48 protein-coding genes, 1 tRNA gene and 1 other RNA gene are annotated in these 53758 nt (G+C 35.7%); 46 read left to right on the top strand and 4 right to left on the bottom strand.

Annotation, left to right across the window (positions count from 1 at the left end; all coding sequences use genetic code 11):
• The 36 genes from CI949_RS01110 to CI949_RS01285 all read left to right on the top strand — a co-directional run.
• Window positions 1–388: MarR family winged helix-turn-helix transcriptional regulator (locus CI949_RS01110; protein WP_290762305.1), on the top strand; the 388-nt coding region annotated here is incomplete at its 5' end.
• Window positions 389–432: 44 nt separating this feature from the next.
• A complete protein-coding gene (locus CI949_RS01115; protein ID WP_114489413.1) occupies window positions 433–3183 on the top strand; it encodes an RND family transporter in 2751 nt (916 codons plus the stop codon).
• A 30-nt stretch (window positions 3184–3213) separates the two neighbouring features.
• Window positions 3214–4029 carry an outer membrane lipoprotein-sorting protein gene (locus tag CI949_RS01120; protein WP_076544409.1) on the top strand — a complete coding sequence of 272 codons (816 nt, stop codon included), beginning with the start codon at window positions 3214–3216 and terminating at the stop codon, window positions 4027–4029.
• Between the two features lie 141 nt (window positions 4030–4170).
• Window positions 4171–5556 (top strand): hypothetical protein, encoded by a 1386-nt coding sequence (locus tag CI949_RS01125; protein ID WP_076544408.1) that lies wholly within the window; start codon window positions 4171–4173, stop codon window positions 5554–5556.
• A 225-nt stretch (window positions 5557–5781) separates the two neighbouring features.
• Complete coding sequence (locus CI949_RS01130; protein WP_076544407.1) at window positions 5782–5952, top strand: DUF362 domain-containing protein; 171 nt, start codon at window positions 5782–5784, stop codon at window positions 5950–5952.
• A gap of 174 nt (window positions 5953–6126) precedes the next feature.
• Window positions 6127–7356, top strand: a complete 1230-nt coding sequence (gene glyA / locus CI949_RS01135) for a serine hydroxymethyltransferase (protein ID WP_076544406.1) — start codon at window positions 6127–6129, stop codon at window positions 7354–7356.
• Between the two features lie 82 nt (window positions 7357–7438).
• Window positions 7439–8257, top strand: coding sequence for a Cof-type HAD-IIB family hydrolase (locus tag CI949_RS01140; protein ID WP_076544480.1), 819 nt, complete (start codon window positions 7439–7441; stop codon window positions 8255–8257).
• Between the two features lie 93 nt (window positions 8258–8350).
• Entirely contained in the window at window positions 8351–9013 is a 663-nt protein-coding gene (locus CI949_RS01145; RefSeq protein WP_076544405.1) for a hypothetical protein, read from the top strand.
• Between the two features lie 39 nt (window positions 9014–9052).
• Window positions 9053–10027 carry an ROK family protein gene (locus tag CI949_RS01150; RefSeq protein WP_076544404.1) on the top strand — a complete coding sequence of 325 codons (975 nt, stop codon included), beginning with the start codon at window positions 9053–9055 and terminating at the stop codon, window positions 10025–10027.
• Window positions 10020–10937 carry an HPr(Ser) kinase/phosphatase gene (gene hprK, locus CI949_RS01155; RefSeq protein WP_076544403.1) on the top strand — a complete coding sequence of 306 codons (918 nt, stop codon included), beginning with the start codon at window positions 10020–10022 and terminating at the stop codon, window positions 10935–10937. Before CI949_RS01150 ends, hprK begins: the two co-directional genes overlap by 8 nt.
• A gap of 26 nt (window positions 10938–10963) precedes the next feature.
• Window positions 10964–11902 carry a glucodextranase DOMON-like domain-containing protein gene (locus CI949_RS01160; RefSeq protein WP_114489412.1) on the top strand — a complete coding sequence of 313 codons (939 nt, stop codon included), beginning with the start codon at window positions 10964–10966 and terminating at the stop codon, window positions 11900–11902.
• A gap of 25 nt (window positions 11903–11927) precedes the next feature.
• Window positions 11928–12899, top strand: a complete 972-nt coding sequence (locus tag CI949_RS01165) for a squalene/phytoene synthase family protein (protein WP_114489411.1) — start codon at window positions 11928–11930, stop codon at window positions 12897–12899.
• 40 nt (window positions 12900–12939) lie between these two features.
• Complete coding sequence (rapZ, locus tag CI949_RS01170; protein ID WP_076544400.1) at window positions 12940–13788, top strand: RNase adapter RapZ; 849 nt, start codon at window positions 12940–12942, stop codon at window positions 13786–13788.
• Between the two features lie 12 nt (window positions 13789–13800).
• The gene (locus CI949_RS01175; RefSeq protein WP_076544399.1) at window positions 13801–15081 is read left to right on the top strand and encodes a gluconeogenesis factor YvcK family protein; all 1281 of its coding nucleotides are present in this window, start codon (window positions 13801–13803) and stop codon (window positions 15079–15081) included.
• Between the two features lie 53 nt (window positions 15082–15134).
• Window positions 15135–16058: a DNA-binding protein WhiA gene (whiA, locus tag CI949_RS01180; protein ID WP_290762319.1), complete on the top strand. Its 924-nt coding sequence runs from the start codon at window positions 15135–15137 to the stop codon at window positions 16056–16058.
• Window positions 16059–16202: 144 nt separating this feature from the next.
• Window positions 16203–17252 (top strand): sugar-binding transcriptional regulator, encoded by a 1050-nt coding sequence (locus tag CI949_RS01185; protein ID WP_290762321.1) that lies wholly within the window; start codon window positions 16203–16205, stop codon window positions 17250–17252.
• Window positions 17253–17343: 91 nt separating this feature from the next.
• Window positions 17344–18339, top strand: coding sequence for a type I glyceraldehyde-3-phosphate dehydrogenase (gene gap, locus CI949_RS01190; protein ID WP_114489421.1), 996 nt, complete (start codon window positions 17344–17346; stop codon window positions 18337–18339).
• A 155-nt stretch (window positions 18340–18494) separates the two neighbouring features.
• A complete protein-coding gene (locus CI949_RS01195) occupies window positions 18495–19679 on the top strand; it encodes a phosphoglycerate kinase (RefSeq protein ID WP_290762323.1) in 1185 nt (394 codons plus the stop codon).
• Window positions 19680–19784: 105 nt separating this feature from the next.
• Window positions 19785–20549 carry a triose-phosphate isomerase gene (gene tpiA, locus CI949_RS01200; protein WP_290762325.1) on the top strand — a complete coding sequence of 255 codons (765 nt, stop codon included), beginning with the start codon at window positions 19785–19787 and terminating at the stop codon, window positions 20547–20549.
• A 27-nt stretch (window positions 20550–20576) separates the two neighbouring features.
• Window positions 20577–22121 carry a 2,3-bisphosphoglycerate-independent phosphoglycerate mutase gene (gene gpmI, locus CI949_RS01205; protein WP_290762327.1) on the top strand — a complete coding sequence of 515 codons (1545 nt, stop codon included), beginning with the start codon at window positions 20577–20579 and terminating at the stop codon, window positions 22119–22121.
• A gap of 153 nt (window positions 22122–22274) precedes the next feature.
• On the top strand, window positions 22275–23561 hold the full coding sequence (gene eno / locus CI949_RS01210) for a phosphopyruvate hydratase (RefSeq protein ID WP_108142409.1): 1287 nt from the start codon (window positions 22275–22277) through the stop codon (window positions 23559–23561).
• 381 nt (window positions 23562–23942) lie between these two features.
• A complete protein-coding gene (locus CI949_RS01215; protein WP_108142364.1) occupies window positions 23943–24518 on the top strand; it encodes a TetR/AcrR family transcriptional regulator in 576 nt (191 codons plus the stop codon).
• A gap of 1 nt (window position 24519) precedes the next feature.
• A complete protein-coding gene (locus tag CI949_RS01220) occupies window positions 24520–25857 on the top strand; it encodes a TolC family protein (protein ID WP_108142362.1) in 1338 nt (445 codons plus the stop codon).
• Window positions 25858–27366, top strand: coding sequence for an efflux RND transporter periplasmic adaptor subunit (locus tag CI949_RS01225; protein WP_108142360.1), 1509 nt, complete (start codon window positions 25858–25860; stop codon window positions 27364–27366).
• Window positions 27366–30449 (top strand): efflux RND transporter permease subunit, encoded by a 3084-nt coding sequence (locus tag CI949_RS01230; RefSeq protein WP_133530810.1) that lies wholly within the window; start codon window positions 27366–27368, stop codon window positions 30447–30449. The genes CI949_RS01225 and CI949_RS01230 overlap by 1 nt, the downstream gene beginning before the upstream one ends.
• Before the next feature lie 234 nt (window positions 30450–30683).
• Window positions 30684–30905: a preprotein translocase subunit SecG gene (gene secG, locus CI949_RS01235; protein ID WP_108142357.1), complete on the top strand. Its 222-nt coding sequence runs from the start codon at window positions 30684–30686 to the stop codon at window positions 30903–30905.
• 158 nt (window positions 30906–31063) lie between these two features.
• On the top strand, window positions 31064–33016 hold the full coding sequence (locus CI949_RS01240) for a sodium-translocating pyrophosphatase (protein WP_290762335.1): 1953 nt from the start codon (window positions 31064–31066) through the stop codon (window positions 33014–33016).
• 84 nt (window positions 33017–33100) lie between these two features.
• Window positions 33101–33505, top strand: a complete 405-nt coding sequence (locus tag CI949_RS01245) for a PaaI family thioesterase (protein WP_133530809.1) — start codon at window positions 33101–33103, stop codon at window positions 33503–33505.
• A gap of 34 nt (window positions 33506–33539) precedes the next feature.
• A complete protein-coding gene (locus tag CI949_RS01250) occupies window positions 33540–34091 on the top strand; it encodes an HDIG domain-containing metalloprotein (protein WP_108142351.1) in 552 nt (183 codons plus the stop codon).
• A 51-nt stretch (window positions 34092–34142) separates the two neighbouring features.
• Window positions 34143–36290, top strand: a complete 2148-nt coding sequence (gene rnr / locus CI949_RS01255; protein ID WP_133530808.1) for a ribonuclease R — start codon at window positions 34143–34145, stop codon at window positions 36288–36290.
• A gap of 31 nt (window positions 36291–36321) precedes the next feature.
• The gene (gene smpB, locus CI949_RS01260) at window positions 36322–36804 is read left to right on the top strand and encodes an SsrA-binding protein SmpB (protein WP_108142347.1); all 483 of its coding nucleotides are present in this window, start codon (window positions 36322–36324) and stop codon (window positions 36802–36804) included.
• A 106-nt stretch (window positions 36805–36910) separates the two neighbouring features.
• Window positions 36911–37267, top strand: a transfer-messenger RNA (tmRNA) gene (ssrA, locus tag CI949_RS01265).
• A gap of 176 nt (window positions 37268–37443) precedes the next feature.
• A complete protein-coding gene (locus CI949_RS01270; protein WP_290762340.1) occupies window positions 37444–38493 on the top strand; it encodes a B12-binding domain-containing protein in 1050 nt (349 codons plus the stop codon).
• The gene (locus tag CI949_RS01275; RefSeq protein ID WP_290762342.1) at window positions 38490–39902 is read left to right on the top strand and encodes a sensor domain-containing diguanylate cyclase; all 1413 of its coding nucleotides are present in this window, start codon (window positions 38490–38492) and stop codon (window positions 39900–39902) included. Before CI949_RS01270 ends, CI949_RS01275 begins: the two co-directional genes overlap by 4 nt.
• 33 nt (window positions 39903–39935) lie before the next feature.
• Window positions 39936–41072, top strand: a complete 1137-nt coding sequence (locus tag CI949_RS01280; RefSeq protein ID WP_290762344.1) for a mechanosensitive ion channel family protein — start codon at window positions 39936–39938, stop codon at window positions 41070–41072.
• A gap of 16 nt (window positions 41073–41088) precedes the next feature.
• On the top strand, window positions 41089–41370 hold the full coding sequence (locus CI949_RS01285) for a DUF503 domain-containing protein (protein WP_108142339.1): 282 nt from the start codon (window positions 41089–41091) through the stop codon (window positions 41368–41370).
• On the opposite strand, the gene nagB is transcribed toward CI949_RS01285, so the two are convergent.
• From nagB to CI949_RS01305, 4 genes are all read right to left on the bottom strand, one after another.
• Window positions 41338–42108, bottom strand: coding sequence for a glucosamine-6-phosphate deaminase (nagB, locus tag CI949_RS01290; RefSeq protein ID WP_290762348.1), 771 nt, complete (start codon window positions 42106–42108; stop codon window positions 41338–41340). The genes CI949_RS01285 and nagB overlap by 33 nt on opposite strands.
• A 21-nt stretch (window positions 42109–42129) precedes the next feature.
• Window positions 42130–42861, bottom strand: a complete 732-nt coding sequence (locus CI949_RS01295) for a GntR family transcriptional regulator (RefSeq protein WP_290762350.1) — start codon at window positions 42859–42861, stop codon at window positions 42130–42132.
• Between the two features lie 102 nt (window positions 42862–42963).
• A complete protein-coding gene (locus CI949_RS01300) occupies window positions 42964–43527 on the bottom strand; it encodes a chromate transporter (protein WP_133530803.1) in 564 nt (187 codons plus the stop codon).
• Window positions 43527–44114: a chromate transporter gene (locus CI949_RS01305; RefSeq protein ID WP_290762355.1), complete on the bottom strand. Its 588-nt coding sequence runs from the start codon at window positions 44112–44114 to the stop codon at window positions 43527–43529. The genes CI949_RS01300 and CI949_RS01305 overlap by 1 nt, the downstream gene beginning before the upstream one ends.
• 355 nt (window positions 44115–44469) lie before the next feature.
• Here CI949_RS01305 and CI949_RS01310 point away from each other — a divergent pair, with 355 nt between their 5' ends.
• The 10 genes from CI949_RS01310 to CI949_RS01355 all read left to right on the top strand — a co-directional run bounded on the left by CI949_RS01310 (window position 44470) and on the right by CI949_RS01355 (window position 53750).
• Window positions 44470–45531, top strand: a complete 1062-nt coding sequence (locus CI949_RS01310; protein ID WP_108142329.1) for an ABC transporter permease — start codon at window positions 44470–44472, stop codon at window positions 45529–45531.
• Complete coding sequence (locus CI949_RS01315) at window positions 45524–46021, top strand: hypothetical protein (RefSeq protein WP_243734016.1); 498 nt, start codon at window positions 45524–45526, stop codon at window positions 46019–46021. Before CI949_RS01310 ends, CI949_RS01315 begins: the two co-directional genes overlap by 8 nt.
• On the top strand, window positions 46014–46937 hold the full coding sequence (locus CI949_RS01320; protein ID WP_290762363.1) for an ABC transporter ATP-binding protein: 924 nt from the start codon (window positions 46014–46016) through the stop codon (window positions 46935–46937). The genes CI949_RS01315 and CI949_RS01320 overlap by 8 nt, the downstream gene beginning before the upstream one ends.
• A gap of 17 nt (window positions 46938–46954) precedes the next feature.
• Window positions 46955–48523: a PAS domain S-box protein gene (locus CI949_RS01325; protein WP_290762365.1), complete on the top strand. Its 1569-nt coding sequence runs from the start codon at window positions 46955–46957 to the stop codon at window positions 48521–48523.
• Window positions 48524–48541: 18 nt separating this feature from the next.
• On the top strand, window positions 48542–50797 hold the full coding sequence (locus CI949_RS01330) for an N-acetylmuramoyl-L-alanine amidase family protein (RefSeq protein ID WP_290762367.1): 2256 nt from the start codon (window positions 48542–48544) through the stop codon (window positions 50795–50797).
• 1 nt (window position 50798) lies between these two features.
• Window positions 50799–51338 (top strand): GerMN domain-containing protein, encoded by a 540-nt coding sequence (locus CI949_RS01335; protein ID WP_290762370.1) that lies wholly within the window; start codon window positions 50799–50801, stop codon window positions 51336–51338.
• Between the two features lie 24 nt (window positions 51339–51362).
• Window positions 51363–52214 carry a glutamate racemase gene (gene murI, locus CI949_RS01340; RefSeq protein ID WP_290762373.1) on the top strand — a complete coding sequence of 284 codons (852 nt, stop codon included), beginning with the start codon at window positions 51363–51365 and terminating at the stop codon, window positions 52212–52214.
• The gene (gene rph / locus CI949_RS01345) at window positions 52214–52933 is read left to right on the top strand and encodes a ribonuclease PH (RefSeq protein ID WP_108141239.1); all 720 of its coding nucleotides are present in this window, start codon (window positions 52214–52216) and stop codon (window positions 52931–52933) included. Before murI ends, rph begins: the two co-directional genes overlap by 1 nt.
• A gap of 1 nt (window position 52934) precedes the next feature.
• A complete protein-coding gene (locus CI949_RS01350) occupies window positions 52935–53534 on the top strand; it encodes an XTP/dITP diphosphatase (RefSeq protein ID WP_290762375.1) in 600 nt (199 codons plus the stop codon).
• 139 nt (window positions 53535–53673) lie between these two features.
• Window positions 53674–53750: transfer RNA gene (locus CI949_RS01355), tRNA-Pro, on the top strand.
• Window positions 53751–53758: the final 8 nt, after the last annotated feature.

The following is a 53758-nucleotide window of genomic DNA, read 5'->3' on the forward strand; positions in this document are numbered from 1 at the left end:
AGATCATGATCAATATGTAGATAATTTATTGGAAGATTACAAATTAAATCATAGTGAAGTGAATTTACTGGTTTACTTATATAAGGATGGTGATGGGATTAATCAGAGTAAATTAAAGGATAATTTAGCTGTAGATAAAGCTACTATTTCTCGGGCTATTAATTCGCTGATTGATAAGAAATATTTAAAAAAGAAAAGTTCGCCTGAGGATGGTCGAGTAAATTTAATCTACTTAACTGAAAAAGCTAATGCAGTCCAGGAAGAAATAAATAGAATTTATCAGCAGTGGTTCCAAATTTTCATTGATGAAATTGGAGAAAGAGAGGCAAAAAGAGTCTTAGATAATATAGAAAAAATGTATTATATAGTTAAAAATAGAGATAATTAATTTTTGTCATTTATAATTTTTGTTTTTGCACAGGAGGCCAAATAATGAAAAAAATATTAAAACACGACAGACTAATAATTACTATAATTGCAATAATAACTTTATTTTTTGCTTTTCAGCTGCCGAAGATTGAAATTGATAATGATATTTCGACTTTTTTACCGGATAGTAATAAGTCGGTTATTGTAAATAATAAAATGGAAGATATTTTTGGATCAAGTGAAAATATGATAGTGGCTGTAAAAGTTAGAAATGGAAATATATTTACTTCAAAAAATATCAAACTGATTGATCAAATGACTGAAGAATTAGAAGCGATTAAAAATGTCGATGAAGTTACATCTTTTAGTAATTCTGACTATATTGAGGGAACTTCTGAAGGGATGGTTGTTGAAGAGCTGGTAAAAGAAATCCCGGAGAGTGAATCTGAAATAACAGATTTTAAATCAAGATTATTATCCTGGGATTTTTATAAAAATAATCTTTATTCTAATAATTTTAAAGCAACACAGCTATTAGTTAGTTTAAAAGATGGTATTTCTGCTGAACAGGAAGATAATCTTTATTATGATATAAAAGAAATTACTAATAAATATGAGCAGGAAAATTTAACAACCTATATTGCTGGCACATCTGCAATTAATGTACTTCTCGGCGATAAGATGATTGAAGACGTTAAATATTCGATCCCTTTTATAATCTTAATATTATTTCTTGCTTTATTTTTGTTTTTTAGAAAAATTTTACCTGTTATCTTAATAATGCTGACAGTTAGTATTAGTACGATCTGGTCAGTAGGATTAATGGCAATGCTGGGAATTAAAATGACACTTGTTTCTACTGTCATACCGGTTTTGCTGCTGGCGGTTGGCAGTGCCTATGGTATTCATATTTTGAGTCATTATTATGATTATCTTGCAGCGGAAAAAGGAAAAATAAGTCTTCAAAGGCGCCAGGAAATTGTGATGAAGACTGTAGACAGTATGGGAAAACCTGTTTTACTTGCAGGTTTAACAACTGTAGCCGGTTTTGGTTCGCTGGCTACAAGTAAGATAGTTCCAATTAAGAATTTTGGTTTATTTACTGCTCTTGGTATTTTAGTAGCTTTTATAATAGCAATTTTAATGATTCCGTCTTTATTGCTGGTTATTAACAGAAGAAATAATAATTCTAATGATAGAAATTATTCTGAGGTAAAACACTTTGAAAAGCTAATTATAAAACTGCATAATTTTTATTCACAAAAAAGTATCAGTTTACTTCTAATAATTTTTCTGATAGTTATTGTTTCACTGGTTGGAATGGATAAAATAATTATTGATAGCCCTTTAATTAATATGTTTAAAGAAAATACAGAAATTCGTCAGGCAGATAAATTTATTAATAATAATTTTGCTGGCTCATCAATTTTAACTGTTCTGGTGGAAGGAAATGAAAAAGGTAGTTTAACTGATCCTGAAATTTTAAAATCGATGGAAGAAATGCAGAATTATTTAATGGCAAATAATCAGGAAGTTGGTAAAGCTTCTTCAATTAGTACTTTTATTAAAAGAATGAACAGAGTTATGCATTATCCTTCAACTGCAGCTGAGAATAATCAGGAAGCTGCTGGCACAGAAAAGCAGGATCAACAAAATTCTGATGGAGAAAGTTCCAGTTTTTATAAGGGATCTGATAATAATGCTGAGTCTGGCACTTCAAGCTTTTACAGCAACTCAGAAAAAGAAAGCTCAGCTGGTACTTCAAGCTTCTACAGTGAGTCAGAAAACAGTTCTGAAACTAGCAGCTCGAGTTTTTACAAAGAGGATCAGAGTAAACAGTCAGAACAGAATAATTCTGAGGCTGTGATTGAAAATAAAGGTCCTGATACAAAAAATAATTTAAGTGAGTATGAATTAGTCTCACTTTTAAACAATGCTTTAGCGGAAGCTGATAGTCTTAATCTAAGTTCAGAAGAATTTGTTGGCCTAATAAATAAGAAATTAAATTATAAAGGGGCCAAATATAATGAAATACCCTATGATTTAAGCAAATATCCGGTTCAGAACAGGCAGGGTTTAAAAAATCTTGTTTCTCAGTATTTGCTTTTATATTCAGGTAGTCTGGATGATATGATTAATGATCAGCTGGAACCTGATAAGGCTAGAATGCTGATTCAATTAAATAATTCCAGTAATATTGTTACTGCTAGAATAAAACAGGATATTTTAGATTATGGTAAGGAAAACTTTCCAGAAAACTATAATCTTTCAGTAGCCGGGTATGCTAATATGTCTCTGGCAGCAAATGAGTTAATTATAGGAAGTCAGATAAATAGTATAATAGTTTCCTTTATAATTGTCTTTATAATTGTTGCTCTTGCTTATAGATCCATAATTGCAGGTATTTATGGTGTTATACCGCTGGCATTTTCTCTGTTAATTAACTTTGCTTTGATGGGATATACAGGTATAAAATTAGATATCGGTACAGCAATGGTTGCTTCTGTGGCTATAGGTATTGGAGTAGATTACACTATTCATTTTCTGGATAAATATCACGAAAATAGATTAAAAACTGATGATTTACATCAGGTAACTAGAAACACACTTATCAGTACCGGTAAGGCAATAATCTTTAATGCTTTATCAGTTGCTGCTGGATTTTTAGTCTTATTATTTTCCAATTTCTATCCTCTGGTATATTTAGGATTATTAATTGCAGTGACTATGTTTACTTCATCACTGGCTTCTATGACTATTTTACCATTGATATTAAAAATATTTAAACCCAAGTTTATTTCAAAAAAATTATAAGCCAAAGCAAAATCAAAGGAGGAATTAAAAATGAAAAAATTAAAAAGTAATATTTTAATAACAACTATTCTGCTTGTATTTATTATAAGTGGTAGTGTGATGGCAATGAGCGGTAGAGAGGTAATGGAAAAAGTTGATCAAAGGAATACAGGTGAGAGCAGACATGCACTAATGGGAATGGATCTAATTGATAAAAATGGTGAAGTTAGTCCCCGAGTAATTGAAGTCTGGTCAGAAAAATATGGTAATCCAGCTGATGATCTTGACAAAACAGTAATGGTTTTTCATGAGCCTTCCTCTGTCAAAAACACTCGTTTTTTACAGGTGCAGAACACGGAAGCTGACGATGATCAGTGGATTTATTTACCGGCTCTGGGTAGAGTAAGACGTATTTCAGCTTCTCAGGGTGGAGATTCCTTTATGGGGTCAGATTTCAGCTATGATGATATGAAATCCAGAGAGATTGATAATTTTACTTATAAAATTCTCAAGGAGGAAGTATTGGGAGATTACGAGACTTATGTTGTTGAAGCAACTCCTAAAAACCCTGAAGATGAACAGTATAAAAAAACAGTTTCCTGGATTACAAAAAAACATTTTATCCCGGTCAAGGTAGAAATGTATGATAAAAAGACTGGAGAACTGTTTAAAAGAATGACAGTTGAACAAAATATAGAAAAAGTGAATGGTATCTGGTCTATTTTTTCAACCACAATGGAAAATTTAGAGAGTGGTCACAGCACAAGATTGTATATTAAAAGTAGAAATAATAATTATCTCTTAGAATATAACAAAGATATAGCTGACAGCATGTTTACTCAGCAGTTCTTAAAAACTGGCAGATAAAAAGGAATGATTTTTCCTTTATATTTTAACTTTTCCTCACCTTTGTTTTACTAACTACATTTTCCGGGGGAGGGAGGTGAGGAAAGTTTTAATTAATCAGTATTTTTTACAATAAACTTAATTGGATACAGAGGTGAAATTATGTTAACAAATATTAAAAAGATTACATTTATTTTATTAATAATTATCGTTCTTTCCTCAACAGCAGTAATTGCCTTTGATGATGGTAGTTTTTACGCTGAACAAAAAGAGACAGCAACAACAATTATTGGCGATTTAAAACCTGAAATTAGAGTTTTTGATGATGGAGATTTAGAAAGAAATTTAAGTGGTAACCTTGATATAAGTTATCCTGGCAATAAACACAGTTTTCAACTTATAACTGATTTTCAGATTGGGGCTGCTAAAGAAATTGAATTTAACGAATTAAACTATCAGTATTTTGGCAATAAATACAGTTTATTGCTGGGAAAACACAGAGTAATCTGGGGCAAAGGAGATCAACTTCATGTTTTAGATAATATAAATCCGGAAGACTTAAGTGATTTTTATAACCCTGATTATAAAGATCGTCAGATTGGGGAAGAAATGATTAAAATTGATAGATATTTTAGAAATGGCAATGCCAATCTTGAGTTTATCTACACGCCAGATTTTGAGGGGCACCGGCTGGCAGAAGATCCTGATAGTCCACTCGGCAACTGGATAATCAATCCTTTTGCTGATAAGATTTCAATCTCTGCACTTAAGTCAGCTACTAACTACAGTGAAACAGAAATTATTAGGCAGGTAGAAGCTGCAGTTAAAGAGGAAGAGCAGCAGTTTGGTCTGCGCTTTACTGATACCAGAGGTGGTACAGATTATGGCTTCAGCTACTACCACGGATATTTAAGAGAACCAAGTTATGATCCTGCGGCATTTAATACAGGTTCAAATCCATTTACAAATAACCCGGCGCAAAATAGAGATATATTTAGTCAGCTACTGGATGCTGCTGATCTTCACTATGATCAGGTTGATGTTTTTGGTTTTGAAATGGCCCGAGTGATTGCCAGTATTAATAGTCGCTTTGAACTGGCATATTATAATACAGATGACAGTTCAGGTAATGATCCAACAATTAGAAATAATAAAGTTGCCTGGGTTATTGGTGGAGACAGAGATCTACCAATCAGTAATTTAAATCTAAATATTCAATTTACAGGTGAGAAAATTTTAGATGACAGCCAGATTGAGGCCAATAATGCTGCAGATTTACAGTATAATCAAGATGGAGATTATTTGACAAATAGAGCTGTAGTTAAACTGGAAGACAGCTATCAAAATGAAAAAATAATACCTCAAATCACCTGGGTTTATAACTTAAGTGATCATGATTATTCTCTGGAAAATGCAGTAGAATATGAGTTAAAACAGGATTTGGTAATGAAATTTTCTCATAAAATATTTAATGGAGATCAAAATACTGATTTTGGTCAGTTTGATGATAATGATTTCAGTTCAATTTCTTTACATTATAGTTTTTAATTAAAAAGTTAAGTTTTAATTCCCTATAGTTAATTAAAAAGGCTAAAATTTCTGCCTAAATGGAGTAATTTTAGCCTCATAGTATTTAATCAAGAAAAATTATTGATAAAAGAATTTTCAGAAGTGTAAAGTAGTTGACATTTAGCAACTGGCTGGGTATAATAGTTTTGTGAACTTTTTACAAATAATTTTAATAAAGTTGAATAGCAGGAGGTGAATGTTTAAATGGCTCATGTAATTGCAGATGGTTGTATTATGTGTGGTGCCTGTGCACCAGAATGCCCTGTAGAATGTATCAGTGAAGGTGATACAAAATATGAAATTGATGCTGACGAATGCATCGACTGTGCAGCCTGTGTATCTGTTTGTCCAGTAGATGTTATCAGCCAGGCATAAGTTTATAAATTTTTGAAAAAACCGGGGGTATTCTCCGGTCTTTTTCATTTTAAAAAATCAAAATTTTAATTTTATTTAAAAAAGAAGCTAGAAATTAAGCAGGATTTAATTCTCTTTTAGAGAAATATACATAAAGGTAGATTATAACTATTAAATTAAGGAGATGAGCTTTGGATGCGGGAATTAAAGAAAATTGATCCGGAAATAGCAGAAATTATTTCAGAAGAAGAGAAGAGACAGGCTCAAAATATTGAATTAATTGCTTCAGAGAATTTTGTTAGTTCTGCTGTGATGGAGGCAGCTGGTTCTGTTTTAACAAACAAATATGCAGAAGGTTATCCTCATAAAAGATATTATGGTGGCTGTGAGGTAATTGATAAGGCAGAAGAACTGGCGATAAAAAGAGCAAAAGAATTATTTGGTGCTGAACATGCTAATGTACAGCCTCATTCTGGTTCACAGGCAAATCAGGCAGTTTATTTTTCTCAGGTTCCAAAAGGTGGCACAATACTGGCAATGGATCTTACTCACGGTGGCCATTTAACCCACGGTAGTCCTGTTAATATGTCAGGTAAGTATTATGATTTTATTCACTATGGTGTAACCAGAGAAAAAGAAATTATTGATTATGATCAGGTAAGAGCTCTTGCTGAAAAACATCAACCTGATTTAATTGTAGCCGGTGCCAGTGCCTATCCCAGAGTCATTAACTTTAAAACATTTAAAGAAATTGCCGATTCGGTTGGCGCATTATTTATGGTGGATATGGCCCATATTGCCGGTTTAATAGCAGCTGGATTACATCCCAACCCAGTAGAAACTGCAGACTTTGTTACAACCACTACTCATAAAACTTTAAGAGGAACCAGGGGTGGTATGATTCTCTGCAAGGAAAAATATGCAAAAGATATTGATAAAGCAATTTTCCCTGGACTGCAGGGAGGTCCGCTGATGCATATTATTGCTGCTAAAGCAGTTTCTTTTAAAGAAGCACTGACAGATGATTTTATGGAATATCAGCAGCAAATTATAGATAATGCACATACACTGGCAGAAGAATTAAAGGGTTATGGAATGAGACTGGTTTCTGGCGGCACAGATAATCATATGATGCTGGTTGATTTAAATAATATGGAAATCACGGGTAAAGAAGCAGAAGAAGCCTTAGATAAAGTTGGAATTACAGTAAATAAAAACACAATTCCATTTGAGACCAAAAGTCCTTTTGTTACCAGTGGAATTAGAATTGGAACCCCGGCAGTTACAACTAGGGGTATGAAAGAAAAAGATATGAAAAAAATCGCAGAATTTATCTTTGATGCTTTAAAAAATCTTGAAAATGAAGACAAATTAAAAGAAATGAAAAAAGAGGTTCATGCTTTTTCTGCTCAGTTTATGGAGTAGATTATATATAAGCTAATAATTAATGGGCCGGGGAAACCCGGTCATTTTTTTAGAATATAAGAATATAAGAAAAGGTGATATTATGGATATTAAAATGATAGTATTTGATCTGGATGGAACTTTACTGGATATTGATCATCAGCTGCATAATAAAACAATTGAGGCAGTTAAAATGATTAGAAATAAGGGGATTAGAACTCTGGTTGCAACCGGTAGAATGTATTGTTCTGCTAAACCACATACTGATAAACTGGAGATTGTAGATCCTATAATTACATATAATGGTGCGCTGGTGGTTGATCCTTCAACCCAGAAAGAGATTTTCCACGCCCCAATACCTTTCGAAATTGCTAAAAAAATCACAAAAATGGTTGTCGAAAACAATTATCATCTGCAGCTATATATTGATGATAAGCTCTATGTGGCAGAGGAAAATAAATTTACAGATCGTTACGAAGAGATTTCTGGAATTAAAGCCAATGCTGTTGGTCGTCTGGATGATTTTCTTGAGGCTGAACCTACCAAAATGTTAATAATCGAAGAGGATGAAGATAAGCAGGTTGAGATTAATCATTTTTTAAATGAAAATTTTGCTGAAGAGATTGAACTTTCTTCGTCCTATCCCTCTTTTATTGAAATAACAAAAAAAGATATGTCTAAAGCAGTTCCGGTTAAGAAACTGGCAGCAGATTTCAATATTAAACAGGAAGAAATTATGGCTTTTGGAGATGGTTTAAATGATCTTAAAATGATCGAATGGGTAGGTAAAGGTGTGGCTATGCAGAATGCACATCCCGAATTGCAGGAACATGCTGATGATACTGCACCAGATCACGATGAGCTGGGAATAGCTCGCTATTTAAAACAACATTTTAAACTTGATCTTGATTTAAATAATTAGGCTGCTCCTTAGATTATGCATTTTCCAACTATTTATGTTATAATTTAAGATAGTGATTAACTTTAATATTGGTTGCAATTTGGAGGGATTTATTTGGAAATTTTTTCGATTTTAAAATCAACATTTAAAGATTTTTATGAAGACTTATTTAAACTGGTATTGCTTAGTGTGGCCTGGTTTGTAATAAGTTCAGTACTTTTATTTGCTGTTTTTATTGGGCTGACCAGTGGCTGGTATTTAATACTTTTGTTACCCTTAGTTTTTTTGGGACCAGTATTTTTGACTTCACTTTATGGGACCAGTCAGATTTTAGAAGAGGGAAGTATTGCTCTTAAAGCACTTTTTTCATATTTTAAAAATAATTTTTGGCGTGGATTTTTAGTTTTTTTAATCTCGGTTATTTTATATATAATTTTTGTGGTTGATCTACGCTTCTTTTTGTTAAAAGGACAGGAAAATATATGGCTTTTGGCTTTTGCTTTTTTATTTGCCTATTTATTGATCTATTTTTCAATTTATCAGGCTTATTTATGGGGACTTTTAATTATTCAGGGTGAGAGACCATTAAAGGACATTTTTAAAAATGCAGTAATTCTCAGTCTGGATAACATTATATTTTCACTGCTCTGGTTTCTGGCAATTTTCTTAATTAGTGTAATTTTATTTGTTACAGGTATTGGTCTGCCAGCTGGATTTATTGGGATTATTGGTATTCTGATTCTTCAGGGAACAAAAGAAATGCTGGCAAAATATTAAAATATAAATTTAAGCTATAAATTGAGAGGGGAATAATTAATGAAAGAATATTATTTGGGTCTTGATCTTGGTGGAACAAAAATTTTAACAGGTCTTGCTGATAGTGAAGGAAAGATAATTACTAGATCACGCAGAGATACAGAAGCTGATTTAGGTGAAGATAAAATAATAGAAAATATGATAGCAACTATAGAGGATGTATTAGAAGAGTCAGATGTTAGCAAAGATCAGATTATAACTCTGGGTATTGGCAGTCCGGGCCCGCTTGATTCGAAAAAAGGGATTATAATTGAAAATGCAAACCTCCCCTGGAAAAATGTGCCTCTGGTTGAAAGAATGGAGTCGGCGCTGGGGATTAAAACCCTACTGCAGAATGATGCTAATGCTGCTGCTCTGGGTGAAAAATGGTTTGGAGCAGGGAGAAATGTTGAAAATATGGTCTACATAACTATCTCTACCGGTATAGGTGGGGGAGCTATTATTAATAAAGAGTTATTTACAGGGGTTAATGATAATGCCTGTGAAATTGGACATACAGTTATTGATCCTAATGGTCCACTCTGTGGCTGTGGAAACCACGGTTGTCTGGAAGCTTTTTCTTCTGGTACATCGATCGGTAAGAGAGCTAAAGAAGCAGCGGCAGCTGGTGAGAGCAAAGAAATGCTGGAACTGGCAGATAATATAGTTGAAGATATTGATGCAGTAATCTGTGCCCAGGCTGCTTATCAGGGAGATCAGGTGGCTAGAGATATCTTTAAAAATGCAGGTTATCATCTTGGAATTGGACTCGGTAATGTTGTAAATACTTTTAATACAGAGATGATAATTCTCGGTGGTGGAGTTATGAAGGCTTCCGATTTATTTTTAGATGAAGCAATAAAGACTATGGAGGATATTGCTCTGGCGGGTTCTCTGGAGATGGTTACAGTTAAGGAAGCTGAACTTGGATCTGATATTGGTTTGATGGGAGCTATAGCTGTAGCAATGGAAGATAGGTTAGTAAAAAATGATTGATGAAGATAAAGTATTAGTTCTTGATATTTTTAATCGTTTTGATCTTGAAATTAAAGCCGGACGCTCTGGCATTAAAAGAGAGGTTAAAGTAAGTGATATTAAGAGACCAGGAATTGAGCTTGCAGGTTTCTGGAAGCACTTTGTCCCCGAGCGGGTTAATTTGATAGGAAGAACCGAATTGTCTTTTTTGCGGGGGCTTGATGAAAAAATATTAAAAAAAAGAATTGAAGAATATGTAGACTATAATCCAGTCTGTATTATAGTTGCCAGAGGAGAGCATATTCCCGATTATTTACTGGAAAAAGCAAATCAAAATGGTATTCCAGTTCTTTCCACAGAAATTTCGACAACCAGATTTAGCAGTATGCTTTTAAACTATCTGGAAGAAAAATTGGCGCCTGTTAAGGTTATTCATGGTGTCTTAGTAGATATTTATGGTATTGGTGTTTTAATTAGAGGCCAGAGCGGAATTGGTAAAAGTGAGACTGCTATCGAACTGGTTAAAAGAGGACATCGTCTGGTTGCTGATGATATTATTGAAATTAAAAAAATTGGTGAGCTGCGACTTAGTGGTACTGCTCCCAGTAATTCGCGCTACTTTCTTGAAATGAGAGGTATTGGTATTATAAATGTAAAAACTCTGTTTGGGGCTGGAGCAGTAAAACATGACTCTCCAATTAATTTAACCATTAAATTAGAAAAATGGGAAGAGGGAGAGGAATATGAAAGACTTGGTATTGACAGTCGTAAAACAGAAATTATGGATCTTGAAATTGATGAAATAGTGATTCCAGTCAAACCAGGGAGAAATCTGGCTCTAGTTTTAGAGGTTGCAGCTATGAATTATAGAATGAAATCAATGGGCTATAATGCTGCAGTTGATTTTACAGAGAATATAATGAAAAGATAAAGAATGCTTCTGGCAGAGGTGTAAAAATGGTTTTAAAAAAAATCAAAGATAAGAGAAAAAAACTAATCATATTATTCATTATCTGTCTTTTTATTTTTACTGCAGCAGTTAACGCAGAAAATTATAATGTAATATTTAATCATCTCGATGCCGCTGGCGATGACTATGGGCCGGGAAATTATCTTTATCCTCAGAATCATATATTTCAAAACAAAGGTAATCTTTTTGATCTTCAGTCGATGACTATTTTTGAATCTAAAAGCGAATATAAAATTCGCTTTTCTTTTTCTAATTTAACTGATCCCTGGGGGGCAAAATACGGTTTTTCTTTACCATTATTAGAAATATACATAGATAATAATTCTACTGGCAGTAATCAACTTTTTCACAGTGGGGCTGGTGTTAGTTTTGATCCTGATTTTAACTGGAATAAATTTATTAAAATTAGCGGCTGGTGGATAAGAGCTTTTAATCCGGACAGTCAGAAAGAAAATCTTTTAAATATAAACGAGTTATCTCTTAATGAGCCAGGAGTAAATAATAATTTTAGTTTAAATAAGAAAGATAATGATATTTTTTTGATACTGCCAAAAAGCGAAATAAAATCACTGGATAACAGCAAGATAGTTGTTATGGTAGGAAGTTTTGATCCATTTGGTTATGATCATTTTCGTTCACTATCAAAAAGCAAAAGTTACTGGCAGATTTATTCTGGAAATGAGATACCTCTGACTAAAGCACCCAGAGTTCTTGATATACTGGTTCCCGGGGGGAGTAGTCAAAAAGAGATATTAAAGGGTGAATTACCAGCAATACCATATCTTGAGATTGATACTGATATTGCTGCTGTTGAGCCGACAATAATAGATTATTTAAAACCGATCAATAAAATTTCTGTTTCCATTCTTTTGTTTTACATATTTTTATTAATTTTTGTAATTTATAGGTTTAAATATCATAATTAAATTTAAATTTTTAAGAGGTGAAATAATGACAGCCGAGCCAATGAATTATGCCAGGAAAATCTTAAAAAAGGTATCTCGAAGTTTTGCTTTAACAATCCCTATGCTTGATGATCAAATAAAAGATGAGGTTCTTCTGGCCTATCTGCAGGATAGGATACTTGATAATTTTGAAGATGAAATTTATCCTCCCGATCTTAAATTACAGAAGGATCTGATGGATCGAGTCAGCAGAATTTTTTCGCCGGTAGTTTATGACCGCAGTTCTGATTTTGAAATTATTAAAAAAAACAGCAGCTTAATTGAGGATTCATCACTGCAGGAATTAACCAGAAATATTGATTTAGTCTATCAGGGTTATCAGAGTTTAGAACCTAAAATTCAGCAGGTTTCTCACAAATGGCTGCAGGAAATGAATCAGGGAATGCAAAAATACTTAAAAAAAGAAGTCGAAACCTTTGCCGAATTAGATGAATACTGTTATTATGTTGCAGGTACAGTTGGTGGTTTTTTGACTGAAACTATAATTTATAAATTTGAGATTGATCAACAGAACCAGAAGCTTCTAATGGATAATTTTAATCAGGCGGGGCTTTTTCTGCAGAAAGTAAATTTGATTAGAGATATTAGAGAAGATTTAGAAAGTAGAGATAAGCATTTTTGGCCGCTCAAAGATTTGGGGATTAGTGAGGCAGAACTGGCAGATCCAGAATGTAGGGAGCAGGCTATGCAGGCTCTGGAGCAGATGCTTTTAGATTTAAAAAACCATATTCCGGCTTTAAAAAAATATTATCAGGCACTGCCGGAGGAGCTTAAAGGCTATAAAAAGTTTTTTGCAGTTAATAATGCCCTTGGGCTTGCAACTCTAGATAAGCTGAATAATAATCCGGAAGTATTTTATGGAGATAAACCTGTTAAAACTTCTAAATTGACTTTTTTAAATATTATGCGGTCTCCTGAAAAATATTTTTTTAAGCATGCAGCTCGGATAAAGGATTAGCTGCTTTGATTTATTTTGCTGAGAAAGGAGAAAAAATGTAATGGATTTTTTACTGATTACTGGTATGTCTGGAGCGGGAAAGTCTCTTGCCTTAAATTATTTTGAGGATAGGGGATATTTCTGTGTGGATAACCTTCCGCCAGCTTTAATTTCCAAATTTGCGGAATTATGTCTGCAGTCTGATCTGGATAAGATTGCTCTGGTTAGTGATATTAGAGGGCGAGAATTTTTTACCGAATTATTCGAAGAACTGGCTAAGATAGAGGATATGAATTTAAATTATAATATTCTTTTTCTGGAGGCTTCTGATGATGTTTTAATTAGAAGATATAAAGAGAGTAGAAGACGTCATCCTCTGGATGAAGAGGGAAGAATTCTGGATGCTATTGAAAGAGAAAGAAAAATGTTAGAAGAACTCCGGGGTAGAGCAACAAAGATTATTGATACCGGGGAATTGAAGAGTTCAGAATTACAGGAGGAATTAAATCAATTATTTTTGGGAGAAGAAGATAAAAATTTACTACATTTAAGTTTAATATCTTTTGGTTTTAAATATGGAATACCACGCGATGCAGATTTAGTAATGGATGTAAGATTTTTGCCCAACCCTTATTATGTTGAGTCTTTAAGAGAGCAAACGGGTAATGATCAGGAAGTTCAGAATTATGTTTTAAAATGGCCATTAACAGATAAGTTTTACAGTAAATTTTTTGATTTAATTGATTTTTTACTACCTGAATATAAAAAAGAGGGAAAGAGTCATCTTTCGATTGCAATTGGCTGTACTGGTGGCAAGCACCGCTCAGTTACTACAGTTAATAAGTTAGCGGAATTTTTAAAGGATAAAGATTTTAATATAAATATTGAACATCGGGATATCGAAAAATAAGGAAGTGTAATTATGAACCTGCCAAAATGGTTTTTTCCCGGTCTGGGTGTTAAGCGGTGGTTTTTAGTTATTATATTTGCATTTATTTTAATTAGTATTGGAATAACTCCTTTATTTGGTTTTGACATAAGTGTCTATGTTACAAATCAGCTGCTTTTAATGCTCAACAATATATTTGGTCATCAGGCCGGTTTTGTGCTTAAATTGACTGCTTTGTTTATGATTTTAAGTGGGATTAGTTTGACTTATTATTCTCTGCTAAAAATCAAATCAGAATTTAATACCCATATAACTCCTAATGGAGAAATTCTTGATTTATTATATGAAAAAAGAAGGTCAAATAAGGGACCAGAAATTGTTGCTTTTGGTGGTGGTACCGGTTTATCAAATCTCCTGCGGGGCCTGAAAAAAAATAGTGACAATCTGACAGCAGTCGTCACAGTGGCTGATGATGGTGGTAGTTCAGGTCGTTTAAGAGATGAAATGGGTATTTTACCACCTGGAGATATTCGTAACTGCCTGGTTGCACTGGCTGATAGAGAACCTTTAATGGAGAAATTATTTCAACACCGCTTTGAATCTGAAGGTGGGCTTGAAGGTCACAGCTTTGGTAATTTATATATTGCTGCTATGACTGAGGTTTTAGGAGATTTTGAGGAAGCAGTTAGAGCTTCCAGCAAAGTTCTGGCTATTAGGGGTAAAGTTCTACCTGCTACTAACGAAGATATTAAATTGGGGGCAGTTTATCACGATCAGGAAGAAAGAATGGGCGAATCTGCTATTCCAGTCTATGATAAAGAAATCAATAAAGTTTTTTTGTATCCTGAAAATGCAAGTACTACTCCAGAAGTAAAAGAGTCAATCCAAAAAGCAGATGTAATAGTGATTGGCCCGGGTAGTCTTTATACCAGTATTTTGCCCAATTTGCTGGTGAAAGGAATTACAGAAGAAATTAAAAATAGTAGTGCCTTAAAACTATATATCTGTAATGTGATGACTCAGCCTGGAGAAACCGATGGTTATACAGCAGCTGATCATGCTCGAGCAATCATTGATCACTGTGGTAGTGGAGTTTTTGACTATATTGTTGTCAACAATCGTCAGGGTACAGCTAAACTGAGAAAGAAATATGAAGCAGAAGGTGCTTACCCAGTTAAGATAGATCATCAGCAGTTAGAGAAACTGGGAGTAAAGGTTATTGAAGCTGATCTTTTAAAAAAAGACAGCTATCTGCGACATGATCCGGATGCACTGGCAGAACTTATTTATGATTTAAATAAGAAATATAATTAACAACAGGAGATTACAAACTAATTTTATTAATTAAGATTTAAAAGGTGATAAAAATGTCTTTTACTGATCAGGTTAAGGAAGAATTAACACATAAAGATAAATATGATTACTCTGAGCAGCTGGCCGAACTGGCGGCTCTAATCAGGATAGATGGATCGATTCAAATCTCAAATAAACATCTGGCTGTTAAGATTACTCTTTATCATGGTAATTTAGCCCGCAGAATTTATTCCCTGATTAAGGAGCGGTTTGGTTTCAGTATCGAGATCAGAGTCAGACAGGATAAAAGATTTAATTTAAGCCATAGTTACGATATTATTGTTACACCACAGCCAGGTGTGAGAGAATTTCTACTGGAACTGGGATTTCTAACCCCGGATAATAGTTTAGTTTTTCATATTAAAGATGAATATTTGAATTCTCGCCAATTATCTCAGGCTTATTTACGCGGTTTATTTTTAGGTGGGGGATCAGTTAATAAACCTCAGAGCGAATATCACCTTGAATTTCGCTGTGAGCGTGAAAGTGTAGCTGAAGATTTGAAAATTTTACTGGCTAAATTTGAATTAGAGGCTCATCAGACTCAACACAAGGGTTATCATGTAATTTATTTTAAGAGCTATGCTGAAGTAGTTAAGGTTTTAAATATTATTGGAGCTCATCAGGCAATGCTTAAAATGGAAAATGATCATATTGTTAAAGAGTTAAAAAATGATGTTAATCGGCGGGTGAATTTTGAAACTGCAAATTTAGAGAAATCTGTTTCTGCAGCTATGGATCAGCTGGAGTATATAGATATTATAGAGCGCAAAGAAGGGTTGGAGTCATTGAGCCCCGGTCTGCAGGAAATGGCTGAGGTTAGAAGAGGAAATCCTTATGCCTCTTTAAAAGAGCTGGGTGAAATTTTAGATCTCAGTAAATCGGGAGTTAATCATCGTTTGCGAAGAATTAAAAAAATTGCCCAAAATTTAACTTGAAATTATCTCAGGAGATGATATAATACATTTGGAAGTTAAAAATAAATCAAACTTGCTGCTGATTTAAAAATCAGCTTTGTTTTTGGCTGTATCGGGACAATTATGTTCCATTTGGACAAAAACGTTCCAGCTCGGAGGTTAAACATGAATAAACTGTTTAAAATTCAGCAGAAAATTGTACCGGAAATTGTTAAGACAGCCCAGCAAAGATATAATATTTTACGTGGTATATATTACAATCAGCCTATTGGAAGACGAGCTCTAGCAAAGATACTAGGATTGAGTGAAAGAACAATTCGTAATGATCTGGAGTTTTTTGAAAAAAATGCCTTTATAACTATTACCCCGGCAGGTACTCAAATTACTAGAATTGGAGAAGAATTTCTGATAGAATTAGATGAGTACATCAAAGAGTTACGAGATATCAGTTATTTAGAAAATAGACTGGAAAATATTCTGGGGATAAAAAAAGTTAAGCTGGTTAATGGCGCAGTTCCGGCCGGAGATTTAAAGGCCGAGATTGGTAGAATGGCCTCACAGCTTTTACAGCAGGAAATTAAAAATGGAGACATTCTTGCTGTGACGGGTGGGACAACCCTGGCCCAGGTTGCAGCAGAGATGACCTACAGCGCTGAATCCAGGGATGTGACAGTAGTTCCCGGCCGAGGTGGACTGGGTGAGGATGTTGAAATACAGGCTAATACGATTGCTGCTAAAATTGCCAAAAAGCTAGGCGGCAGCTATCATCTCCTGCATATTCCGGACAATATGGCTGAAGAAAATATTTATCATATAACAAAAGAACCAACAATTAAAAAAACTCTGGAAATTTTAAAAAGAGCCAATATTTTGATTCACGGAGTAGGAACAGCTAAAGATATGGCAGGCCGACGGGGGATGGACGAAAAAGAAATCAATGATCTCCTTAATGCCGGTGCCGTGGGAGAGGCTTTTGGATTTTATTTTAACTCCCGGGGTGAGATTATCTATTCCACTACCAGTGTTGGTTTGAATCTTGATGATCTGCAGGCAATAAATAAAGTGATTGTTGTTGCAGGTGGAGAAAATAAGGCAGAAGCTATTATTTCTGCAGTTTCTCCTAAATACCAGGATATTTTAATTACTGATGAAATTACAGCCCGAAAAATTATCTCTCTTAAGGGGGGTGAGGCCGAAGACAGGCTGGCAGATTAGAATCAGCAGGTTATAAACTTTCAAATTTTTTAAGTCTTTGTTTAGTAAATTAATTTATGTAAATGTTCAACATATTATAAGGAGGAATAAAATAATGAAAAAAGTAGCAATTAATGGATTTGGACGTATTGGTAGAGGTTACTTAAGATTAGTTGAAAAAAGAGGAGAAGACATTGAAATCGTTGCAATTAACGATTTAGTTGATGTTGAAAATTTAGCTTATTTACTTAAATATGACTCTGTACATGGTCGTTTTGATGGTACAGTAGAGGTTGAAGCTGGAAACTTAGTAGTTAATGGTAAAACAATTAAAGTTACTGCTATTAAAGATCCTAAAGAACTACCATGGGGCGAAAATGACATTGATGTAGTAATTGAATCTACTGGTGTATTCCGCAAAAAAGCTCAGTTAATGCAGCATATTGAAGCTGGTGCGAAAAAAGTTCTTTTAACTGTACCTGCTAAAGATGAGATTGATAATACTATTGTACTTGGTGTTAATGATGACGATCTAAGCGATGATGACTTAATTGTTTCCAATGCTTCCTGTACAACTAATTGTTTAGCTCCTTTAGCTAAGGCTCTTAACGATGAGTTTGGAATCGAAAAAGGATTAATCACAACTGTTCATGGTTATACAACCAGTCAGGCTATCCTAGATATGCCAGCTGGAAAAACAAGAAGAGGTAGAGCAGCTGCTGAAAACATTATTCCTACAACTACAGGTGCTGCTATTGCAACAACAAAAGTACTGCCTGAGTTAGATGGTAAAATTGACGGTATGGCTATTCGTGTTCCAGTACCTGATGGCTCCTGTGTTGATGGAGTATTTACTTTAGAGAAAGATGTAACTGCTGAAGAAGTAAATGCAATGTTTAAAGAAAAAGCAGAAGGTGAAATGAAAGGTATTTTAGGCTATACTGAAGATGAATTAGTTTCCAGAGATATTATGGGACAGTTCGAATCTTCTAAAATTGATGCTCAGTCAACTATGGTAGTTAATGGCAATATGGTTAAAGTTATTTCCTGGTATGACAACGAATTAAGTTATACAAATAGAGTTGTAGATTTATCATTAAAGCTGTAATTTAAATATAAAAATCATTTCAGGGTGGGGCATAGTTGCCTGCCCTGAAATTTTCTCAATAAATTTTTTTGCCTTATTTTTAGAGATAGATATTAAGCCTTTTAAGATAGCTGTCAAAAAATTAGTAACTGCTAATTAATATGGAGGTATTAAAAATGAAAAAAACACTTAAAGATATGGATTTTAAAGGAAAGAAAGTTTTAGTTAGAGTAGATTTTAATGTTCCTCTTAAAGATGGAGTTGTTGGTGATACAACCAGAATTAAAGCAGCTCTGCCAACAATTGAGTATTTAATTAAAGAAGAAGCAAAAGTATTACTTATCTCTCATTTGGGTCGCCCGGGTGGAGAGCCAAAAGATGAGTTAAGAATGGATCCAGTTGCTAAAGAACTGGCTAATTTATTAAACAAAGAAGTTAAAAAAGCTGATGACTGTATTGGCGACGAAGTTAAAAAGGCAGCTGACAGCCTTAAAAACGGTGAAGTTTTAGTCTTAGAAAACAGCCGTTTCCATGCAGGTGAAAAGAAAAATGATCCAGAATTCGCGAAAGAATTAGCATCACTTGCTGACCTTTATGTCAATGATGCTTTTGGTGCTGCCCATAGAGCTCATGCCACTACAGTTGGGGTAACAGAATACTTACCATCTGCTGCTGGTTTCTTAATGCAGAGAGAATTAAATGCTCTGGGTGAGGTAATGGAAAATCCGGAAAGTCCTTTTGTTGCCATAATGGGTGGCGCTAAAGTTTCTGATAAAATTGATGTGATTAAGAATCTGATCAATAAAGTTGATCAATTAATTGTTGCTGGGGGAATCGCCAATACATTTCTGATGGCAAAAGGTTATGAAGTTGGAGATTCTTTAGTTGAGGCTGACAAAGTTGATCTGGCTAAAGAATTAATGACTGAAGCTGAAGAAAAGGGAGTAGAAATTGTGCTTCCAATTGATGTAGTAATTGCTGATGATTTTTCCAATGATGCTAACACAAAAACAGTATCTGTAAAAGAAATTCCTGCTGGCTGGCAGGTTCTTGACTGTGGTGGCCCTCAGAGCTTAGAGAACTACAAAGAAATTATTAAGAATGCTAAAACAGTTATCTGGAATGGACCACTGGGAGTATTTGAGATGGAGAAATTTGCTCACGGTACTGTTGAATTGGCGAAAGCACTGGCTGAATCAGATGCTCATTCAGTAATTGGTGGCGGAGATTCTGCTGCTGCAATTAATGAAGCTGGAGTAGCTGATAAGATGAGTCATATTTCTACCGGTGGTGGAGCTTCCCTGATGTTCTTTGAAGGTAAAGAACTTCCTGGTGTAGCTGCACTTGACGATGTTGAGTAATTTTAAGATACAGTTCTAGATGGAAAAATTTAAACTAAAGCTTAATTAGTTAAAAAAATTCTAAACAAAACTTTGCATTTGGGCAGAGTTTGAGGAGGAATATTAATGCGTAAACCATTTATTTGTGGAAACTGGAAAATGAACAAAAATGTTGAAGAAGCTAAAGCGATGATCACTGCTTTAAAAGATAAAGTTAAAGGTGTAGAGAATGTTGAAATGGGTATTTGCCCGACAGCTCTCTGTTTAACAACTGTTAAAGAAGCTGCTCAGGGTAGTGATATTGTTACAGGTGCTGAAAATATATACTGGAAGGATTCTGGTGCTTATACTGGAGAAATTTCAGCAAAGATGCTGGCTGACAGCAATATTGAATATACTATTGTTGGTCACTCCGAAAGAAGAGAAATTTTTGGTGAAACAGATTATGAAGTAAATAAAAAAGTTTTATCTGCACTTTCACATGGTGTGAAGCCAATTGTCTGTGTTGGAGAAACTTTAGAAGAAAGAAAAGCTGGTCAGATAGAAGCAAAGGTTAACTTCCAGGTGGATTCTGCTCTGGCAGGACTTGATGAAGATGAGGTTGCAGATGTAGTAATTGCCTATGAGCCAATCTGGGCAATCGGTACTGGAGAGACAGCTTCTGCTGAAGAAGCTAACCGAGTAATTGGAATCATTAGAGAAAATATTAGAAAAGAATATCCTGAAGCTGCTGATAAGATTAGAATTCAGTATGGCGGTAGTGTTAAACCACATAATGTAGAAGAAATTATGGCACAGTCAGAGATCGATGGTGCTTTAGTTGGTGGAGCCAGCTTAGCAGCAGATTCTTTCTCTGAGATTATTTTAAAAACTGCCGAAATCTATAAGTAAATAAGTAAGATTATAAGGAGGATTATTATGGCAAGACCTAAACCACTGGCCCTGATTATTGCAGATGGGCTGGGAATAAACGAAAACGCAGAAGGGAATGCTGTCTATCAGGCAGATACTCCTTTCTTAGATAAATTAAATAATGAGTATCCACATTCAATTTTAAAGCCATCCGGAGAGGCTGTTGGCCTGCCGGAGGGACAGATGGGTAACTCTGAGGTTGGACATCTAAATATTGGTGCCGGCCGGATAGTTTATCAAGATTTTACAAGAATTAATAAAGCTGTAAAAGAAAAACACCTGCTTGAAAATAAAGCACTTAAAAAAGCAGTAGACCACGCTAAAGAAAATGATGGTGCTCTGCATTTAATCGGTCTTTTATCTGATGGTGGTGTTCACAGCCACATCAAACATCTCTTTGGTTTAATTGAGATGGCCGATCGGGCCGGTTTAGAAAAAGTATATATTCATCCAATCCTGGATGGTAGAGATACTCCACCTTCCAGCGGAACCGGTTATTTAAAAGAACTGCAGGAAGAATTAGATGAGGTTGGAACAGGTAAAATTGCAACTGTCAGCGGCCGTTATTACACAATGGACCGTGACAACCGCTGGGAGAGAACCAAAAAAGCATATGATATGTTAGTACTTGGTGAAGGCAATCAAGCTGAAGATGCTGTTAAAGCTGTAGAAGCATCATATGCAGAAGATGTTGAAGATGAGTTTGTCGTGCCCACAGTAATTACTGAAAATGGTGAAGCTGTAGGTCCAATGAATGATCATGACTCAGTTATCTTCTTCAACTTCAGAGCTGATAGAGCGCGTCAGATTACTCAGGCCTTAACTATAGACGGTTTTGATGGCTTTGAGCGGGCTCCAGAACATCCAGAAGATTTATACTATGTCACTATGACAGAGTATGATGAAGAATTCGATCTGCCAGTTGCTTTTGAACCGGTAGAAATCGAAGATGGACTGGGTGAAGTATTAAGCCGGGAAGGTTTAAAACAGCTCAGAATCGCTGAAACCGAAAAATATGCTCATGTAACCTTCTTCTTTAATGGAGGAGTTGAGGAGCCTAATGAAGGTGAAGACAGACTTTTAATTCCTTCACCTCAGGTTGCAACCTATGAGATGCAGCCGGAAATGAGTGCTTATGAGGTAACTGATAAGCTCTTAGAAAAAATTGAGGCTGAAGAATATGATGTAATTATTCTTAACTATGCCAATATCGATATGGTTGGACATACCGGCTACATGGATGCAGCTATTAAGGCTGTAGAAACTGTAGATGACTGCCTCTCTAAAATAGTTCCGGCTATTCTAGAAAAAGGCGGCCAGGCTTTAATTACAGCTGACCACGGTAATGGAGAAAAAATGAAGGAAGAAGATGGTTCTCCCTTCACAGCTCATACTTCCAATATTGTTCCCCTCTATTATGTAGGTGGACCAAAAAATAAAGGTATAGCTTCCGGTAAATTAGCTGATTTAGCTCCAACAATGTTAGAAATTCTGGGAATTGAAAAACCAGAAAAAATGACAGGAGAATCACTAATTATAGATAATGAATAATTTTCTAAATCAGAGCTAATTAAAGTTTAAGCAAAGTAACGCTTTAATAAATTATCAAGCAGGGGCAGTTTCTGCTGTCTCTGCTGAAATATAAATTAAAAATAGTTTCATTAAAAAAGATTCACTGTAAAATTATAAGGAGGTCAATTAATAATGTTAAACACAACAATTGTAGATGTTTATGCTCGCGAAATTTTAGATTCACGTGGTAACCCAACTGTAGAGGTAGAAGTAGTCTTAGAAGATGGTGTAATGGGTAGAGCTGCTGTTCCTTCTGGAGCTTCAACTGGTGAGTACGAAGCTGTAGAATTAAGAGATGGTGGCGACCGCTACATGGGTAAGGGGGTTTTAGATGCAATCGAAAATGTAAATGAAGTAATTGCACCTGAGCTAATCGGTTTTGATGTTAGAGAGCAGGTTGATATTGATAACTTAATGCGCGAATTAGATGGTACTGACAACAAAGGTAAATTAGGTGCCAACGCAATTTTAGGTGTATCAATGGCAGTTGCTAAAGCAGCAGCAGAAGCTACAGGTACTTTCCTCTATAACTATATTGGTGGGATGAATGCTAAAACTCTGCCAGTTCCAATGATGAACATTTTAAATGGTGGAGAACATGCTGATAATAATGTAGACTTACAGGAGTTTATGATTATGCCTGTTGGTGCAGTAAGCTTCCGTGAAGCTCTGCAGATGGGTGCAGAAGTTTATCACAACTTAAAGAAAGTTCTGCAGGAAAAAGGTCTGGGTACTGGTGTTGGTGATGAAGGTGGATTTGCACCTGACTTAGGCTCCAACGAAGAAGCTCTGCAGGTAATTGTAGAAGCTATCGAAGCTGCAGGTTATGAAGCTGGAGAAGACTTCTATCTTGCTATTGATGCAGCAGCATCTGAAATTTACAAAGATGGTAAGTATGTACTTGCTGGCGAAGGTGTAGAAAAGACTTCCGAAGAAATGGTAGATTTCTATGCAGAGTTAATTGATAAGTATCCTATTATCTCACTTGAAGATGGTCTTGACGAAGATGACTGGGACGGTTGGGCTCAGTTAACTGAACGTTTAGGTGACCGTCTACAGATTGTTGGAGATGACCTCTTTGTTACTAATGTAGAAAGATTAAGCAGAGGTATTGAAGAAGATAGTGCTAACTCAATCTTAATTAAGGTTAACCAGATTGGTTCCTTAACTGAGACTTTAGATACAATTAAGATGGCTACAAGAGCAGGATTTACTTCTGTTGTGTCTCACCGTTCTGGTGAAACAGAAGATGTAACAATTGCTGACCTTGTTGTAGCAATGAATACTGGCCAGATTAAAACTGGTGCTCCTGCACGTTCCGAAAGAGTTGCTAAGTATAACCAGCTTCTAAGAATTGAAGAAAGCTTAGGAGATGCAGCTCAGTATGCAGGTAAAGAAGCATTCTTTAACCTTAAGTAAAATTGATTGAATAAGATAAGATTAAAACATTATAAATTAACTAAAGGACTGAGTGGAGTTTATTCTCTGCTTGGTCCTTTTTTTATTTAAATTTCCTCTTGACAAATGTTTAAAATAGAATTATACTAACAGTGTACCAGTTAACTAATGCACTATTAATGATTGGGAGGTTGAATATACTTAATTAAGACCTAACTTTTGATAGGTGAATTACTTAATCAGGTATTATATTATTAAAACAATACAAATTAGTATATCACAATAGAGGGAGAGATGTAATTGGATTAATTTTTAACAGATTGTAAGCTAATTTACTTGATTTTAATACTCAAATTAAATATAATAACTCTATACTGACCGGTTAGTCGAGAGGAGGATCTTATGGCAAAAGATACTAGAGAAGAAATATTAGAGGCAGCTTTAAATATGTTTTCAATAAATAATTATCATGCAACATCAATGTCAATGATTGCCGAAGAAGCTGGAGTAAGTAAAGGTACTCTTTACTGGCATTTTGATAGTAAGGAGGATTTATTTAGAGAGCTAGTTTTAGCTGGATTTGACTATTTTAATGAAAATTACAAAAAAATACAGTCAGAAAAATTAAACGCAAAAGAAAAATTACATGAAATCATTTATTTTAGCATCAAAATGCTATCTGAAAATTTAAAAATGGGAAATATACTGCAGAATAATATTCAACTGATCAGCAGTGAATTTCAGAAAAAAATGATTGAAAGACATAAATCTGCAATTAAAGTAATAAAATTGGTTATTGAACAGGGAATTGAGGAAGAAACTATTAAAACAGATAATCCTCATAATACAGCGGTAATGATTTTGACATTAATTTTTAATACTCATTCTCAGGAATTATATTATAATTTTGAGACGATTAAAGAAGATGTTGATTTTATTTATAACTTTATTATGCAGGGAATTTCAAAGGAGGCTTAACATGCACAAATCTAAATTTTTAGTTTTAATATCTGCATTATTAATAATTACTTTTTTCAGTCTTTCCGCCACTGCAGAAGAAATGGAGATTTCTTTAACTGAGGCAGCAGAAATTTTGCTTGAAAATAACAGACAGCTGCAGAACAGTCGTCAGAATATAGAGAAGGCAGAAAAGGATGTAGATTTAAGCGGTAGAGGCTACTATCCAACTGCTAATCTACAGACGTCTTATACTAAAATGGAATCTGGACAGATGACATTTAATCCTGATTTTAGTTTTACTAATCCTAACTCCGAACTTTTTGTTGAAGGTCCTGATGAAAACTACAGAACCTCACTTTCACTCAACCAACCTCTCTATCTTGGGGGAAGAGTACGAATTGGAAAAGATATCTCTGAACTGGGACTTGAAATGAGCAGAATTGAATATCAAAAACAGCTTGATCAGAGTTTATTCAATCTGGTTCAGTCCTATTATGGTGTACTCCAGGCACAGGGAATGGTCGAAATTAGACAGAATGCTTTAGATGTAGTTAATGAGCATCTTAGAATAGTTAAGGTTAATAATGAGGCCGGTACAAGTTTAAGACAGGATTTACTGCAGACTCAGATTGAGCAGCGGAAAGCAGAAAAAGATCTAATAGCAGCAGAAAATCAGCTGCAGATTGCCCGCAAGCGTCTGGCTCAGCTATTAGGTGACAGCAGCCAAAGTTATGCAGTCTCCACACCGGAGAAAAATCCAGATCCAGAAACAGAATTAGATAAGTTGATTAATATTGCTTTAGAAAATAGAGCTGAACTGCGTTCTCTAAATATTAACCAGAAAATGATTGAAAAACAAAAAGAGCTGGAGGGTAATCCCTACCGCCCCCAAATCTCTCTAAATGGGTCCTATAACTGGCAGGGTTCAGAACTTGATTTCAGTGACGGCAGCTGGAATCTAACATTGAGCGGTTCTATACCTCTTTATGATGGTGGAAAGGCTAATCTAAATGAAGAGAAAAAAGAAATTGAAGCCAGCAATCTTCAGAATTCAAAAGTTGATTTAGAAGAATCAATTAAGATTGAAATTGAAGACACTCTATTGTCACTTAAGCATTCAGAAGAAATGATAGAATTAGAACAGCTTTCTTTAGAGAATGCAGAAGAAAACTTGGAGCTGACCAACAAAAGCTATCAGGCAGGTATAGGCACCAACATTGATGTAATTAATGCCCAGACTTCCTATGAGCAGGCTCAGATTTCTCTGCTGCAGGCAGAATATAATTACGAAATTAATCTTTATAAACTACTATACAATACAGGTAGAATCAGTGAATTATTTAAGGATGTGATATAAATGAAAAAAACAATTATTTTAGTCTTAATCTTAAGTTTTTTATCTTTAAATGTATCAGCCCAGGCACCGGTAGAGGTAACCACTCCGGAAAGAACAGAAATTTCTGTTAGAGATAGAATAACCGGTAATTTTTCAGCTTTTAAAAAGGTAAATATTCCAACAGAATTGGGAGGAATTGTTGATCAGATTAAAGTAAGGGTAGGCGATAGTGTAGAAGAGGGCAAGGAATTACTGCAGTTAAATCAGGATAAGTTAAATATTCAGCTTAAGCAGGCTGAGGCTTCACTGGCAGCGGCCAGAGCAAATTATCAGCAGTTAAAAAATGGAGCCAGCCAGGAAGAATTGAATCGAGCTCAGGCATCCTATGAACAGGCTCAGGCTTCTTTAGAAGGAGCCAGATCCAATTTAAAATTAATGGAAGAAATGTTTAATGATAAAATTAGTTTAAAACAGCAGTTAACTTCTGCCGAAAGTCAGCTGGCCAATGCTGAGCAGCAGCTGGCAAGTGCCAGAGAAAGTTATAACCAGGCCGAAATTAATTTTGAACAGGCTGAAAGAGAATATGAGAGAATGCAGTATTTATTTGAAGAAAAAGTAATAACAGAAAAACAGTTTGAGGGTGCAGAAAGTCAGTATAAAAATGCTAAGTCAGCTCTTAATTCAGCTCAGATTGGTTTAGAGCAGGCAAAAATTGGTTTAAACACTGCTCAGCAGAGCTATGAACTGACTGAGCAGACTTTTAATAATCCAACCCAATTAAAACAGCAGCTTGAAAATGCCCGCAGCCAGGTTGAATCTGCAGAGGCAGGTCTGGCAGTAGCTGAAGCCAATTTAGAGCAGGTGAAAAAAGGAGCAACACAGGAACAGTTAAATGCCAGCTTAGCTCAGGTTAGACAGGCAGAAGCAGGACTGGAACAGGCTAAGCTAAGTCTCAGTAATTCAATTGTTAAAAGTCCGATTAAAGGGATTGTTTCTGCGGTGCGGACTGAAGAAGGAGAAATACTATCTCCCGGCCAGCCGATAATTACTGTGATTGATATTGATCAGCTTTATCTGGAAGTTTCTGTAACAGCAGCAACTATGAGCAGACTAAATAAAGGTGATCAGGTGCGGATTATTCCGGAAGCAGTCAGAGATGAGGAATTAACTGCAGAGATTGATACTATTAGTCCGGAAGCAGATCCAGCAAGCAAAAATTTCCCGGTCAAAATGCTGCTCGATAATTCTGAGCATAAAATAAAGCCGGGCATGTTTGCAGATGCAGTTTTTAGTGTCCAGTCAGCAGCAGATACCTTAGTTTTACCTATTTCTTCGATAATTGGTTTTGATTCTGCAGAACCCTATGTTTTTGCAGTTGAAGATAAGCAGGCAGTAAAAAAAGATATCAAAATAGGTATTGTTTCAGATAATTTAGTAGAAATACTATCAGGTATAGAAGAAGATGATCAGATAATCACCCGAGGTCAAAATCGACTTACAGCCGGGGAAGAAGTTGAGGTGATTAACTAATGAAAATCTCAAACTTTTCTATTTCCCGCAGAATCACTACAGCAATGATAGTACTGTTAGTGGTTTTGATTGGGATTATAGCTTTTAGTCGCTTGAAAGTTGATCTTTATCCAGATGTTACCTTTCCCGGAGCTGCCATAGTAACTTCTTATTCCGGGGTTGGGCCAGAAGAAATTGAAAATTTAATTACAAAACCTGTAGAGAGTTCAGTTTCTACAGTTACCGGTGTTAAATCTGTTTCTTCCACCTCAGATACGGGCCAGTCAACAATTGTGGTCGAATTTGAATGGGGAACCGATATGGATTTTGCAGTTTTAGATTTACGGCAGCAGATTGATTTAATCAGTGGTTTTCTGCCTGATGAAGCAGAAGACACCCTCATCTTTAAATTTGACCCGGCAATGTTTCCAATTTTAAGTTATGGTATTACAGGAGAGCAGAACCTGGCAGATTTAAAAACAGAGGTTGAAGATAACATTGTTCCCCGTTTAGAGAGACTGCCTGGAGTTGCTCAGGTAAATTTAGATGGTGGTCTAACCAGAGAAATCCTGGTTTCTTTAGAAGGAGACAAGTTATATAATTATGGTATAGATTTTTCTACAGTTAATGGAATTTTAGCTCAGGAAAATGTAAATGTCTCAGCCGGTGAAATTCAGCGGGGCGACAGGAATTTATTAATCAGAACTATGGGTAAGTTTAACAGCATAGATGATATTAGAAATATCAACATTCCGGCCGGAAATGGAAATACAGTTAAACTTTCTGATCTGGGATCAATCCAGGATACCTATGCTGAAAGAAGTACTATTTCTCGAGTTAATGGTAATTCAAGTATTGGTCTTTCAATTCAGAAACAGACAGATGCCAATACTGTTCAGGCTGCCAATGCGGTTAAAGCAGAGATTGAAAAAATTCAGAATGAATATGATGATTTAAATATTATTACTGCAATGGACCAGTCTGATTTTATTGAGAAGGCTATTGAAAGTGTTCAGCGGAATGCTGTAATCGGTGGACTTTTAGCAGTATTAATTTTATTTATCTTTTTAAGGAATATAAGAAGTACAATTGTTATAGGAACGGCAATTCCAGTTTCCATTATAGCAACCTTTGTGCTCATGTTCTTTGCTGATTTAAATATTAATATTATTTCCCTGGGTGGACTTGCCCTGGGTGTCGGTATGCTGGTTGATAATGCGATAGTGGTGCTGGAGAATATTTATCGTTATCGGAGCATGGGTGTTGGTAAGATAGAAGCAGCTAAAGAAGGAAGTTCTGAAGTTGGAATGGCAATTACAGCTTCAACACTGACTACAATCGTTGTATTTTTACCTGTATTTTTTGTGGAGGGAATAGCAGCTCGATTATTTAAAGAGCTGGCCCTAACTGTTAGTTTCTCCTTATTTGCTTCCCTGGCAGTTGCCCTAACCTTAATCCCAATGCTTGCTTCTACATTTTTGAAAGTTAGCCAAAAAGATTTAGATAGAGAAAGCAAACAGGGATTTGTGACCCGCAACTACAAAAGAATGCTCGCATTTTCTTTGAACCACCGCTGGATAATTGTTCTAATTCTGGTTGTTTTACTTGCTGGAAGTATTGCGCTAGTTCCTGGTATAGGTACAGAATTTTTACCAGAATCAGATCAGGGAATGTTTACAATTTCTTATGATCTGCCGGCAAGTACAATTTTAGCAGAGAGTGATAATGTAGCTCAGTATACAGAGGATGTACTGGCTTCAATCCCTGAAGTTAAGACTGTTTTCAGCAGTGTTGGTTCAGCAGATATGATGGGAACATCTACCAGCAGTGATTCTGGTAATATTACGGTTCTAATGAAAGACCTTGACGAAAGAGATAGAAGTACAGATCAGATTATGGAAGAAGTAAGACAGCGCCTGTCTCTGCCGGATGTTAATTTCCAGGTTAGTACTCAGACTGGATTTGGCGGCGGTGGTGGAGGTGGAAAGCCGATCAATATTAAGCTGAAGGGTAATGACTTTGCAGTTTTAGAAGAATATACGACCCTTGCCAGAGAAGAGATGGAAAATATTGAAGGCTTAAGAGATATTAGTGACAGTTTTGATGAGGGAAGACCGGAACTTAGAATTCAGCTTAATCGTTCTCTAATGAGTCAGTTTGGTTTAAACGCCAGACAGATTGCCAATACTGTTCGGACTGCAGTCAGTGGTAGTGTGGCGACTCGTTATGAAGTTGCAGGAGACGAGTATGATATTCGAGTTCAGCTGCGGGAAAGTGATTTAAGTTCTGTTTCTCAACTTTCTAATTTAAATATTAATGCACCTGGTGGAATTCAGGTTCCACTTAAAAGGTTTGCCAATTTAGAAGTTGAAACCGGACCAAATCAAATTCTGCGGATTGATCAGGAAAGATATGCTGAAATAAATTCTGATTTATATAATATAGACCTTGGAACAGCGGTTGAAAGAATTCAAAATAGACTAAATGAAAATATTGAACTGCCGGAAGGATATGAATTCAGCTATGAAGGGCAGTTCCAGGATTTACAGAGCTCCTTCCAGAGTCTTGCCTTTGCCTTTTTGCTGGCAGTAGTTCTGGTCTATATGGTAATGGCTTCTCAGTTTGAGTCATTAATTCACCCGCTGATAATTATGTTTACAGTTCCTCTGGCTATTATTGGAGTAATCCTTGGTATTTATATTACCGGCAGTACTTTATCAGTAGCTTCTCTAATTGGTTTGATTACTCTGGCCGGAATAGTAGTTAATAATGCGATTGTAATGGTTGATTATATTAACCATCTAAGAAGAGAAAAGCAGGAAAAAAATAAAGCTATTCTTGAGGCGGCAGCAGTAAGATTGAGGCCGATTATGATGACAGCTCTGACAACCATTCTGGGGCTGATTCCACTTTCTTTAGGAAGAGGAGATGGAGGAGAGCTGGCCCAGCCAATTGCTGTTGTGGTAATCAGTGGTTTAACATTTGCTACTTTCTTAACTCTGTTTATCATTCCAATTTTCTATTCTCTCTTAACTTCATTTAGAGAGATTGTACTGGCAAAAATAAAAGGTGTAGATCGCTCAGAGTTGGAAGAAAAAATCTAATAAAGATATTAATTAAGAAGGTGTTCCTGATAAATAGCTCACTAAATTATAGTTTGCTGGGAGATACCTTCTTAATTTTCTATTCAGGTAAGCGGAAAATGTTTTCCAAAAGCTAAGAGCTAGTTTTTCTGCCTCAGGTTATTGTTTTTTTATCTTTAATATGTTAAAATTAAAGCTGTGTTGAATTATGGATATCTAGCAATATTTTACTTAACTACTGGAGGTGAGATTTAGATGTTTGTACTTAAGATTTTACATTTTATTATAGCAATTGGGGTCATTGTTGGTGTTTTACTGCAGTCAGGAAAAAGCGCCGGTTTATCTGGAGCAATTGATGGTGGTGCTACAACCTTTTTTGGTAAATCTGGCAAGAAAATGGAAGATAAGATCAGTAAAGCAACTACAGTAGCAGCAGTATTATTTATGATTAATTCTCTAATTCTGGCTATATTTTAAACTTCATAATTAAGTAATAACTAGTTAATGATATAATTAAAATTTAGTAATAGTAAAATCATCTAATATTAAAAGGGAAATTTTAAAGTTTTAAATGCAATACCAGATAAGATGCTATTAAAAATTAGCATATAAAAAATTAATAAGGAGGTTGGTGCATGAATTTTTATACACCTTTAGCAGGGATAATTGCCTTAATTTTTGCTTTTATTCTTGCTGGAAAAGTTAAAAAAGAGAGTATGGGAACAGATAGAATGGCCGAATTGTCAGATGCAATCAATGAGGGGGCTATGGCTTTTCTGGGCCGTGAATACAAAATGCTTGCAGTATTTGTTGCTGTAGTAGCTGTTATCATGGCGGTAGTACCTAATCTTGGTTGGCAGTATGCAGTTTCATTTATTTTAGGAGCATTTTTCTCTGCTCTGGCTGGATTTATTGGAATGCAGATTGCAACTCAATCAAATGCCAGAACAACAAACGCTGCCCGTTCAGGTTTAAATGCAGCTTTAAAAGTTGCTTTCTCTGGTGGTACTGTAATGGGAATGTCTGTTGTAGGTTTAGGAACCTTAGGTCTTGGAATTTTATATATGTTCTTTTCTCATAATGTAGAATTTATTAGAGGTTTTGCTTTTGGTGCCAGTTCTATTGCCCTGTTTGCCCGTGTTGGTGGAGGTATTTATACCAAAGCTGCTGATGTTGGTGCTGACTTAGTTGGTAAGGTAGAAGCTGGAATACCAGAAGATGATCCCCGTAACCCTGCTGTTATTGCCGATAATGTGGGTGATAATGTTGGTGATGTTGCAGGTATGGGAGCAGATTTATTCGAATCATATGTTGGTTCAATTGTAGCTGCAATGACTTTAGGTGTGGCTTTAAGTGTGGACCATGTTTTACTGCCGATGTTAATTGCTGCCTTAGGTATTATTGCAGCTATTATTGGTACTCGTTTTGTTAGAGCTAAAGAGGGTGGAAATCCTGCCAAAGCTTTAGAAAGAGGTACTTTAAGTGCTGCTGGAATTACAATTGTTGGTGCTTATTTTCTGGTAACCACATTGACTGGTGAAATTGGAATTTTTATCGCAATCATTGCTGGTTTAATCGCAGGAACTTTAATTGGTAGAATTACTGAATATTATACTTCTGAACACTATGGGCCGGTAAAACATATTGCCCGTCAGTCACAGACTGGTACAGCAACTAACATAATCAGTGGTTTATCTGTAGGTATGAGAAGTACAGCTCTTCCAATTTTAGTTATTGCAGTTGCTATTTATTTAGCATATAATTTTGCTGGACTTTATGGTATTGCAATGGCTGCTGTTGGTATGCTTTCTACAACAGGTATTACACTTTCAGTTGATGCTTACGGTCCTATCGCTGATAATGCCGGTGGTATTGCAGAAATGGCAGAGCTTGATTCTTCAGTAAGAGATATTACAGATAAATTAGACTCAGTTGGTAATACAACAGCTGCGATGGGTAAAGGTTTTGCAATTGGTTCAGCTGCTTTAACAGCTCTATCATTATTTGCAGCTTTCTCACAGGCAGTTGGTTTAGATTCAATTTCTTTAACCAATCCTCAGGTTATTATTGGACTCTTCCTGGGAGCTATGCTTCCTTTCTTATTCTCAGCGATTACAATGGAAGCTGTAGGTAAGGCTGCAGGAGAGATGATTGAAGAGGTAAGAAGACAGTTTAAAGAAATGCCGGGTATTATGGAAGGAACTCAAAAACCTGACCACAGAAAATGTGTTGATATTTCTACAACAGCTGCTCTAAAAGAAATGATTTTACCGGGTCTTTTAGCTGTAGTTGTGCCAGTAGTTGTTGGACTCTGGGATGTACAGGCACTTGGTGGTCTTTTAGCTGGAGCCCTTTCTTCCGGTGTACTCTTAGCTATCATGATGGCTAACTCCGGTGGAGCCTGGGATAATGCTAAAAAATATATCGAATCAGGAGCCTTTGGCGGTAAGGGTACAGAGACCCATGCTGCTTCAGTTGTTGGTGATACAGTAGGTGATCCATTTAAGGATACATCAGGTCCATCCTTAAATATCTTAATCAAATTGATGACCATTGTTTCACTTGTATTTGCTCCTTTATTCATGTAAAATTAATATAGTAGTAAAGGATTAATCACCCTCCTTGTAGTTAATGCTGCTGGGAGGGTTTTTTGATAGAAAGGTAGTGATTTAATGCCGGAAGTAGAAGATGGAATGTGTTTTGCCTGTGGAGAGAAAAATCCAATTTCTCTGCGGCTTAAATTTGAAGAAATTGATGAAAATAAAGTCAGGGCAGAGTTTATTCCCGGTGAAAACCATCAGGGATATAATGGAATAATTCATGGAGGGCTAACAGCTACTCTACTGGATGAGGCAATGGCACATGTAATTGGTTTTAAAGGAATAAAAGCTTTTACTGCTGAGCTGAATATTAGATACAGAACGGCTATAGAGATCGGAGAGACTTTAGAAATAATTGGAGAATATAAAAGGTCTAAGAAGTCTTCGATTGCCAGTGTTCACTATGCTCAGGCAGAAATTTTTGATCAAAAAGGAAATTTAAAAGCAAAAGCAGAAGCTAAATTTATTGAAGCTTAGAGAAACTTTAAGATTTTAAGAGGAGGAGATTTCAATGCAGAGAGAAGAAGCACTTAATTTAATGGAAGAAAATATTAAACAGAAGAATCTGCGCAAACACTGTCTGGCTGTGGAAGCGGTCATGGCTGAGCTAGCTGATTATTTCGATAAAGATCAGCATAAATGGCGGCTGGCAGGTCTTTTACATGATATTGATTATGAGGAAACCGCAGATCAGCCTGAAAAGCACAGCCAGCTTGGTGCGGATATGCTGGCAGAGATGGGAATGGAAGAAAAAATTGTTGAGGCTGTAAGAGCCCACAACGGAATGCATGAGTTACCTCGAAAAACATTAATGGCTAAGGCTTTATATGCAGCTGATCCCTTAACCGGATTGATTGTGGCTTCAGCACTGATTCACCCGGAAAAGAACTTAGAAGCTATTGATACAGAATTTGTTTTAAATAGATATTCAGACAGTTCTTTTGCCAAGGGAGCAGATCGAGATGTAATAGCTTCCTGTAAGGAGATGGATTTAGAATTAAAGGAATTTGTTAATCTATCTTTAAAAGCGATGCAGGATATTTCAGATGATTTAGGACTTTGATTTTGAATAAGATTAAGCTCAGAATCACCAAAAGATTGGGGATGATTATTAATGAGTGCCAGAAGTGAACTATTAAAAAGCTTACGAGAAGATGTACACCGTCCATTAACTAAAGAAGAGATTTTTGAAAAATTTGAAATAGCAAAAGATCAGCAGCAGATATTTTCAGACCTCCTTGATGATTTAATTAAGTCGGGTCAGATTTTCAAAAACTCTCAGGGATTATATGGGGTACCAGAAAAATTTAATTTAATCGGTGGTCGAATTGAAAAAATTGCTTCCGGAAATGCGTTTTTGATACCTGACGATCCGGAAAAAGAGGATATCTATATATCTTCAGCTAATATGAATGGAGCCATGCATAATGATAAGGTTTTTGTGCGTCCTGTCCATTCTGAGCGGGGTAAGAGTCAGGCAGGAGAAGTTGCCGAAATTATAGAGCGGGTAAATAATAAAATAGTAGGTAATCTGGAAAAATATAAAAACTATGGATTTTTGATACCTGATAATAATCGAATCTGTAATGATGTCTTTATTCCACCTGAAGCTTTAAACGGTGCTCAAAATGGCCAGAAAGTTGTGGCTAAGATAACCCGCTGGCCGGAAAAGAACAGGAATCCAGAAGGAGAAATCATTGAGATTCTTGGTGATAAGGATGATGCTGGTGTTGATATTGAGGCAATAATCCGTCAGCTTGATCTGCCGGGAGAATTTCCCGATCAGGTTTTAAATCAGATCGAAAATATTCCGGATCAGGTAAGCGAAAAAACTATTCAAAAAGATGATGAGCGCCAGGATTTACGTGATTTAAAGCTGGTAACAATTGATGGGGCAGATGCTAAAGATTTAGATGATGCAGTTTCGATTGAAAAATTGAGTAATGATGTTTATCGGCTGGGGGTTCATATTGCTGATGTAAGTCATTATGTGACAGAAGACAGTCCACTGGATAACGAAGCTTATTCTCGTGCCACCAGTATTTATCTGGTTGATCGGGTAATTCCAATGCTGCCTAAAAAACTTTCTAACGGAATCTGTAGTTTAAATCCCCAGGTCGACCGCCTAACTATGTCTGTTTTTATAGAATACAGACTGCATGGAAAACATGGGGTAGAGATAATTGACCATCAGATTACTAAATCAGTTATTAATTCAAATCACCGTTTAACCTATGATCAGGTTCAAAATATCTTAGAAAATGAAAACAGCAGTGAGCGCAAAGAATACAGTGATTTTGTTGAAGAACTGGAAATGATGAATGATTTAAGAGATCGGCTGCGTCAAAATCGTTTTGATGAGGGCAGTATGGACTTTAACTTTACTGAGGTTAAAGTTGAACTGGACGAAGAAGGGCATCCGGTTAATCTCAAAAAGAGGCACCACCGGGAAGCAGAACAGTTAATCGAAGAATTTATGATTGCCGCTAACAGAATTGTGGCTGCAGAAATGTCCTGGCGAGAGATGCCCTTTATTTATCGAGTCCATGAGGAACCGGATCTTGATCGGATGCAGCAGTTTAATGAATTTATTCATAACTTTGGTTATCGTCTAAAGGGAGTTAAAAATGGGGTTCATCCCCGGGCTCTGCAGGAAATTTTAGAGGATGTTAGAGGAAGCAAAGAGGAAAAAATTATTGAAACAGTAATGCTTCGCTCACTAAAAAAAGCTGTTTATTCGGAGAAAAATATCGGTCACTTTGGTTTAGGAATTACCCATTACAGTCATTTTACTTCACCAATTAGACGTTATCCTGATCTGACTGCTCACAGAGTAATTAAGGAAACTATTACAGAGGGTTATTTAAGTGACGAAAGACAGGATGAGCTGGATAATCAGCTACCTAAAGTAGCAGATCACTGCTCACTCCAGGAAAGAAGAGCAATGGATGCCGAAAGAGATTCAGTTGACTTAAAGAAAATTGAATTTATGGAAGATAAGATTGGAGAAGAATTTGAGGGTATTATTAGTGGAATAACCGGTTTTGGTATTTTTGTTGAATTAGAAAATACGGTAGAGGGTCTGGTTCATATTAAAAATCTGCGTGATGATTATTACCACTATGATGAACAGAAATATCATTTGATAGGAGAAAGAACTAAAAAGATCTATCGAATTGGTGATGAAGTAAAGGTAAAAGTTACAAAGGTTAATCGAGATGACAGGCAGTTAGACTTTGAACTGCTTGAAAAATTAAATTAAATAGAAATATAGGATTAAGGATGTGATAGTCATGGCTAAAAATAAGGATCAGGATATAGAGATTATTTCAAGGAATAAAAAGGCCAGACATGATTTTTATATAGAAGAAACTTACGAGGCTGGGATTAAGCTTAAAGGGACAGAGATTAAATCAATCCGAAATCACCGGGTGAATTTAAAAGATAGTTTTGCCCTGGTTGAGGAGGGCGAGGTTTATCTGCATAATATGCACATCAGTCCCTATAAAGAGGGTAACCGCTATAACCATGAGCCAGAAAGAAAAAGAAAACTTCTGCTTCATAAAAATGAAATCAGAAAACTGATTGGTTATACAACTCAAAAAGGTTATACTCTGGTGCCGCTGACACTTTATTTAAAGAAAAACCTCTGCAAGGTGGAACTTGCGGTGGCTAAAGGTAAGCAGCAGCATGACAAGCGAAGAGATATTGCCGAACGGACTGCTCAGCGGGAGATGGAAAAAGCCTTCCGCCGCCAGCAAAAAGGCGATTATTAACTTAAAATCCAGCTTGATTTAAAGGTCTAATTAATTCAAAAATATAATTTGACATTTCCTGACCTTTGAGTTATAATAATTATGCTGAAAAAGAAATAGTTATTCAGGGGGTGTTCTGGCTTCGCCTGGATGGTGAACCTTTTGGAAGCGGGCCGAGGAGTTCCTTTCACTCGTAAAACACTGGGAACTATAAAATTATCTGCAAACGATAATAATTACGCTTTAGCTGCCGCGTAGGCAGTTAACGCCTGAGCGGGTCCTGTCTGTGGAGTCGCCTCAGGTGTCATAAAAAGCAGACTAACCTTCTTCTGATGTCTGTAAGAAGAAGGGACATTTAACAGGCTGGCAGTAAGCAATCCAGTTCAGCGGAGTGCTTGCTGTGAGATTAAAAGCTGAACTACGCTCGTAGAAACTACTGGGTGAGCCATTTAGTACGTGGGTTCGACTCCCACCACCTCCACCAAATAAGTTTAATATTTTTTAATTTGAGAACCTGATTAGATCGGGTTCTTTTTTTAATGTCTATTAAATTATAGCCTCCTGTATTTAAGTTTGCCTGCAGGACATTTTGTTCTCAGGCAGGAAATCAATTGTTAATGGTTAATATATATATTAGATGGAGAGAAATGAGGTGTCCTTATGTCCAGGACAGAAATAAGAAATTATATATTAGAAAACAGACGACACTTAATAGATAAAATAATGGCTGAACAGATGGAGCTAAATCCAGAATTAAAAGCAAAATATAATTCAGCTATGCTGAAAAAAGCCCGAAGCGATACTTCTCATAATTTAAACTATCTGGCTCAGGCGGTATTTATAAACGAAAAAAGTATTTTTTCAAATTATTATAACTGGCTTTATACAGTCTTAAAGGAGAGAGGAATTGGGGTAGAGCTTTTAAAAAGTCATCTCCAGGCCATAAAAAATGTTTTGAAGCAGGAATTAAGTCAGGAGGATTTTAATTATCTTAGTGGCTTTTTAAATGAGGCAGAACAGAGCCTCAGCAGTCCCGAAAATCACTATCAGTCTTTTATTAGCGATGAAAATCACCTTAAAAAAGAGGCAGAAAAATATCTGGCTCTGGTAATCGAAATGGAGAGAGAAAAAGCTGTAAAACATATTCTTGATTTGGTAGACAGAGGAATTTCAATTGAAAATATTTATCTTGATATTTTTCAAATTACACAGTATGAAATCGGAAGGCTCTGGCAGCTGAATCAATTAAGCGTTGCTCAGGAGCACTATGCAACTTCAGTTACTCAGCTTGCGATGTCTCAATTATATCCAAAAATATTTAACTCTTTTAAAAAGGGTAAAAAAGCTTTAACCACCTGTATTGGAGATGAACTGCATGAACTGGGGATCAGAATGGTAGCTGATTTACTTGAATTAAGTGGCTGGGATACTATTCATCTGGGAGCAAATACTCCTGTTGGAGAGATTTTAAAATTATTAGAAGAGAAAAAAATAAATGTTTTAGCGTTATCTGCAACAATACCTAACCAGCTGGAGGAGACCCAGAGTTTAATCAAAGCAGTTCGCAATAATGACAAATTAAGTCCGGTTAAAATTATGGTTGGGGGCAGACTTTTTATGCAGAATAATGGCCTCTGGCAAAAAATTGGAGCAGATACTTTTGCCAGCAATGCTAAAGAAGCAGTAAAGGCGGCTGATGCTATTTTATGATTAAAACAAAGCAGCAGAACAGTGGCTTTATCCTGAAATTGGATGAGGACAGCGAGATTAAGGAAGTTATTTTTAATTCCAGAAAGGATCAAATCAGATTTGATTCGCAGAATTTCAGTCAATTTATTGATCCAGGCAGCCTCAAAAAGTATTTTTCAATTTTAAAAGAAGCCCGAGAAAAAGAGGTGGTTTTTGGTAGAGAAATTAATCTTCAGCTGGGAGAAAAAACAGAGTCATATATTTTTATTGTACTGAATAATTTAGCTGATGAGAGTATATTAATAGCTGCCAATCAATCTGAGGGTATAATTAAATACTATGAAGAATTAATGAAAATAAATAATAATTATGTAAATAATTTAAGACGCACTATTAAAGATAAAATTGAGCAGGAAAAACCTGTAGATGATGAAATTTACAATGAAATGAGCAGATTAAATAATGAGCTTGTCAATCTGCAGCGCCAGTTAAATAAACAGAATTTATTGTTGAAGGCAGAAAAAGAAAAATATCGGATCACCCTCTCCAGTATTGCTGAAGGGGTTATAACTGCTGACCAGGATGATCTAATTGTTTATTTAAATTCTAAAGCAGAAGAGATGCTCGGCTGGACTCTGTCAGAGGCCAGGGGTAAAGAATGCACAGATATTTTTAAAATATATATTGAGGAAAATAATGAACATGATTTAGAAATAATTTCAGATGAGCTTTCAAAGGCAGAAGAAGTAGAAATTTCGCTTTCCGAGCTGCTTTTAGAAAAAGGAGAAATTAACAACCAGGAGGCTCTATTAACTCCAAAAAATAATAAGATTTTTCCCATTGAATTTTCAGCTGCCTCGGTCGAGGAAAATCAGGGGAAGGTAATAATTTTTAGGGATATCAGCGAAAGAAAAGATATGGAAGCAAGACTTAGAAAATATGCCGCTACTGATCTTTTAACTGAAGTTTTAAATCGTCGTGCTGGATTAGATTATCTGCAGGAAGAAATGGAAAAAGCAGCGGCAAGTGAAGACAGCCTGTCGATCATTTTTATTGATGTCAATGATCTTAAACTGGTTAATGATAATTTTGGTCATCAGGAGGGAGATGAGCTGCTGCAAAAAGTCAGTGATATTTTACAGCATTCTCTGCGGCGAAATGATAAGGTGGTCAGACTGGGAGGAGACGAATTTTTACTTGTTTTACCTCAGAGTGACCGGGAAGCGGCCGAGAAAATCTGGCTGAGAATTAGAAAGAAATTTAAGCAGGCCACAGCAGCCAACTCTAAAGATTACAAAATAGCAGCCAGCCATGGTGCAGCCGAATACAGCCCTGATTATCAAAAAGATCTGGATCAGCTGATCAATGAGGCTGATCATGCTATGTATAAGGAAAAGAAAAAGATGAAATCTGCCGAAAATATAAGATAAAAAGATAAGTTTATAGTAGGAGGAGGAAGATAAATGCAGGAGATTGGCCTGGGGACAATGCTTTTAAATAATAGTATTGAAAATTATCTTTTAGCATTATTATTTCTAACTGCAGTATATTTAATTATAAAGATTTTTGATAAATTACTGCTGGGAAAAATGGATTTATTTGTCGAAAAATTTTCTCACTCTTTTTCAGTTTTACTAAAGAAAATAATCAAAAAACGAATTTATCCTCTGCTTTATTTACTGGCTCTTTTTTTAGCTTTTAATGAATTAAAAACCAGCAGTCAGATTGATAAATTTATTAATCTAATTTTGATGATTTTGACAGTAATTTTTGTTGTTTTAGCTACACTGGATATTATGACTTACAGCCTCAAAAAATACTGGTCAAAAAAACAGAGGAGTGAAGAACAGCAGAAGGTTTTAAGCATTACTCTATTTATGATTAAGTCTGTGGTCTGGGTTATTGCTTTTTTGTTCATTTTAGATAATTTAAATATTCAGATTACAGGTCTAATAACTGGACTTGGAATTGGTGGTATTGCGATTGCCTTTGCTGCTCAAAATATTTTAACAGATTTATTCAATTATTTTACAATATTTTTTGACAAGCCATTTGATATAGGAGATTTTATTATAACCGGTGATTATCGGGGTACAATTGAACATATAGGAGTTAAAACCACCAGGATCAGAAGTTTAAGTGGTGAACAGCTGATAATTTCCAATACGGATCTTGTTAATTCCAGAATCAATAATTACAAACGAATGAAGCAGAGAAGAATTAATTTTAGTTTTGGACTGACTTATGATACTCCGGTAGAAAAGTTGAGCCAGATCCCGGGGATAGTGGAAGAAACTATAAAATCTATTAATAAAACTGAATTTGATCGGGCCCATTTTGCTGAATTTGCGGCTTCAAGTCTGCTTTTTCAGGTGGTATATTATGTAAAAAGTAGTGATTATAAAGTATATATGGATATTCAGCAGCAGATAAATCTGCAGCTTAAAGAAAAAATGAAAGAACTGGGAGTGAATTTTGCATTTCCAACTCAAACTATTCATTTTGCTGATAAAGAAAATTTTCATTCCAGTCTGGAAAAGATTCAAAAAATAGAGGCTGAAAATAAAGCAGATGAGCTAAATGATGAACAGATAAATTAGTAGCGAGGTGAAAAAGATGTTAGTTGCCAGCTGTGAAATCAAATTATACTTGCCTGGAGCTTCAACTTTAAAAGATAAACGGCGTATTATAAAAAGTCTGCTGCAGAAGAGCAGAAATAAATTTAACTTCTCTGCAGCAGAGGTTGATGCTCAGGATTATATCCAGACTGCAGTCTTAGGGGTTGCAGTTGTGGGAAGTGATTATAAATATCTCCAGAGTGTAATGGATAAGTATCTTGATTTTGTTGAGTCTTTCCCCGAATTCCTACTTACAGATTTCGAAGTGACAATCGGCTGATAATTCATCTTTATTAATTAAAGATGCAGCTTCCTGGTCCAGCAGGATTGTAATCTGGGGATGAGTCTGAAGTAAAGAAGCAGGCACCTGAGTTGAGATTTTGCCGCTAACAGTTCTTTTTATAGCTTCAGCTTTTTCCTTCCCACTGGCCAGCAAAATAATTCTATCGGCCTTTAAAATTGTGGCCATCCCCATCGAAATTGCTTTTTTGGGTACTTCATCTTTACTGTCAAAATATCTGCTGTTAGCTTCGATAGTTTCTTCGGTTAAATCTACTACTTCTGTTGCTACATTTAAATTTTCGGCTGGCTCGTTAAAGCCTATATGACCATTAGAACCAATTCCAAGAATCTGCAGATCAATTCCACGGGCATTTTTTATAGACTCTTCGTAGTCCCGACACTCCTTTTCAAAATCTTCAGCGCCACCATTAGGAATATGAATATTTTCTCTTTTGATATTAATATCATTAAAAAAATTATCATTCATATAATAGTGGTAGCTGTTTGGATGGTCTGCCTCAAGTCCGCAATATTCATCCAGGTTAAAACTCTGAATTTCACTAAAATCTACTTCATCTTCTCTATACATTTCAATCAATTTATCATACATTGCCAGCGGTGTACCTCCGGTTGCAAGTCCCAGATTACTGTCAGGTTTTAAAGTGATCTGACTGGCGACCATTAAAGCAGCCTTTTTACTCATCGCATGATAGTCTTTTTCTACAATAATTCTCATTTTTACACATCCTTTTTAAAATTAGTCTAAGTCAAAGGTAAATTTAAATTTATAATTGTCATTACGGTAATAAGCAGAAGTATATTCAATGATCTCTGAGTTCTCATCTTTACTAATCTGTTCAAAATAGAGGCCGAGCATACCTTCTTTTACCTGCATTTTGTCTGCAATACAGGCATCAAAAATAACTGCCTCAACTTCAGCTTCTGCATTGCTCAGCTGAATATCATATTTGTCTTTTAATATTTTAAAGAGTGAGCTGTTTTCCAGTTCCTCTTTTTTTAAATCTTTAAAATTATTGAAGGCTAAATAGGTGTTTTCCAGCAGAAATGGTTTGTTTTCTATCAGTCTTAATCGCTCAAGTTTTAAAAGTTTTGTCTCCGCCCTTAAATTCATTTTTTCTGCAGCCTTACTGTCACTAACATCAGTATAACTTAAAATCTTTGTAGTATAATTGAGCCCTTTTTTCTCCATTTCTTTACTGAAGCTTAAGAGGGGAGAAATACTGTAGCTCTGCTGATAGTCAGTAACAAAAGTGCCGCTGCCCTGTTTTCTAATTAAATAGCCGTTATCCACCAGAATATCAACTGCCTTTTTGACAGTCATTCGACTGATATTGTGGTATTCGGCCAGCTCTCTTTCTGAAGGTAATCTTTCCCCAACCTCAAATTCTTCAGCTTTAACAGCATTTAAAATGCTTTCTTTGAGCTGATAATAGAGGGGAAGAGGACTATTTTTATTAATTTCCTGCATTTTCTACCTCCTTTAAGGAATATACAACATGTGGTCTATACCAATTATAATATAAAAAATTATTATCTGCAACTAAATGAGATAATAATTTTCAAAAACAGCTTAGAATTTAAAAATGATTCCGATTAAGGCAGCAGTACTTATGTAAATAATAGGATGTTTTTTAAACTTGCGGATGGCGGCAAAAATGATCAGCAGTAAAAATAATGATTTATAATCAAAAAGCTCGAGCAGGCTGCCGTTAAGCTGCAGATTCTGAAGCTGAAAAATCCCACCTCGGGCCAGTTCGAAGGCTGCTGAGGCAATTAATCCAGCAACTGCCGGCCTAATACCGCTAAAAGCTGATTCAACAAGTGGATGCTGATTAAACTTCCTAAAATAATGGGCTATGATGGTGATAATAATAATTGAGGGTGCTGCCAGTCCAGCTGTTGCAATAATTCCCCCGGGAATACCGGCAGTATTAAAACCGATAAATGTAGCAGTGTTAATCCCGATAGCTCCTGGAGTTGATTCGGAAATTGCAATCATATTCAGCAGCTCTTCGGCAGTCATCCAGCCGTATTTTACAATTAGATCCTGTAAAAAAGGGAGAGCTGCCAGGCCTCCACCTAAAGCAAAGAGTCCCACTTTAAAAAATTCTAAAAACAGTGTAAGATAGATCATTATTCATCACTTCCCTGATTATCATTCTGATAATTATAATAAGCATTCTGCAGATTGCCTCTAAAATACTGAATTAAAATTCCGGCTGCAGCTGATCCCAGAATAACAAAAACAGGTGAGATATTAAAAACAACCAGCAGCAGAAAAGCCAGTAAAAATATCAGCAGGCTGACTTTAGTTTTATCAGATTTCTGCCACATTTTAATTACTATATCAATAATCAGAGCCACTACAGCAATTTGTATGGCAGCAAAAGCATGCTGAAAAAGATCAATTTGCTGAAAACGCTTAAAAAATGTGGCAATAAGCGTTATAATAATAAGTGAGGGCATAATAAAACCGGTAGTTGCTGCCAGAGCACCTTTAACACCTCTGAGGCTGTATCCGGTCATAGTCGCAGTATTAACTGCAATGATTCCTGGAGTGCTCTGCCCGATTGCATAATAATTGTAGATATCTTTTTCTTTAATCCAGCCTAAATTATCAACGAGTTCTCTTTTGATAATCGGCAGCATAGCATAACCACCGCCAAAAGTAAAAGAACCAATTTTAAAAAATATCAAAAAGATCTTAAGTAGTTTATTCACTATTTATCCAACCTCCGCTTAATATTATAACACAACAGAAAAGCTTAGGCGAAAATTTATTCTAAACCAAACGATTTAAAGGCTGAATAAAAAGGATAATAAAAATTTTTAGAGAATAAATATATATAGCCTTTAATTTCTAATTTTAAGCTTTGAAACTGAAAGGAGGTTTTTCTTATGGCAGAATTAGTAGGAATTGTTGTAATTGTCTGGGCCGTTGTTTACTTTTTTGACAGAATGGCTCCATAATAAGGCTTCATAAGAAAAATTTGAAGGGAGGAATAAGTTAATTTCTCCCTTCTTTATCATTATAATAAAATTAGAAAATAAATTATACTTTATTAGGAGAGTAATGATGTCTAAGATCAAAGAAAATTTTAAGATTATATTTTTATTAATCAAAAAAGATTTAAAAGAATCTCTTAAAAATCGAACAGCACTGATGATTATTATGCTGCCGTTATTTGCCTCACTAATGTTTTCACTGGTCAGCTCACAGCAGTTAGTGCGTAATTTCGAACTTGCTGTAAGTGGTCAGGAAAGTCAGGGACTTATTTCATTTATTAATAATAATTTTCAAAACTTTAAGGTTGAAGAATATCCGGATCTAGAGGCTGGAAAAGCGGAGACAGCAGCAGGTAATATAGATGCTGCTATTAACTATAAACCGGAAGCAGAAAATATTGAAGATCGCTATCAGATTTATCTTGACAGTCGGGATACAGTTAATTTTTTTATTTTAAGAGAAAATATTTCTCAGTTATTATCAAGTTATCACAATTTGAGTAATGGTCCTCAGTTTGATTTTAATTCTGCTGCGGAAGTTGATGGAACTAGCGCTATTTTACCGGTCTGGTTAACCGTAACAATTACCATGATTGGATTAATGCTGATTTCTGCTTCCTTATCGGAAGAAAAAGATAACAAAACTTTAGCAGCCCTGCTGGTTACAAAAGTAAATATTTATCAGGTGGTCACTGCCAAAAGTTTATTTGCCCTGATTCTTGCTTTAATAACTTCAACTTTAATGGGGGCTTTAAATGGAGTGTTAACAGTTGGTTTTAAAAGACTGTTATTTGCATTTATAGTCATTTCAATTGCCACCTTTGTTTTTAGTGGGCTCGGTTTAATCATTAGTCTGTTTAGCAAATCACAGTCATCATCCAGATCAATTTCTACTGTAATCTATTTTCCGATTATATTTCCAGCTCTGGTGGCAGATGTTTCTCCTCTAACACAGAGACTGGCTCTCTTTTTTCCCACTCACTATCTTTACCAGGCTCTGGATAAAGTTCTGGTTTATCAGGGTGGAAGAATTCAGCTTTCATTAGAATTGTTATTTTTAAGTATTTTTGCTCTGGTATTTTATTTAATTATTTTTATTTATATTAGAAAGGCTGATTCTCTTGTTGAATAAAACTAGTATTTTTCTAGCCGTAATTGTAATAATTTTAGCAGCTCCTGTGCTTCAGGCTGAGGAATTTAAGAGTCCAGAAGCATTTACAGAATATATTTATGCCAATTATGCAGAAGAAAATTTTGAAGAGGTTTTTAATAATTTTGCAGCTGAATTAAAAAGAATAATAACAGTAGAAGATTACCTGGAATTTCAGCAGCAGAATTTTAAAAAATATAAGTTGGAATATCAGGAAATAGAGGTTTCTGCAGCTGAGGAGATTGATTTTGAAAAAATTAAAGATAAATTTGACTACGCACAGGATTTTGGTGATTATTATCAGCTTCAGGTAAGTTATTTATTAAAATTTGATCATTTTGGTCAGCGGGAAGAGCGCTCCGAGAAAAAAGTTTATATCAGAAAAATTAATGCTGACTATCAGCTTTTCTGGGATTATCAGAGTGCTTTTAATGATGACCAGGATCAGACAGGAGCTGGTCAGGATGAATAGTCCGATTATCGAAATTAATAATTTAGAAAAAACATTTTCAGATTTTAAAGCTCTGCATGGAATTAATCTTAAAATAAACCAGGGGGAGATTGTAGGACTTCTGGGACCAAATGGTGCCGGAAAAACAACTACCCTTAAAATTTTGATGGGTCTGCTTAAATCTGATCAGGGAAGTATTAAAATAATGGGAGAAACAATTGAAGGTCGGCTCCCAACCTGGTTGAAGGAAAAAATAGGTGTGGTCTTTGAAGAAAGCAACCTTTACCTGCGGCTTAATGCGCTTGATAATCTTAATTTGTTTGCCGGTATTAATAATGTAAGTACTGACCGGGTGAGTGAATTACTGGCTGAATATCAGCTGCAGGATGCTGCTAAAAAAGAAGTGCGAAATTTTTCTAAAGGAATGAAAAAAAGATTGATGATCTGCCGGGCGCTGCTGGCTGAGCCTGAAATTTTAATTTTAGATGAAGCTACAGGTGGGTTGGACCCAATTTCTGCAGAAATTATTCGGAAAAAGGTTCTAAGTTTAAAAAATGAGGGGAAAACTGTAATTTTAAGCACTCACTATCTGGAAGAGGCGGATCGACTCTGTGACCGTGTTGCCTTTATAAATCAGGGAGAGGTTCTGGCAGTTGACAGCCCTTCAGTATTTAAAAACAGCCTGCAGAAAAAATATCTGGAGCTTGAATTTTTAGCAGATTCAGCTTCTAAACCGGCTGAAATTAGAGACTTTTTGGAACCAATTCTGGATTCAACTGACAGCTACAGACTGGAAGAAGGAGTTTTAAAACTCCAGTTGAATATTGATCAGCAGCTTTTTAAAAAGGCTGAGGCTGCTGCCTTGAAATTTAAACTGCTGGATTTAAATAAAGTTGAAGCGGATTTACAGCAGGTCTTCAACAATTTTAATAACTAATTCCCGGGGGAGATATAATGCAGAAGCTTGCACCTGATTTTGATTTTTTATTTAATAATTTAAATAAAATTGCCTATATTTTTACTGATCCAGTTCATTTTGGACCGGTAAATCAAAGAATGGCTGACTTTTGTGACCGCAAAATTTCTGAACTGGAAGGTGAATCTGTGGCAGAGATTCTGAATCAAAAAAAGGTTGAATCTGTTAAAAAATTTAACCAGAATATATTTAAAGAGGGTCTGCGCCAAAGTGCTAAAATGGAAATTGAAATAAATAATCAGCTTTATACTATTGAAGTTGATACAATCCCCCATCATAATCAGGCGGGTAAGGTTGATTATCTGCTCTGTCTGGCTGAAGATATTACTGCTGAGCTGGAAAAGGAAAAAAGATTTTACAGAAATAAAAAAAGATACAGCAGTATTTTCAAAAAAGCACCGCTTGCTTTTGTAGTTTCAGATCGGGAAACAAATATTATTGACTGGAATGAGAAGGCAGAAGAAATTTTCGGCTGGAAAAAGGAAGAGGTTATCAATAAAAACTTCAATCTTATTGTTGCAGAAGACTCTTATTCAGAAATAACTGAAGTTATAGAGAATGTTTTTGAAGGCCAAAAAAGTTACAATGTAAATAAGAATATTGCTAAAGATGGCAGTGAGCTTTATTGTGAGTGGAATACTGCTTTAATTAAAGATAAAAATGATAAAATTCTAGAAATAATTTCTATAGCCCAGGATATCAGCGAAAAAATTGAAAGTGAAAAGCGGATCCAAAATCAGAAAGAGGAATTGAAATACAGTGAACTTAGGACTCAGTTTTTTGCAAATATTTCTCATGAACTAAAAACACCTCTAAACCTGATTTTTTCCAGCCTTCAGCTGCTGGAATATAAAATTAAAAACACTGAATTTGAGCAGAAAAATAATTTTGATAAATATCTGGGCTCAATTAGAAATAATGGCTTCAGACTGCTGCGGCTGGTAAATAACTTAATTGATATAACTAAAATTGATGTAAACACCTTTCAACTGCATCGAGCTAATTTTGATATTATTGAATTAATCAAATCAGTTGTAGAAAGCAGTCGCGATTATTTGGAGGCGAAAAGCAGAAATTTCCGATTTGAAACAAATCTAGATTCAGAAATAATTGCCTGTGATCCCTTTAATATTGAGCGGGTAATTTTAAATTTAATCTCAAATGCTGTAAAATTCACAGCAGAGGGAGATGAGATTTTATTAAGGATTGAAAAAGAAGATAGCTGGATTAAAATTTCTTTAAGGGATACAGGAATCGGGATCAAAAAAGAGAATCAGGATATTATTTTTGAACAGTTTCGGCAGGTGGATCAGAGTTTTAATAAAAAGCGCGAGGGAAGTGGAATTGGGCTCTCTCTTGTAAAATCTATTGTAGAAATGCACGGAGGTAAAATCACCTTAGACAGCATTTATGGAATGTACAGCCGCTTTAATGTTTATTTACCTGCAGAAACTATTGATGAAAAAACATTAACAGCAGAAAGTTACTCAGCTGATAGTTTATTAGATAAGGTAGAGTTAGAATTTAGCGATATTAATTATATTTAGAAGTAAGGAGGGGTTTCCTTGTCAGTTCCCAGAAAATTTGGCATTGCAATTTTAATAATTATTTTATTTATATTAACACTGAGCAGTAGAGCTGCAGCTCAAAATACAATCTACTTTAATGGTAATGATATTACTTCGGAAATAAAAACAGTAAAGCGTGAAGGTGAGCTGCTGATAAAAGCAAGGGACCTGGCGGAATTACTGGATGCAGATTTAACCTGGAGACCTGCTTTAAAATCACTGGAGATGGAATCGCAGGAGGTTACAATTAAAATTATGGCTCAGAGCCGTTATATTCAGATCGGGAATGATGCCTTAAGGACAGAAGCCGGTCTGCAGCTTGTTGATAATCAGGCTTATATTCCCCTGGCAAAATCGATAGAAGCTTTTGGTTATCTGCTTGAATATCAGCGAGACAAAGAAAAATTATATATTTTTCAGCCAGAAACCACCATTAGTAATGTATCCTGGCAGGAAGATGGAAACCAGCTTCAGATCAAAATGGATGAGATAACCCCGTATAGAATTCTACATAGTGAAGATGGAAGTGAAATTACTATCGAAATTGATAAAGCAGAAATTGACCAGGAATTTAGTGATAATATTTCAAACAATAATTATTATTTAAAGGTTGTTAATGTTCCTGATAAGGCTTTATTGAGGCTGGTTATTAAAAGTAGAACTCCTATTCCATTCCAGATAGATGGAGGAGTTTATGAGCATGAAGACTCTCTGGTACTCAGTTTCTTACCTCAGCTTAAAGATATCCGAATTAATGAAGATAATATTTTAAGTGTTGAGGCGACTGGAAAAATACCTGATGCTCGGACCAAATATATTTCTGAAAGCAAAAAAATGATTATAGATATTCCTTCAGTAGTTATAGGTAACTTTGATCTTGATATTGAAGAACATCCTTTGATCAAGGATATCAAAGTAAAACAGCATGATTTAGATCCTGTGATTTTAAGAATTGAAGCTACAATGGTAAATGGTGATATTTTTAAACCGATCAAAAGAGATAAAAATAATCTGCTGGCATTTAAACCGGGTCAGCGCTCGGAAATTACAGATCTTCAATATGCTGATGGAAGTTTTAGTTTCAAATCTTCTTCAGCCCTGAATCCGGAACTGTTTTTACTGGAAACTCCACCCAGGCTGGTAATGAATCTTTATCATGTTGACCGTGGTAGTGGAATTAGGGATAAAATAGAGGTCAATAATTCTTTAATAAAAAATCTGAGAACTGCAAGATTTGATGAGCAGACAGTTAGGATTGTTGCTGATCTGAAAGAGCTTACTGGGTATGAATGGGTGGAGGAACAGAAAGACGGACTCTATCAGTACACAATTAACTTGAAAAATAAATTTCAGGAAATTGAAACTAAGGATAATGAAGATTATCAGTATCTGAATATTTTAATGAATGGCAAAGCTGAGTATGAGGTTAAGAAATTTAATTATCCTCACCGAATTGTTGTTGATTTTAAAAATACTTTAAATAATTTAGATAAAATTGATTCGATTGCTAAAAGTTCGTTAATTAAAAATATTAGAAGTAGTAATTATCAGTTGGAAGGAGAGGAAGTCACCAGGCTTGTATTTGAATTGAATGATTATTTCAGCCATCAGGTTGAGACATATCAGGATCAGCACGGAATAAAAATTGCTCTGGCTAAGCACTATTTGAATCAAGAGATGGAAGAAAAACGAGAATTCGAAAGGCGGCTGATAGTAGTTGATGCAGGTCATGGAGGTTTTGACCCGGGAGCAATAGGAGCTACCGGTCTAAAAGAGAAAGTTCCTAACCTGGCAATTGCTAGAGAGATTGCCAGACAGCTGACAGATAAAAATCACGAAGTGCTTTTAACCAGAAATTCAGATCAGTTCCACTCCTTACAGCAGAGAGTTAAATTTGCCAATGCATGTAATGCTGATTTATTTATAAGTATTCACGCCAACTCATTTAATAACCCACAAACAGGTGGTGTAGAAACATATTATAATCAAAATGAGGATAATCAGAATAGATTTCTGGCAGAAAAAATACATGATAAACTCGGTCGGGGTCTCAGTATTTATGACCGTGGAATTAAAGAAAGCAACTTTTATGTTATCAAATATACTAAAATGCCTTCTGCTCTAGTTGAAGTAGCCTTTTTGAGTAATCCCAAGGAGGAGAAGATGCTTCAAACAAGAGATTTTCAAAAACAGGCAGCATCACTTATTACAGAAGGAATCCTTGATTATCTTGAAGAGAATGGGGGAAGATAATATGGCTGCCAATAAGACTATCTTAAGTCCTGCTCAAAAAAGAAAATTGCTGCTTGTTTTAAGGCTGTTACTACTGACAGCAGCAGTATTCTACCTTCTTTTTCTCTTTTATAATAATTTCTCTGCCGATAATAAGCTTGCAGTTTATTTTTCAACTAAAGATGCTAATTATCTGCGGCTGGAAGAGAGAGAGATTGACCAGGACAAAGATTTGTATCTGCAGATATTTGAAGAACTTAAAGCTGGACCGGAAAGCAGTGAACTGGGGGGAACAATTCCTGACGGTAGTCAGCTGCTTGAATATGAGATAGAAGGTGAACTGATTGTCTTAAATTTCAATCGGGCTTTAAAGGATAACCACTGGGGGGGTAGTGCTGGAGAATTACTTACTGTTTATTCAATTGTAAATTCTTATACTGCCCTGGATCAAATTCAGAAAGTCAGGATATTGATTGAAGGGGAAGAAGTTGAAAGTCTGGTTGGTCATCTTGACTTAAGCCAGCCCTTGATGTACAATCAAAAACTAACTGAGGGTAGTTAATTAAATAATTAGGAGTTGGTTTTGTTGGAAGACTCAAATAGAGCACTTGGGCTGCTGGATTCAGGTGTTGGAGGCCTGACAGTTGCTCGCGAGATATTTAAACTGCTGCCAGAAGAAGATATTATTTATTATGGTGATACTCTGCATCTTCCTTATGGACCGAAAGATTTAAATCTAGTCAGGGAATATGTAGAAAAAATAATTAACTATTTGATTACCGAAAAAAATGTCAAAGCGGTTGTTATTGCCTGCAATACAGCTACTTCTGCAGCTCTAGAATATGTACAAAACAAATTTGATATACCAATTTTTGGAATGATAAAAAGTGCTGCTGTTAAAGCAGTAAAAATCAGCAGCAGTCAAAAAATTGCAGTTATTGGCACAGAAGGGACAGTAAACAGTCGTGCCTATCAGGAGGCAATATTGAAGCTGAACAGTGGAGCTGGTCTCTACGCTGAGGCATGCCCGGAATTTGTTGATCTGGTAGAAGAAGGTAAATTTGACGGTCCTGAAGTCAAAAAAACTGCCAAAAAATATCTGCAGCCGCTCAAAGAAGTTAAAGTTGATTCTTTAATTTTGGGCTGTACCCATTTTCCTTATCTAAGTCCAGTTTTGGCAGAGATAATGGGAGCTGAGGTAACCTTAATTAACCCTGCCCATGAGATGGCAGTTGAGGTTAAGGAAACTCTAAATAAAATAGGCCTGTTAAAGAATAAAGCTGCAGCTGAGGCTGAGCATAAGTTTATTGTGAGTGATCAGAGCCGAATTTCTAGAAGGTTTTTGGAACATGGACGCAGATTTTTAGGCCTGGAAGCATTAAAATTTAAAGAAGAAAATATATTTAGTCAAGAATTCAAATGGGAGGAAATTATATAATGCGTAATGATGGAAGAAAAGTAAATCAATTAAGAGAAGTTGAAATTACCAGAAACTATACCAAGTATGCCGAAGGTTCTGTTTTAGTTGAAACCGGTGATACTATGGTCTTATGTAATGTATCTATTGAAGACAGTGTTCCCTACTTTTTAAGAGGTCAGAATAAAGGCTGGTTAACTGCAGAGTATTCTTTACTGCCCAGAGCCACCCAGGATAGAAATATTAGAGAAGCTGCCAAAAGGAAATTAAGCGGCAGAACTCAGGAGATTCAGCGTCTGATTGGCAGGAGCTTAAGAGCAATTATTGATCTTGATAAAATGGGAGAGCGCACAATCTGGGTAGACTGTGATGTCCTGCAGGCTGATGGTGGAACCAGAACTGCTTCAATTACCGGTGCCTATGTTGCCCTGGTAGATGCAGTTAATTTTATGCTTGCTGAAGGTAAGCTGGAGGAAAATCCTTTAAATGGTTATATGGCAGCCACAAGTGTGGGCATAGTTGATGGAACACCAATGCTGGACCTCTGCTATGAAGAGGATTTTAAGGCTCAGGTGGATATGAATATTGCAATGACAGAAGCAGGAGAAATTATTGAGATTCAGGGAACAGCCGAAGAACATCCTTTCAGCAGAGATGAGCTTGATCAGCTCTATGATCTGGCAGAAAAGGGGATTTTAGAACTAATAGAAGAACAGAAGCTGGCCCTGGTGGGTGAATAGTATGGAAAAAATTATTATTGGCAGCGGTAACCAGCATAAGATTGAAGAAATTAAGGCTTTCTTTGCTGATCTTAACTTTGATTTTGAAGGTCTTGACCCGGAACTTGATCTACCGGAGGTTGTAGAAGATGGAAAAACTTACAGAGAGAATGCCCTAAAAAAGGCAAGGCAGAGGGCAGAAGAACTTGATCAGATTGTACTTGCTGATGATTCAGGTCTTTCTGTAGACTATCTGGATGGAGCCCCCGGAATATATTCGGCTCGTTTTGGGGGAGAGGATTTAGATGACCAGCAGAAATACTTAAAAATACTAAAGCTTTTAAAAGGACAGCCAGAAACCAAAAGAAAGGCAGCCTTTATTTCAGTGATCGCTCTGGTAGATCCTTTTAGAAAGATAGAAATTACTGCAGAAGGTCGATGTGAAGGTATTATTGCTGAGGAGCCTGCCGGTGAAAATGGTTTTGGCTATGATCCTATCTTTTATCTACCTAAATATGGCCTGACTATGGCCCAGATCAGTCAGGATGAAAAGAATAAAATTAGCCATCGAGGACGGGCATTAAAGAAAATGAAAACCAAACTAAAAGAGAGCTACAACTAAAAAATAGAAGCTTTAACCACTTAATCTATTCTAAAGGTTGATAAATGCCGTTTTTCTCTTTGACCGAAAGCGGCATTTACTATATACTATTAATTGTCGTCGCGAAAAAAGTTATTAATTTTTGCGGCACAAAACACGTCGGAGCGTGGCGCAGTTTGGTAGCGCACCTGCTTTGGGAGCAGGGGGTCGAAGGTTCAAATCCTTTCGCTCCGACCATTTTAAAT

It is taken from the genome of Halanaerobium sp. (genome assembly GCF_003070835.1).

Coding starts and splice junctions, on each gene's coding strand:
- CI949_RS01115 (WP_114489413.1), top strand. CDS start 433: ATGAAAAAAATATTAAAACACGACAGACTAATAATTACTATAATTGCA.
- CI949_RS01120 (WP_076544409.1), top strand. CDS start 3,214: ATGAAAAAATTAAAAAGTAATATTTTAATAACAACTATTCTGCTTGTA.
- CI949_RS01125 (WP_076544408.1), top strand. CDS start 4,171: ATGTTAACAAATATTAAAAAGATTACATTTATTTTATTAATAATTATC.
- CI949_RS01130 (WP_076544407.1), top strand. CDS start 5,782: ATGGCTCATGTAATTGCAGATGGTTGTATTATGTGTGGTGCCTGTGCA.
- glyA (WP_076544406.1), top strand. CDS start 6,127: ATGCGGGAATTAAAGAAAATTGATCCGGAAATAGCAGAAATTATTTCA.
- CI949_RS01140 (WP_076544480.1), top strand. CDS start 7,439: ATGGATATTAAAATGATAGTATTTGATCTGGATGGAACTTTACTGGAT.
- CI949_RS01150 (WP_076544404.1), top strand. CDS start 9,053: ATGAAAGAATATTATTTGGGTCTTGATCTTGGTGGAACAAAAATTTTA.
- hprK (WP_076544403.1), top strand. CDS start 10,020: ATGATTGATGAAGATAAAGTATTAGTTCTTGATATTTTTAATCGTTTT.
- CI949_RS01160 (WP_114489412.1), top strand. CDS start 10,964: ATGGTTTTAAAAAAAATCAAAGATAAGAGAAAAAAACTAATCATATTA.
- CI949_RS01165 (WP_114489411.1), top strand. CDS start 11,928: ATGACAGCCGAGCCAATGAATTATGCCAGGAAAATCTTAAAAAAGGTA.
- rapZ (WP_076544400.1), top strand. CDS start 12,940: ATGGATTTTTTACTGATTACTGGTATGTCTGGAGCGGGAAAGTCTCTT.
- CI949_RS01175 (WP_076544399.1), top strand. CDS start 13,801: ATGAACCTGCCAAAATGGTTTTTTCCCGGTCTGGGTGTTAAGCGGTGG.
- whiA (WP_290762319.1), top strand. CDS start 15,135: ATGTCTTTTACTGATCAGGTTAAGGAAGAATTAACACATAAAGATAAA.
- CI949_RS01185 (WP_290762321.1), top strand. CDS start 16,203: ATGAATAAACTGTTTAAAATTCAGCAGAAAATTGTACCGGAAATTGTT.
- CI949_RS01195 (WP_290762323.1), top strand. CDS start 18,495: ATGAAAAAAACACTTAAAGATATGGATTTTAAAGGAAAGAAAGTTTTA.
- tpiA (WP_290762325.1), top strand. CDS start 19,785: ATGCGTAAACCATTTATTTGTGGAAACTGGAAAATGAACAAAAATGTT.
- gpmI (WP_290762327.1), top strand. CDS start 20,577: ATGGCAAGACCTAAACCACTGGCCCTGATTATTGCAGATGGGCTGGGA.
- eno (WP_108142409.1), top strand. CDS start 22,275: ATGTTAAACACAACAATTGTAGATGTTTATGCTCGCGAAATTTTAGAT.
- CI949_RS01215 (WP_108142364.1), top strand. CDS start 23,943: ATGGCAAAAGATACTAGAGAAGAAATATTAGAGGCAGCTTTAAATATG.
- CI949_RS01220 (WP_108142362.1), top strand. CDS start 24,520: ATGCACAAATCTAAATTTTTAGTTTTAATATCTGCATTATTAATAATT.
- CI949_RS01225 (WP_108142360.1), top strand. CDS start 25,858: ATGAAAAAAACAATTATTTTAGTCTTAATCTTAAGTTTTTTATCTTTA.
- CI949_RS01230 (WP_133530810.1), top strand. CDS start 27,366: ATGAAAATCTCAAACTTTTCTATTTCCCGCAGAATCACTACAGCAATG.
- secG (WP_108142357.1), top strand. CDS start 30,684: ATGTTTGTACTTAAGATTTTACATTTTATTATAGCAATTGGGGTCATT.
- CI949_RS01240 (WP_290762335.1), top strand. CDS start 31,064: ATGAATTTTTATACACCTTTAGCAGGGATAATTGCCTTAATTTTTGCT.
- CI949_RS01245 (WP_133530809.1), top strand. CDS start 33,101: ATGCCGGAAGTAGAAGATGGAATGTGTTTTGCCTGTGGAGAGAAAAAT.
- CI949_RS01250 (WP_108142351.1), top strand. CDS start 33,540: ATGCAGAGAGAAGAAGCACTTAATTTAATGGAAGAAAATATTAAACAG.
- rnr (WP_133530808.1), top strand. CDS start 34,143: ATGAGTGCCAGAAGTGAACTATTAAAAAGCTTACGAGAAGATGTACAC.
- smpB (WP_108142347.1), top strand. CDS start 36,322: ATGGCTAAAAATAAGGATCAGGATATAGAGATTATTTCAAGGAATAAA.
- CI949_RS01270 (WP_290762340.1), top strand. CDS start 37,444: ATGTCCAGGACAGAAATAAGAAATTATATATTAGAAAACAGACGACAC.
- CI949_RS01275 (WP_290762342.1), top strand. CDS start 38,490: ATGATTAAAACAAAGCAGCAGAACAGTGGCTTTATCCTGAAATTGGAT.
- CI949_RS01280 (WP_290762344.1), top strand. CDS start 39,936: ATGCAGGAGATTGGCCTGGGGACAATGCTTTTAAATAATAGTATTGAA.
- CI949_RS01285 (WP_108142339.1), top strand. CDS start 41,089: ATGTTAGTTGCCAGCTGTGAAATCAAATTATACTTGCCTGGAGCTTCA.
- nagB (WP_290762348.1), bottom strand. CDS start 42,108: ATGAGAATTATTGTAGAAAAAGACTATCATGCGATGAGTAAAAAGGCT.
- CI949_RS01295 (WP_290762350.1), bottom strand. CDS start 42,861: ATGCAGGAAATTAATAAAAATAGTCCTCTTCCCCTCTATTATCAGCTC.
- CI949_RS01300 (WP_133530803.1), bottom strand. CDS start 43,527: ATGATCTATCTTACACTGTTTTTAGAATTTTTTAAAGTGGGACTCTTT.
- CI949_RS01310 (WP_108142329.1), top strand. CDS start 44,470: ATGTCTAAGATCAAAGAAAATTTTAAGATTATATTTTTATTAATCAAA.
- CI949_RS01320 (WP_290762363.1), top strand. CDS start 46,014: ATGAATAGTCCGATTATCGAAATTAATAATTTAGAAAAAACATTTTCA.
- CI949_RS01325 (WP_290762365.1), top strand. CDS start 46,955: ATGCAGAAGCTTGCACCTGATTTTGATTTTTTATTTAATAATTTAAAT.
- CI949_RS01335 (WP_290762370.1), top strand. CDS start 50,799: ATGGCTGCCAATAAGACTATCTTAAGTCCTGCTCAAAAAAGAAAATTG.
- rph (WP_108141239.1), top strand. CDS start 52,214: ATGCGTAATGATGGAAGAAAAGTAAATCAATTAAGAGAAGTTGAAATT.
- CI949_RS01350 (WP_290762375.1), top strand. CDS start 52,935: ATGGAAAAAATTATTATTGGCAGCGGTAACCAGCATAAGATTGAAGAA.